We start from the raw sequence: 54,179 nt of genomic DNA, 5'->3' as shown, positions 1-54,179 counted from the left end.
TCGTCACGTCCGGCCCACCCCTTCGGCACTGCCGCAGTAAATGCGTACATCTGGCCTGCGCCGGCCGGAGGGTCCGCCGCAGGTCGCGAAGATCACCGTAGGGGCTCTGCCGCAGTAAATCCGGCATTTACCGCGACAACAGCGATCCCTAGGAGGTATTTCTAGAAACTCTTTCTTGACACAACTCCTAGAAGGAGTACCTTGAAGTCATGACGAAGAGCGAAACGCGGCTGATGCCGACGGGTACTTGTTGGTGCGGATGTGGGACCGAGGTCGGCCTCGGCTCCTTCTTCTCCCAGGGACACGACAAGATCGCAGAGGCCGCCCTCCTGGCGGCCCGATACGACAACTCCGTCGCCCGACTCATCGCACACCACGGGTTCGGGCCCGACAACGGCGTCCGCGAGGCGGCTGTCGAGACCGGCAACTGGGAGCGGTGTCCCGGGGCGGACTGCAACTACCTTGGCGCCCCCGCCAGCATCCGCGTCCACCGCAAGAAGGCCCAGCACTAGAACCAATCTCACCGAGCCCGAGCGGGGGCAGGTCAACGACCTGCCCCCGCTCGGCTGCGATACAACACCTACCGCCGAGGACTGTCAGATACGCCTGGCACGATGCCTGGCATGAGCCCGACACTAGAGCTGACACTGAAGACCCTGACTGCACGTGGCTTCCACGGCTTCGTGCCGTTCCGTGAACTGCCAGGCAGCAACGTCCCCACCGGGCACGGAATCTACGTGGTGATCCGCACAGACACCTCGCCCCCGTCGTTCCTCCCCACCAGCCCCGCCGGACACCTCAAGGGCCGCGACCCGTCCGTGCCCGCCGACAAGCTCGGCGATGCCTGGGTGGACGGGGCAACGGTCGTGTACATCGGCAAGGCCGCGGGTCAGGACGGACTGAATCAGCGGCTTGCCGACTACCGCCGCCACGGCACCGGTCTGCTGGCCGGCCACTGGGGCGGACGCTACATCTGGCAGCTGGCCGACTCGGACGCACTGCTCGTCGCCTGGCGGCCGACGGCCGAGGACGACGCGGGTGAGGCCGAGCAGGACCTGATCGACGAGTTCAAAGAGCTCTACGGAGGAGCTCTGCCTTTCGCCAACCTCAGGAACAACGCCCGAAAAACTCCGGAGACAGACGTCAGCCTCAACTAATCCCGGTCACCAAGATCATCCCGTGGCGGCTTTTGGGGTGACCTTGGCTGGACCCCTTATAAACCGCGTGCCGGGCGGAGCAGCCCTGTGCGGAACAGGTCGGAGGCGGCGGCTTCAATTTCGGCGCGGGCCGCGGACGGGAAGACCGACCGCCGATGGGTGTTCGCGACCACTGCCTGGTCCAGGTTGCCGTGGGCCGAGACCGAGTGGAAGATCTCCAAGTCCTCCCGGCCGAACAACAGGGACCCTTCCTCGGTCCGCGTGTCCTCGATGGCCAGCCAGTGGGCCTGCCACCCCCACTGCACGTACGAGGGGATGGCCAGGCGGTCCGGCAGCTCTGCGAGGTGGTCGACCGCGTCAGCCGGGTGGTCTCTGTGCCAGTAGATCAGGGCCCAAGGCCCCTGGTGCAGGCGCTTGTCCAATGCCTGGGCCCAGTGGCAGTCCGGGCAGTGGACGACGGGCTGCCCGTCGAACTTGCGGTCGTAGTCCGCGGCCGGGCGGTGCAGCGCGGCAGTTCGGTACGCGTTCATTGGGCCTCTGCGACGGTCGGGGCGGGATGCACCGGGGTGCGGGGACGGGGCAACCCGGCGTTCAGCGCGAGGTTGAGCCGCTTGTCCATGTCGAGTCGGAAAGTACCGTACGGGTTGATGTTCGACCAGAACAGCGCGGTCAGGCCGCGCCGGTCCTCGACGCTCAGCCTGTTCGCCCACTTCGGCTCGGCCAGGACCTGCTGGAGCAGCAGGGTGTTGACGTGCACGAGGCTGGACTGGAGCAGGTGCAGGGCGAGCATCGATGTCTCGGCGTGCTCCTTGTCCGGGCCGGTCAGGGCGCCGTCCTTGCCGTAGTGCAGCACGGTGTTCGCGCTGTTCCAGTTCTCCACGACCTGGAGCCCGCCGTGGATCTCGCGGCGCAGGCCGGGGCTGGCCAGGTAGTCGCAGGCGAAGACCGTACGAACGGCGCGGCCGAGTTCTTCGAGGGCGGCGTAGGTGGGGTGCTTGGGTCCGCCGCGGGTGAAGCGCCGCAGCACCTGCTCCGCCTCCGCCGTCCCCAGGCGGAGCGCGGTCGCGTACTTGACCATCTGGTCGTACTGCTGCTCGATCAGCTCCCAGCGGATCGGCCGGGTCAGCGAGGCGCCGAGCGCCGGCCAGCCGGGCGGGGTGTCGTCCGGGCGGTACAGACGGATGCTGCCGATGTTCTTCAGCCTAGGCAGCAGCCGGAAGTTCAGCAGCTCGGTGAACGCGAACCCGACTACCGAGGCGCCGTGGGTGTCGACGTAGTTGGCCTCGATCTCGGCGTCCGTGCAGTGCCGCAGCAGCCCCTCGCAGCGAAGCCTGTGGCGCGGCCAAGGTTTTGGCGAAGACTGCCGCGGCTGCGAAGAGAGTGAGTGCCTTCATGGTCACGGAACTCCAAGAGATGGGCTGTGAGTCACGGCCGCTGGCAGAAGATCACCGGCCGTGGGTGAGCTGTGCCGGAGTTGAGCCATACGATGGCCGCGTGACAGCCCGCCGCATTCTCGGCTCTGGCCTGCAGGACGCGCGCAGCGTTCGCGCCTCGCAGGCCGACCTGCTCGATGCTCTGCCCGGTGTCCGTCTCCCCGACCTTGCCCAGTTGCGGGCGCGGGGAGTGCTCGGCGCTAACCTGGACGCGGCACCTCGCTCCCGCCGCACCCTGGGAGCTGGCGGCCGCAGAGGTGAGGACGTGCCCGGCAGTAACTGACCTTCAGTACCCTGCACCTGCATGCCCCGGTCAAGGCCGTGAAGCCGCTGGGCGCTGATGCAGGACGTGTGGCACTCGCACGCCGACCGTCACGACGCCCCGCCGGCACCCCGGGAGGCTCCGCATAGGCTCAGCGTGTGAGTGCAGAGCAAATCCTGGAGCCGGTTGTCTCCCGCCCTTGGTGGACTGGCGACGGGCCGCAGCCAAAGGTGACGACCTGGCCGCCGGCAGATCGGCCTGCCCTCGCCGTGTGGTCACACGGGAAGTGGCGGTACGCGCCCGTCGTGGCCCGTCAGGACTGGGCTGACGGAACGGTCCACTATCAAGTCGAGGTCGATCTGCGCGGCGACGCGAGCATGTCCGTCCGCGTGTACCAGTGGCCTCAGCCACCGCCTGCGCGCCGCGCACTCGCCGACTCCTCGCCGGTGGGAGCCGAACTACGCGGGCACCAGCTGCTCGGCCAGGCGATGCTGGCCGAGGCCTCGTCCCTGCCGGTCAGAAGCGCTTGACGAAGTCGAGGACGTACCACTTGTTCGTGGTGGCGTTGTAGATCGCGGTGAGGAAGTCCCGCTGGCCGGACATCGTGGTGAGGGTGGCGGAACTCGCCGCCGCGCGGTCGTCACGGGGCAAGGTGGACGGCATCAGCCTGCATCGCACTGTAGGGGGCACTCCCGCTGCGGCTCCCGGTCCGGGCAGTGCGGCCGGGCGGGTGTCATCGGGTGAGCCAAACGGTCGCGTCGGCGGGCAAGCGTCCATTCTGCAGGGGAACGCTGCTCAGGAGCACACCGTCGTGGTCCGGCAGCCGAAGGGCGTCAGGGCGGAAGTTGACGATGCACTGGAAACCGGGGGTGCGGGTGAAGGACAGCACGTCGGATCCAGCGGTGGGATCCCAGACCAACGACCCGTCGCCCAGGGCCGGGTGCGCCCTGCGGATCTGCAACGCCCGCCGGTACAGCTCCAGCATCGACTGCTCATCACCTTGCTGCACCTGAACGGTGAGACGCGCCCAGTCCTGCGGCTGGGGCAGCCACGGGGCTGATTCGGCGTGGTCGGGGCTGAAGCCGAAGGGTGGGGTGTCGCCGGACCAGGGCATCGGCACGCGGTAGCCGTCGCGGCCGCGGTGGGTGTGTCCCGACCGGTGCCCGATGGGGTCCCGCAGTGCCTCATCGGGCAGGTCCTCCACCTCCCGCAGGCCAAGTTCCTCGCCCTGGTAGAGGTAGGCGCACCCCGGAAGAGCCAGCGTGAGCAGAGCGGCCGCCCGAGCCCGACGCGTGCCCAGATCCAGGTCGAACGGGCCCTCAAGAAGATGATCGGCGAGATCGTGCACCGGGCGCTCGGACTGCGGCCGCCCATAGCGGGTGAGGTGCCGCACGACGTCATGGTTGGACAGCACCCAGGTCGCCGGCGCGCCGACGCTGCCCATCGTCGTCAGGGATTTGTCGATCGCCGTGCGCATCTGCGCCGCGCGCCACGGGCTTGTCAGGTAGTCGAAGTTGAAGGCGGTGTGCAGCTCCCCGGGCCGGACGTAGCGGGAGAGGCGTTCTGAATTGCGTGCGCACGCCTCGGCGACGAACATGCGGGGCTCGGAATAGGAGTCGGCCACCGCGCGCCAGCCGCGGAAGATCTCGTGGATCCCCTCGCGGTCCCAGTGGGGATGGTCTGGATGGGCGGCCGAACCGATGAGTTCGATGTCTGCCGGATCCAGGTTCGGCAGCCCCGGGGCCTTGCTCATGGCGTGCGCCACGTCGATGCGCCGGGTCTACATTCCCAAAGTCAACGGAAAGATGCGTCCACTCGGGATCCCGACCATTCGGGACCGAGTGCAACAGGCCCGAGTGAAGAACGCACTCGAACCTGAGTGGGAGGCTCGCTTCGAGGCCGGAAGCTACGGTTTCCGGCCCGGACGCAGCTGCCAGGATGCCATCGAGCAGATCTTTCGAACCACGTCCTCACGCCAAGTCAGGCGAACGTGGGTGCTCGACGCGGACCTGGCCAGCGCCTTCGACCGCATCAACCATGACAGGCTCATGGAAGCCCTCGGAGACTTCCCAGCCAGGGATGCCATCCGGCGATGGCTCAAGGCAGGCGTCATGGATAGGGGACGCTTCGCGCCCACCGAGGCGGGAACGCCACAAGGTGGAGTGATCAGCCCCCTGCTGTTGAATGTGGCATTGCACGGAATGGAAGAGGCTGCCGGATGTCGACCAGACGCCGGCCGCAATGAACGCCTAAGATCACCTCGCACGATCAGGTACGCCGACGACTTCGTTGTGTTCTGCACGACGGAAGAGGAAGCGTGGAACGTCAAGAGGAGGCTCGCCGAATGGCTAGAACCGAAGGGACTCTCCTTCAATGAGGACAAGACCACCGTGGTCAACCTCGACGAGGGCTTCGATTTCCTCGGGTTCAACGTCAGGAAGTACTCCGGCAAGACGCTGATCAAGCCGAGCAAGGATGCGATCAGGCGGATCATCGGGAAACTGAAGGACACAACCCGGACCATGGGTCAGAGTCCAACAGAAGAGGTAGTAAGGCGCCTTAACCCGCTGATCAAGGGATGGTCCACCTACTACAGGGGAGCGGTCTCCTCGGAGATCTTCGCCTCTCTGGACACCTACATGTTTCAACGCATGTGGAGGTGGGCCGTAAGACGCCACCCACGAAAATCCAGACAATGGGTCATGGAAAAGTACTGGGGGCAGTTCCTCTACCCTGCGAGGAAAGACCGCTGGATCTTCGGCGACAAGGACGCCAGAGCGTACCTGTGCAAGTTCGCTTGGACCAACATCGTCAGGCATACCCCTGTAAAGGGGAAGGCGTCGAAGGACGATCCGAGCCTTGACGGATACTGGGCCACCCGGACCCGGAAGCGCGTGTATCCGCAAGTGGATGGAGCAAACGTCTACCTTGCCGCACGACAGAAGGGTCGGTGCCCGCTCTGCGGGAAGGACTTGATTGACGGAGTTGGCTACGAACCAGACTCAGTACGTGAGTGGGCTGACTGGTTCCAGGCCAACTACCGCACGCTGCACAAGCACCACCTGGTCTACCGAAGCCGCGGCGGATCCGATAGCCGGGACAACCTCGTACTCATCCACGCGGAATGCCACCAGCAACACCATGCTGCTGAAACCGTCAAAATTCAGGGAAGGTAACCAATGTAGCCCTAGCGGCCTGCTTGAGCCGGATGCGGTGAAAGTCGCACGTCCGGTTCTGAGGGGGCCCCGGCGTCCGAGAGGACACGGGGCTACCCGACACAACGTCACCGTGGCGTCGGCCTCCGGCCTGGACATCGACCACATGGTGCCCCTCGCCGAAGCCTGGGACAGCGGCGCATCGGCCTGTTGCCTCATATGCCAAACGCCTTCGCGGACCCAAGATAACGAGCTCGCTCGCCGGCTCGCTGCCCGGCTGCGCGCCGACCTGGGCGCCGAGGGGGAGAAGGCGGCCCGCCGGGTGGACGAAGCGCTGGCCTGGGCGCTGAAGGACAGCGGACTGAAGCAGGCCCTTTTGCGAATGCCTGCCGCCTCGGCCGCCCGCGCACGCCTGGTCACCGTGTTGGGCGAGCACGCTGCGGGCGAGGTGAGCGACGCGCCCCTGGTCCAGGTCGTTCACGAGGTGCTGGAGATGGCCGCCGATGAAGAGGAGCTGGTGAGCACGGAGTTGCTGCGCGCGGCTGTGGACGTCCTGGACAGGCTCGTCGGTCACGCCAACCACATCTGCAACCCCGCGATCTACGGGGTGCGGGCCGGAGGATGGCTGGCCGAGCCGAGGATGTGGGAACGGCTCTACACCACGACCGATCCGGTTGCGGTGGTCGCGGCGGCGGCCCTGCGCACGATGCGGGAGGCCGCGCGGATCCCATGACGAGGACGAGGCGACCGACGCAGCCTGCATGTTCACTCTGGAGGAGGCGGTCCGCTTTGCGCGTACCGCCGCCGACCTCGCCGTCCGCCCGGCCGTCTGACCCGCCGCCGGCCTGCTCAGCTTGTTCTCCCACGACCGCGCGGAACCTGATTGGTCTGGAACTCTGGAGACATGACGTATCGCACCGAGTCCGATGAGGCCCTGGCTGAGCTGCTCCACTGGGGCGGAACGACGTCCGATCCCGCGCGCAACGATGCTGGCCGCAGGCGCTGGACTCAGGCGACGGTCCAGTCGCGCAGCTGGCGGGCGATCCGGGCGACGCCGAGCGATCCAGAGGCCGCGTCCCGCACGAGCGCGACCGCCGCCTTGGGCGCGTAGTCGAGTTCGCGCGCGTTGAGGATCAGGTAGGCCTCAGTCGCGTGCCAGGCGAAGGCTTCGTTGGAGTGCTCCAGGCACGGCAACTTCGCCAGGGTCTGCAGCAGTGCGCCAGCCTTGAGATAGACGGATCCGTAGATGTCGCGCTCCATCGCGCGGGCGTTGACCCGGGCGACCGCGGCATACAGGGGTCCGAGGTCGTCGACCTGAGGATCACCGTCGAGCAGCTCGGCGGCATGCAGCAGGAACGTGACGTCGAGCGGGTGGAGCGGTTCCGGCTGGGTCACGCGGCGTGGCCTCGCTCTTGGCGCTGTCCGAGTTCCTGCTGCGCTTCCTGCTCGGCCGCCCGCTGTTCGGCACTGGGATCCAGACTGCTGGGCTCGGCAGCGAATGCCGCGCCGCTGCGGGCCATGGATGCCTGGAAGCCGTCCAGGAACTTGCGTTCCACGGCGGTCGCGCGGTCGTAAGCGGCGGAGAGGATGTACTCCTGCATGCTGACTCCCGCCTGCTTGGCCGCGGCCGCGATAGCGGCCCGCTGTGCAGGGTCGGGGAAGCGCAAGCTCATCGCTTTGGGGTCCGACATGGTATCCATGATACCAGCGGTACCGCACGCGTGTCTCAGGAGCGAGGACGGTGCTTTGTCAGGGCCCCAGCCAGTGCCGCTCGACGACCGGGGTCTGCCCTGGAGCAGTAACAGGGCTCGGGCCGAGCGGCCCGGCGGCGCGGCTTGCGGGCGTTCGCATACGCCCGCGAGGCCAGGGCACGCCGTCCGGTCGCAGCTGGTACTCGAAATGTACGGGTGATGTACGGGCTCAGGTGCTGGTGGCTGTCCCCTGCGCCACGGTCATCTCCGCCCGGATGCGCGCCATCCCGGGGCCGTCAGGCAGGCATCCCGCCGTGTGTCGCCGGGACCGGATGCTGATCCGTGGGCGTGCGGCTGAGCTGTTCCATGATGGCGCGCAGCTCTTCGTGACCGATTGCGGGGTGGGTGGGTGCGGGGCCGGGCGGCTGCTGAGAGGGTGCTGCAGACAGCCGCGGCGGCCGGACCTCCAGGGGGGTGCCGGCGAGCTCCAGCCGGGAGGGCCAGGGCATGGACGGTAGTCGGTGGACGGCGTCCTGGCACCAGGCTGCGGCTCCGGTGTTGGCCTTGGCGGCGATTTTGCGGGTCAGGCCTTGATGGGGGCGGTAGTGAGCGCGGGGCGTGGAGATCAGCAGACACGTCGGCGACAGCGGAGCGAAGACCTCGATCGTCTCGGGCAGCAGTGGGGGAGTGAGGCCGAAGGTGCCGTCCTTGCGGCGCAGCGCCACCCCGCTGTCGGCCAGGACCAGCAGCGGTTCCGCCGAGCGCAGCAGCACCAGGCGCCGACCTGGGGCAGCGAGGAGGTCGCGGATGCGCTCGAAGGCGCGGATCATGGCGCGCAGCGCCGAGCGCGGGTCAGCGTTCAGGGAAGGGACAGGTGCCATCCGCACCGCCGTCCAGAACACCTCCAGACGCTCCGCTTCCGGCAGCGGCCGGCCCAACCGTTCCTCGCAGTACCCAACCGCCTCCTGCGCCCACAGGACCGGGAACAGGTGCCGGCCCACCTGCTCATCGAAGGATCTGAACGCCTGGGTGCGCACCACCTGCCAGGCCAGCGCGTCCAGCGCGACCGCGTACTGCGCCCCATCCAGCGGCCACTGCCCTTCCCGCAAGGCGCGCAGAACCGGCGCACACGGTCCGTCGACATGGCGGTCCAGGTACGTCTCCAGCGCCACGCGCCGCTCGCCCTGGGCGAGTGGGTCGGTGTTGAAGTGCCGAGCCACCGCTGCGCGCCGCACGGGGGTGCGATGCTCCGTGCCGCCGCGCCACCGTCCGAGCACGTGTCCGTCCTCGGCGAAGGCCCGTAGCCAGTACTGCGGCACCAGGTGGTGCGCCTTGGCCGTGTTCGCCCCCATCCCGCCCCCTACAGCGCCGTACCGGCGGGCCCGGACGGCCCCTTCGCGGCCTCGCGCCAGGGGTAGCTGTCCCATCCGGCATCCAGCACAGCATTGCGGGCGTGGGTATGCCCCAACAGCGCCTCACGCAGGGCGTAGGTGGAGCGCTGGGCGTCGGCAGCCCGCTCCAGCAGCAACCGGCCGACGGGGGCATCGGTGATGGTGACCATGTTCTCCAGCTCGCTGATGCTGCACACCGTGACCGGCACCGTGGTAGCCGGCAACTGCGGCCGCTGCACCGGGGCGTTGACGATATGGAACGGCTCCATCGTCACGATCAGCCCGTGCACCGGCCGGTCGGCGGGCACCTTGGCGAACTCCTCGCGCCCGCTCGCGATCAGAGCGGCGGTGTGGTCGATCTGCTCATAGGCGCGGCCGAGCATGCGCTTCAGCTCATCAACCCGACGCTCGTTGGCCAGACGCAGATGCACGGTGGGCCGCACGGACTTCACCTCCGCAGCAGCACCAGTTCCTCGGTGACGACGATCCAGTCGACGCTGAGCGCCTGGTTGTGGCCGTAGACGATCTCCGGATGGACGGCCGCGCCGGGCAGCAGCCTCAGCTGGCGGCCGACGTAGGCCTCGAACAGGTCGCCCAGGTCCTGCGCGAAGGCGTTACCGAACCGGGCGACGCCGGTGTAGTAGATGCCCAGCGGGCTGGCCTTCGCCGGGATCAGCTGGCTGACCGGCGCGAGGAATCCAGGGCCGTAGCCCCTGACCAAGGGCGTGCCGCGCAGCGGGTTGTACTCGTAGCGACACAGAAGCGGATCGGTCGTCATCCGGGCCTGCTCGTTGACCTGCCGGAAGGCGGCCGCATCGGTCACGAAGTGCTTCTCGGCCACCGACAGGATGGTCGTAGCCGGGATCTCCGCGCAGATCCGCTCCGCACTGGGCGCCTTGAGCGAGTCCGGATCGAACCGGCCCTCGCAGCTGATTGCCGACGCCCACAGCAACTGGGCGATGCCGACGTAATGCGACAGACTCGTCCCCAGCAACTCCTCCTCCCAGCCCGGCCGCAGGCACCGCGCCTGCCGGGTCCCCGTCGTCTGCGTAAGCATGGCTGCGGTACGGGCCAGCTCCTGGAACACAGGCTCCTGGTAAGTCATCTGCTCCCCGGAAGCGCGCAGCAGCCACCGGCCCAGAGCGTCCTCATCACTGTCGTGCTCGTAGAGGTAGGGCTCCTCCAGTTGCGAGTACATGTCCAAGATCCGCAGCAGGTCCGCATCGTTGGCGTCCTTGCGGTACTCGTTCCCGCACGCCAGCGACACCCGGGCAGCGTCAGCCAGCGCCCACGGCGTGTACTTGCGGTACGGGCTCTCCCGCCACGAGGACTCCAGCGAAAAGGCTGCCGACGCTCGGGCGATCAGCGGCAGCAGAGCACTGGGCCGGTGCCTGCGAACCCGCGCCACATAGTCCCGTTCCCGTACCGCTCGACTGCCTGGTGTCCACGTCATACGCGCAAGGATCTCGCGCCTGCCTCCACGCTGTCCTGCCCATTACAGCCCGGCGTGCGGTCATGCCGGCACACGACAACCATGCTGTGCCCACAGCCGCGACCACACGCTCCCCTCGTGTCATCGGCTGGTTTGGCTTTCCGTCTCGTCCACGTCCCGCTCAGCACCGTCATCGCCGTCACCGCCGCTCTTCATCACGCCGATGGCGAGTATGGGCACCGAGCCCTGCTGAACGCCCATGACGTCACCGCACGCACGGCCAGCTCGTTCGTAAGCGTCGGCACTTGCACCGCACGCGGCTGTCTCGATGTCCAGCCGCTGCCACCAGCTCTCCGGCCCGGCAGAGCCTTGACCGTCCCGCTCTTGCAAAACCCGCGTCCAGCGCATGATGTGCGAGTCGTCTTCCCCTTCCACCAACAGCACGACAGTGCAATCGAAAGCGCTCACCCCCATCCGTACGGGCACCCGCAGCCTGCGCGAAGAGCGCTCGACGGCGCCCCGGTACATGCCGTCGCCGGGGTAGTCCGCGGGTGTGCGCACGCACTCAGCGAGCTTGAGAGCCTCGTCCATGCGCCGGAGGAGGAGGTCCCACCCAGACTGGGTGTGGGTCATCTCCGCTCCACCGACATGCCGCGGGGCCTTGCGGCGGATCTGAGCGGCACCCTTCCGCGCGTCGTCGATGATCAAAAGCGCCTGCTCCCGAGCCTTGGTCAGCGTCTCCTGGGCGTGACGCCGAGCCGTCGCATCAACCTCCGCGGCCTCCGATTGCACGCTCTCAGACAGCTGCCGCGCCTTGGCCAGCAGCTCTGCAGCTTCCCTGCGATTCTGCTTGGCCTTCAGCATGCTCTCCGCGCAGGCAGCCTGTAGACCTTCCGCCATCTGCCGAGCCTCGGCCAGCAACGCCGCCGTTTCCGCACGCTCCTGCTCAGTGTCCAGCACGATGTGCGCGCAAGCGGCCGCTGTACGTTCGGCCTGCTGCCGAGCCTCAGCAAGGATAGCGTCGGCCTCACGCCGGGCCTGCGCGGTGATCCGGCCGGCCTGCTGCCGGGCGGCCGCCATGGCCGGGTCGTCCACCGACGAGGCCCATGCCAGACCACCGAGACGGAGCTGGCCGTCCTTCGCCCGCGGGCGAGGGTGCGACGGGATCGTCTCGCAGGGCACGACGCCTGCCGGGGCGTGATCGCCACCGACGGCCGGCCCACCCGTGAACTCGTCGAGCGCCTGCCGCAGAGCGATCTCTTCAAGGGCCCGGGCTGCCCCGGGGATGTGGTGGCCGGCGGCCACCCGAAGCCACCGTCGTGCCGCCTCGAAGTCGCCGCGCTCGAGGTACTCCTGGCCCAGGGCGTACGCCTCGTGCCCGAGCGCCACCACCTCGGCCTGCTCCTGCAGCCGGGCGCGGTCGTTCGGGCTGTGGCTCTTCAAGCGCTTCATGACCGCGGCGAAGCCGTCCGCCTTCTCGTCGGCACTCAGTGTGGGCTCGTGCCGCATACCGTCCTCGTGCTCCCGGGGGCTCACCCGCGCACCTCCTTCGCCGTCACAGCGCTGTTGTAGGCGTCCATGCCCGGCGCCTGCCGCAGGGCTTCCCGCGCCTTGCCCAAGATCTTCTTCATGTTGTCGACGCCGGTGCCGAGCGTCTCGGCACACTCGGCGACCGACAGGTTGGCCTCGTACTTCATCTGAAGGGCCTGCCGCTGCTGCTCGGTCAGTGTCGCCAGCGCCTTGCGCAGGTCATGGAGGCGGTCGACGGCCGCGAAGTCATCACCGTCCGTCCCTCCTACGAGGTCATGAAGGTCGCTCGGTTCGACCGTCAGCTCCCGTCCCCGTCGACGCAGGTAGTCGTACAGACGGCACCTCGCGAGCCGGAACAGCATCCCAACCGGCTCAGCTTGGTCTGGGTGCTGCTGCCACCAGACGAAGAACTGCTCGAAGACAAGATCGGTCAACTCCTTGCCGACGTCCCGGTCCGTCTTGCGCGACAGGAAGGCGAACAGCTTGTCGATATATGCGTGGTAGAACGCGCCGAACTCGGCTTCGCCGAGCGCCACGGGAACGGCCCTCACCGTCCCGGGGCTCCCGGCCACTCCGAGGCCGGGAGCCGCCACGCCTGACTGGTCCTGCAGCGTCACCGGCGCCGCCTCGCCGCGACCGTACGTCCGCGCACCGGCGCCGCATCCCCCAAGGGCATCGCACGGCCCGTCAGACGACCTCCAGCAGTGCCCGTCAGCGACCAGACGCCGGCCGCACCGCCGTGGTGCACCCGCACCTCACGGCCACCCTCGGCGACCCCGCTCACCATCTCGGCCAACAGCTCCTGCTCCCGCTCCCGGCGCCGCTCCCGGGCCAGCTGCACCCGCCTCCACTCGCTCGCGACGATGGCGACCACCATGAGTACAAGGGCACTCACCCCCTCAGGCCCCCACATCCCCTGGACCATCTCCACCGCCCCGTTCCTCGTCGAACTCGCCTGTCACCCTCTACATCGCGCGAACCGACCAGGACGGGTACCGACCTTTTCAAGATCTTTTAACCGGCCCGTTCACCAAGGCCGACGCCAGCGCCACCGTCCCGCCCCGAGACCGGCAGATCGCGTAAGGCCCCCATCCAGGCCTCACTGAAGCCGACGACCCCCGTCTCATCGCCCGGAAAGCGAAAGATGGCCTGGTCCTTCGCGAGCTGCTCCATGAGCGTCTCGTAGAGGTTGTCGTAGAACGGCTCGAGGCAGACCACCAGAAGTTCGGCGAACTGCCTGGGGGAGGGGTTGATGGTGATGACGTGGTCCAGGAGCGGGAAGACGCCGAGGTCGTCGATCCGCTGCCGCAGGGCGGCCTGCGCCGGCGTGTCCGGCAGGAGCAGCCCGTGCAGCACGTACAGCCCGTAGAACCCGCGCAGGCCGATCATCACCGTCCGAGCCCGGACCAACTCCTCCTCGCCCGCCCGCTGAACCTGCCCCACGATGTCCGCGTGCCGCTGGAGCTGCCCCCAGTCCACCGGTGGCCCCTCACCGCGCTCCGCCGCACCCAGCATCTGCGCCCAGTCCTCGACCGTCAGCCCGAACATGCCGAACGCGGCGAACGCCTCGGCCAGCGCATTCGACCCGACCTCCTGGACCCCCAGGCCGACCGCAGCCACCAGGTGCACCATGCTCCTGAAGTCCCCCTCCGCGTCGACCGGCACGTCCTCGCCCGCTTCGAGCGCCGCGCGTACCAGCGCCGGGTGCGCCGCCCCGCGGTACGCCCCCAAGACCCGGCCGGCCGCCGCATACAGCGCGTCCTGCCCCTCCTCACCCGCCCCCGCCGCGCTGCGCGCCAACGCCACCAGCCGTTGCGACACCGACCGCTCCAACACCCACACCAGCGCCCGGCGCACAGCGCCGATCGCAGGCTCCGGAACCGGCGCTGCCCCCGGCCTGCTCAGCTTGTTCTCCCACGACCGCGCCGAACCTGGTTGGTCTGGAACTCTGGAGACATGACGTATCGCATCGAGTCCGATGAGGCCCTGGCTGAGCTGCTCCACCGTGCTGTTGAGTCACTGCGCCAGGGGAACCGCCGCGCCGATATCGAACTGCGCGGTCCGCTCGCGGAGTGGCTGGAGGATGCGGCAGCGGGGGACGATGAAGGCGTGATCAACCCCTACGCAGTAGAGGTGGCCCGAGCTGTGCTGGGCGAACGATCCGGCTGAACAGCACGCCGCGGTTTGGTGCCGGCCTTGCGGTGGGCAGGTCGCTGGTATGCCTGGTTGCCGGTGAGGACTCGCCCCACCTCGTGGCGAGTCTGCATGTTCACCTTCCAGGAAGCCGCCGCTTCGCGTGCACCGCCGCCGACCTCGCCGCCCGTCCGGCCGCCTGACCCACGGGCAGACCCGCTGTCCCGTACCCGCCCGGTACGGGACAGCCCCGGATCCTCACCGGGGGTAGCGGCGATGACGCATGAGGGGATGGCCTTCGCAGATGCGGTGAGGGCCGCCCGGCCGGCGCTCGGGCGGCCCCCACCGAAGAGTCTCAGGAGCTGTTGATGAGGTCGAGGGTGGATTCGATGGAGTTGAGCTGGGCGACGATGTGTTTGACCCATTTGTCATTCGGGTGGGCGGCGGCATGCGGGCCGACGGTGCCGGTGATGAACCGGCGGAACTCGGTCAGCTTCTCCCTGACCACCGCCCGTTCGTATGCCTCCAGCGCGGCCCGGTCGGCGCCGAGCTGATAGCCGACCGCCCTGGTCCAGATCAGCGGCGGCCAGCCCTTTTCCGCGGCCAGGTCCCGAAGGGCGGCCAGCCCCGATCTGACTTGGTGGGGGGAGAGATCGGTGGCCCGAACGAGCTGGTGGAAGTCCAGGCCGACGGGACGCGCTTCGAACAGCACGAAGCGGACGGTGTCGGCATGCCGCTTGGCCGCATCCCCCCGTCGCCTTGAGGCGCGGGGCATGGCTATTCGCCCTTCAAAAGGCGGGCGATCGCGTCGTCCATGTCGACCTTGCCGGTCTCGACGGCCTGTTCGATCCAGTCGAGAGTGGCCCGGCACTTGGCGATGTTCTGCTGCACGATCGTGCGTTCGTCCTCGCTCAGGGTGCGGTCGCGCAGCCCGGGGACGGTGCGGCCGGCCGCGGCGACGAACGAGTGGCAGGCGGTGACCAGGTCCAGGAACTCCACCGACCGGTCGATGTGCCGGACCGTCGGCGCGATGGGGCTGGTGTCCTCGAAGTGCTCGCGGGCTTGCCGGCCTCGTTCGGTCTGGGCATGGTTGAGCTGGAAGCGGGCGGTGTCGTCGCTCATCGCCTTGAAGGCGACGTCGGGCCTCCTGAGCAGGCTGGTCGCGGCGGTCGCGGCGACCGCCTCGTCGCGGGTGAACTCCTCCACCACCCGGACCTTGTTGTCCGTGGACACTTTGGCCGCGACCTGCGGACGCTTCAGGAAGTCGGTGGTCACCGTCGCCGCGACCTCTTCGTCCTGGGCCCGGTGATGGATCGCGGTGATCTTCTCCTGCGGTGTCTCCGGGCTGTCGACCGTCCACCCCACCCGGCGCTTGGCATCGTCCGCCGTCCACCGTGTCCTGCCCTCCGGTGGTGTCAGGATCGCCGCCCACCTCTCCGTATCGTCCTCGATCCGCGCCAGGATGCGGTGGATCGTGAACGAGACCGCGGGCTGGCGGTGTTCCTTCGGCCAGCGGGAGGTCACCCAGCGGGCTTGCTTCACCGTGTTGAACGTCAGGCCGATGTCCTCGGCCAGCCGCAGCAGGGACTCCCTGACCGACCACTCCGCATCCGGGATGCCCCCGCGGGGCCTGACCGGCTCGATCTCCAGGGCCCGGTCGCCGATCGTGAACGATCCCCGGCTCTGCTGTTCGACGACTTCCCGCAGCTCGGCAACGATCTGCTCGTAGCGGGACTGGCTGACGCTTCCGATCTTCTCGGCCACCTCGGACATGGCTTTCACCATCCAAGTGCGGGCCCAGGCACAGCACTTCGGGCCGTGGCGGGACAGGACCCGCTGCAGTCACCGAGAGTCAGACCGTAAATCAGAAGATCACTACGATTGACCGCAAATGACCGGTTGGGGCCGGAGTTGGGCTCAGAATGCGTTCGCTCAGCAGTCACTGTGACCGGTCTGCGAACGCTTCCTTCCGGCGCCTCCAGGCCCTCACGACACACCGCCGTGAGCAGTAGACGGCGTCCGAACGGCGGTCGACGCCCACCACCCACCGGGCCTCGCACTCCGGACACTCCGCGGTGCCGGCCTCACCCTGAACAGCCGCCAGACGCTTGCGCAACCACCGCTCCCTCCGCCACTGCCTGGACCGACACAGCGACGAACAGAACACGGCCCCGGGCCTGGCGTCCAGCCTGAGCCCTTCGCCACAAGCTCGGCAGTTCCTCTCCCCGGCCTGTCCAGCGTCCTCGGACACCAGGCCAGCCTAGGCGCCACGGCCACTCGGAACCGGGGATCCGAAACAGCTACTCAGCTTGTCGTTTAACCAGTTCGGCGCGGTTTGGTGCCCACCTTGTGGTGGGCGGGTCGGCTGAACGACTCGCCGGTGGCGAGGACTCTGCCCACGTCGTGACGCGTGGCAGGGCGGCGGTTCTTCGAACCTGGTGGCCGGCCAGGGCCGGGGTGGGATGGTTTCGGTGCTCCGGCTGGTGAGCCGGCCCTCGTGCACACGTTCCTGAACCCTCTGCGGACGCGGGCGGGTGTCAGTTTGTTCGGCTCGGTCGGTTTCTCCCAGGGCCTGCGGAGGTCGGCGGCCAGCGGTCGGGCGAGTCGGAGCTGGGCGTAGGCGGCGATCACCAGCCAAGTCCACCGGTCGGCCGCTTCCGAGCTGCGGAGCCGGGGCTTGGTCCACCCGAGGGTCTGCTTGAACAGCCGAAATGTGTGTTCGATGTCGAAGCGCCGGAGGAAGGACTGCCAGCAGCGGTCGACGTCTGCCTCGGTGGCGCCGGTGCCCGACCACCACAGCCATACCGGCTTGTTGACCCCGCCGCTGGGCAGCTTCTCCACGACCAGGCGGATGACGGTGCCCTCGATGAGGGGCAGTGGTCCGTCGTGGTCGAGCCATGCGGCCCGGTGGGTCAGCCGCGGGTGCAGCCGGTCCCATGCCTGGGCGGTCGCCTTCCCATAGAGCCGGGTGGCCGTGGCGGTCACGGCCTGCTCGGTGCCCCAGGTTGCGGCGTCACCGAAGACGAACTCGCCGCCGTGCTTGGGTGGCCGGCCGCCCTTGGGGTTGGCCAGGTGGAACTCTTCGCGCGAGGGTGCCGAACGCCGCATCACCCGATCCGAACGGAGCCGGCCGAGGACCTCGACGGGCAGGTCGCCCAGGAGATGGGCGATGCGCGGGGCGTCGTATCCGGCATCCAGCACGACCAGGATCTTCGGTTCACCCGGCCGCCATTGGTCAGCGGCGACGAGCCGCTCAACAACCTCACGAATCTGCACCGTGGTCACCGCGGCGACGTCGGCGCCGGGCTCCAGACGGACCGTGTCCAGCACCGCCGTCCAGGACGTGCGACCGGTCTCCAGCGCGGCCACCACCGAGTACGGCCAGCCGGGCACCATCTGGTGCTTGCCCTCGCCCCGACCGAACGTGTGGCAAAAGGAACGGTCAGCACACGTGTTGGCGTCCGGCCGCAGCCACGGCGAGACGTCAACGGCCAGGACGAGCCGGCCGTCCGCCGCCCTCGGCAGCGGCACCCCGGCTAGGGCCCGACGCAGTCGGGCGACGTCGATCCGGCCCTGGTTGAGCCCGCCGTACAGAGCCCCGTGTCCTCGGCGGTGTTCAGGCGCGAGCGCGAGATCAACCAGCGTCCGAACCGCCCCTTCGGTGCACAGCAGCGCGTCGCACAACTCGAACAACGCGTCGCCCCGCGCGGTCAGGCACGCGTACAGCTCCGACCGGAAGTGTGACACTTCCGCGAACGCATCCCGCAGGACGCCCTGATGCACCAAACTCACGACCACGGCCTTCGCGCTGATCCACTCTGTGACGGAGCACAGGATCATGCGGAGGCCGCCTACACGTCTGCCGAACTGCGAAAATGCTGATCAAGTTCGAGACGATCGTTCGATGTCGCAGCCTGGCTCTTTCCAGGCCACCGGCTATCACTCGCTCATGGGATTTGCCGGCGTATCCAGGTGCTTGTCGAGGAAGCTGTTGATGAACTCCACTCCGAAGGCGTGAGTGTCCGGAGAGACGTCGGAGGGCGACTCACCGAACCACAGGACGGTCTCCGGGCTGCGCTTGGCTTCATCGAGCCACATGCGAAGCCGGCCGAGACGTCCTCCGCTCAACCGGATCACAGCCTGATGCACGCGTTCACACTCCGCTCCTGCGTAGAGATCTAGGAGCGCCACGGCGCTCGCAGCGTCGCTGTCCGGAAACGTGGTGTCGCAAAGCTGACGTGTTGCAGGTGACACGGCCATGTCCGCCATCCTGCCCATCGCGGAGACCGTCGACAACGGCCAGGTGCAGTCGGAGGTTAAACGACAAGCTCAGTCCACCGTTCCGAAGCCCGGCCGCCGGGCCCCGGCTGCCGACCAGCTCTTCTATACCGCCGACTTCGCCGAGCCCGATCGCTGGTGGATCGCCGGCACTGACGGCAAGCCTCCCCGCGAGTCGAGCCGGTACGAGCGGGCCCGGGTTGCCAGCCTCGCCGTGCAGAACGCGATCCGCGCCGCCCGTACCCCGCCCGCCCCCGCACGGGACGACGCCCCGGCCGCCGCACACACGGAAAACCACCACGATCAGGCGTCAGACCCGCCGCACGCCGTCGACCATCCAGGCCGGGATGCCGTACTCACCCCGGCGCAGCGGGCCACCGCCGTTCAGACCCATCAGCAGGCCGCGATGCCCGAGGAGTACCTCGAGGGCCGTACGACCGACCCGGCGACGTGGCTGCGCACACCGCAGAACCTGGAACGGCTCGCCGCCTTCACCCGCACGGCCAACGCCCGCCGCCGCGCCTTCGAGGACCGGCCGAAGCCCGAGCAGCCGGCCGATGTGGTCAAGCCCGCCGACCAGCAGCAGCACCACACGAACCGGCCTGACCACGGCAGGGGAGCGGGCCGTGACCGGTGAGGGATGGCAACCGGCCAGGGCGTGGCCGATCTGCGACTTCACCCGCGAGCCCATCGGAGCCGGACTGAGAATCAGGGGCGTTGGCACCCGGCACGGGAGGAACCTTGACCGACCTGCACGAACCGCTGGAACCGCTGGACAGCTACCCCGACGAACTGCCCCCGCCCCGCCAGCGCGGCGACGTGAACCTGGTGGGCCTGCTCAGCATCGCCGACGATCTCGCCCGCAGCCTGGCCGCGCTGAAGATCCGGGTGCAGCCCCACGACCCGAAGACCTCGCTCGTCAGCCCCGAGAAGGCCCGCGAGAACACGGCCAAGGAAGTCGACCGGCTCCTGGGCACCGCCGTCTACCTCCAGCGGCACGCCCACGCCGCACTGCTCGGGCGGTGCGTGCTCGGTGCGGACTCCAAGGAGGACTGCTCCACCGAGGGCGCCAGCCTCCAGCTGAACGTCTGGGACGACACCACGCGCCGGGACATCGTCGAAGACGGCACCACCGGCTGCGTCGCCCACACCGTCGAAGCCGCCCGCCGGGTTATGGCCGACCCCGCCAGCCGCAAGATCCTGCTCGCCTTCGTCCGCGACGACGAAGGCACCGCCGTTGCCCGCGCTCTCGGGCTCGGACCGGACGACACCGCGCAGTTCCTCAACCGCGGCCTGGTCCTGCGTCCCGAACACCGCGTCTCCTGACTCCGCCGCCCACCGCGCACGGCCCGCATTGGAGTGCCACATTGACCTTCGAGTCAGCCGACCTGAACCTGACCGACCCGACGAAGGGCTACCTGAACTTCGTCCTCTACACCGAGGCACGTCTCGGCATCGCCTCGACGTCGCTGAACGCTGAGCTGGACATCCAAGCGTCCCAGGCCGAGACCCCTCTCTTTCAGGAGTGGATGAGCCGGCTGGAGCGCTGCGAGCCGAACGCGATGCACTGCACGCTCGTGGAGCCTGCGAAGATCCCGGCCCTGTTCCACCCGTGCGTCACGGAGGACAAGGACAGCCCGTCGGCCGTACGCGGATCGGGCTGCGTGTGCCGCCGGACCTTCTACGACCCCGAGTTCGGGCTGCCCGTCGTCGGCGAGCACTTCAAGCACGTGGGCGAGGGAGGCACGGACCAGTGGAGCTACAAGACCTACGCCCCGCTCGACCTGCGCCCTGACGACACCTTCGCCCGCTTCATCGTCAGCCGCGGCCTGTTCTGGGCGCGGACGGAGAAGGGGGTGCTGTCGATCCTGCCGCAGAAGAGGTCTCACCCCTACAACATCGGCTACGGCGGCGGCGGCCCCCACGCCCTGGCCGCCTACCTCACCCAGGTCGCCGCCACCGACGGCCAGAACACGGCCGCCGGCACCGACCACACGGAAGCGCACCCCGACTTCGTCGCCTGGACCCAGAGCAGCGCAGCGGACCGCGGCACGAACACGCTGACCCTGTCCGACCTCAATGAGAGGCTGCGGCGCTGACCTTCCGGCACCAGACGCGGACGCCCCACGGACCATCCGTTCGTGGGGCGTCCGCGCTCCCGCCTCGAGGGACGGAGGGAGAAGTCACCGGAGCATCTGCCGGAACGAGAGCGAGGCGCAGCTCCTGGAGGCGACAGAGCGAGGCCAGGCTGCAGGGGGAGTAGTCCCGCCGAAGCACGGAGGCCCCGATGGTCCACCCGACCCCGCCGCACCTCTCGCCGGAGCAGCGCGAGCGCCTGGAGCAGCTCGCCGACGCATCCCGGCTGCGCGCAGCGCTGTACCCGTCACCGAAGCCGCCACCGGTCCGGAGCCGCTCACGGCAGTACCCCGGCGGCCGGCCGAACCCGTGGCAGCCCGCGCGCCACCGCAAGCGCCGCCAGGGATGAGTACGGACCGGCGCGCACCGAACCCGACGATGCGGCGCACCGCGCGCACCGAGGCGCACCACGATGCGCCGCATCCTGCGCACCAGTGCGCGCACCGACGATTCGGTGAATCCCCTGCCGCCGCACCGGTGCGCGTCATCGCGCGTATCGCCGTGCACGCGGCGATACGCACCGCACCGCGATACGCACACGCAGGGTGACGGTGCGCCGGGGCGGTGCGGGGAAGGCGCACCCTTGTCGAAGCGCGCGGTGTCGGATGCGCACCCCTTGTCGAGTTGAGAATCAATCCTTGTCGAAGGCCGAATCCGCCCGCGCCTTCCCTAGATCACGCTCGCTACCGTCCGCTCTGTCCCCTTTCGCGTGCGCGATACGACGTATCGAGGGGAGAACTCTCCCTCCCGTATCCCGACTGCACACTGTCACCCTGTGCAACCGGTGCGCGGTGTGTATCGGGCGCGTCAGGCGGTGCGTACCGGTGGGGTGGGAGAGTGCGGTGCATCGTGCACGACGTATCGCACCAGTGCGCGTCCGAGCCGCGCACTGGTGCGGCGGCGGGGGAGCTGAGTACATCGCCAGGTTGGGGCCGCACCGCACCGCCGGGCAGTGCGCCGCATCGGGTGCGCACCGCCCCGCGCGCGGTGCGTTCGACGATGCGGTCCGGTGCGCGACGGTATGCGCTGGTCAAGGCCGTGAATTCAGCCGGACAGAAGCGTTATGCCGCCAACGATCAGTGATCGGGCCACCACCTGGAGTGGGTCGGGCTACACAGGTCGGCGGACGTTCGTGCCTGAGGGGGAGGGCTGGCCGGGTGGTTCTGACGATCAACGTGGCGGTTCTGCTGGCCGTCATCATCATCTTGAGGCTGCGTCGACGTACGGAGGCCCGAAGCCGGAACGACGAGAAGCTGACCGTCGTCATCGTGCTGGTCTTCGGTGTACTGATCGCTCCTACGGCGTTCGGCCAGGGAATCCTCGACATCGTCGTCCAGCTGGTACAGGGCGTTTCCCAGTCAGGTCGCTGAACCCTTGAGGCCGGGCTGCCGCATGTGGTCCTGGTCACGGACGAACCGTTTGGACAAGGGGTGGTCAAGGGTCAAAACGGACGCCGTTGGGGCGGGATGAACAGACCGCGGACAAGGGGTGCTTTCTCACGGTGGCTTCGGCCCGTACGCCTAGCGCGTGCGGGCCGGACCTGTCACCGATCCGGCCTCGTGAGGCCGGGAATCCCGAGGACGCGATGACCACCGCACCCACCCCGCACACGCCGCCGGCCCCGGCGGACACCGCTGCGACGACGAGCCCCGCTCCGAGCCCTGCGGCAAGCCCCGCTCCCAGCCCCGCAGCCCCGAGCCGCCGTCTGACCGTTGTCACTGATCAGACCCCCGATTCGCCCGCCCCGGACGGTTGCAACTCCTCTTCTCCCAGTACTGATGTACCTGGAGAAGCGTCCCGGGACCGGAAGGCTGCGGCGACGAAGGCCGGAGCGGAGATCCGCGGCGAGGTCCTGCTCACCCTCGCTCAACTGCGCCTGGCCACACCGCGCCAGCTCAAGACTCTGCTGCTGCCCCACCAGCAGGACACCGACCATGTCCGGCGGGCGCTGCGCAACCTGCGCGACGAATCCCCGGCTCTGGTCGGCCGGACCAACCGCGCCCAGCAGAGCTACTGGTACTGCACCCCAGCGGGTCTCGCCGAAGCCGCCGCCTCCGGAGAGCTCGCGCCGACGGCCGGCCGGACCACCGGGAAGCGCATCGCCGCCAGCAAGACGGGCCTTCGGGAGCACGGCCTCGCCCTGGTCGACACCGTCGTCGCCTTCCACGAGGCGGAGGTGGCCGAACACGCCGACTGGCAGGTGGAGGTCGCCCACCCCACTCCGGCCGGGAACCTGGTGCCCGACGGCGTGGTGCTCCTGGCCGACGGCTCCAGCGCGTTCGTGGAGATCGACCGCACCATGTCCTACGCCCGCCTGGTCGCCAAGCTGGAGCGCTACGACGCCTACCGCAACGCGCCGCCGTCCGGGCGTGGGAACGCCGCCCGCGCTCCGCGCAGCCACTGGCAGGAGACCTACGCCGGGCCGTCCATGGAGCGGCCCTTCCCGCCGGTGTTGTTCGTCTTCGCCCCGGCCCCGCGCCGCGCGGCCCCGGCAACGCGGGAGGCCGCCTTCCACGAGAGGGCCTGCCGCGTCGGGAGCGTGAATTACCGGCTCACCGTGGCGACCACGACGCTGCCCCTGCTGACCCGCGATGGGGCCGATGGGCCGGTGTGGCGGGTCGTCGGCAACGGTCGCGGCGAGGACCGCTGTCCTCTGGCCGCGCTGCCGAAGGCGCGGTGAGCACGGTGGGCCCGGCCTGGGTGGAGGCCGGGCCCACCGCCGTCCTCACGCTCACGCTCACGCTCTCGTTGTCGGTGGCGGCTGGAAAGCTGGTCGGATGAACGGCGATGAGCAGCTGCTGAGGGGCCGGGTGTACGGCCACGATCATGACGACCCCAACCCGGGCCCGCTCCCGCACCGGACCTACGCCGAACTGGTCGGCGGGCCGCTGGACGGCCTGCTGCTGGACATCCACGGGTGGCGGACCGAGGAAGTCGACGACGGCGTGGCCCTGTCCACCGAGCTGTCGCGGTGGCCCGGCGGCCGCGCCCTGTACGACCCGCGCCCCGGCGAACCCCGCACACCCGGCCCCGGCGTCAGCTGCCGCTTTTACTACTCCGGCGACACACCCTGACCACCGGTCTGCCGCACCGCTGCCTACGGCCTGCCCTCGGTCAGCTGGCTGGCGGTGTTCTCGATCCACAGCAGCGTCCATTCGACGCCAGCCCGCCACCGGGTTCCGCGCCGTCGTACCGGCCTTCGGCGTCGGCGCGGATGGTGGCCGCGAGGGTGCGCAGATCCTTCTGCAGTCCCTGCCGCCGTGCCGTGTCCACGGCCTGGCGCATCTCGTCAGTGATATCACCGGGTCGGAGCTCGCTCATCGCCCCACCTTGGACGACCGGCCCCAGCGATGGCCATACCGGAAGGTCACCAACCTGGTCACCCCGTGGCCGAAGCTCTGGCCAGCCAGTGATCACCCGTGGCAGGCTCTTGATCTCCAGACGAGGGGAGTTTCTTCATGAAGGGCTGGGCGGAGACAGAAGGCGAAGTGTGTGCCGACTGCAAGGCAGGACCGAGCCCAGAGAATGCCCGCGTCGGGGGCGGGACGCCCTACGAGATGTGGCACACGCCCGATTGCCCGACGTACGTCATCATGCGGATCAACTGGGATGCGGGCGCCCGGCGGGTCGAGGAACAGGAAGCGTGGGCTAAGGAAGTCTTCCCGGCCGCGTTCGAACGCCTGAAGCAGGCCGCCGCCGCGATCCCGCCGGGCACGGCGGCTCAGCCGTTCGTCGACGCTCTGACCGAGCTGGTCCAGGCGCAGGCCGACACCACTGGCTTCGTCGTCCTGCGCCGGTGGGCGGAGATCCTGGAGCGGCACTTCCCGCCAGAGCTCCCCGACCCCGACTACACCACCGAGTAGACCGACCACGGCACCGACCACGTTGCCGCACGCCCCGACCATGACTCCGACCACGGCTGGTCAGCGGGTGATGCGTCGCTACGCGCCTTCCGGAGCGGGGAGCTGGATCCCCCTGGCGCGCGAGATCCAGTGGGTGCGTTGCCGTGACGGCAGCAGGCTGTAGTCAAGGGTGCGTAGCCCTGATCCCTCGGTCAGGTGCCATGGCGCGATCCTCCACAGCCCGTCCCGGTCGGGGAACGGCTCGACCGGGCAGCCGGTCAGCACTAGGTCCCAGCGATCCGTGCTCCCGTTGTCGCGGTCGTCCTCCGCCGTCACCGTGCCGAGCACTTTGTGCGGCAGCTCCTGCCCGGCCTGCTTCGCTATGAAGTTCTCCGAGAGTTCTTTGATGGTGAATTCGCGCTGCAGGTAGACGTCCGGGCTTGTCTCGCGGGGTTCCAGGACGATGACGCCGGCGGCATTGGGCCGCCTGTCCTCATCGGCCACGACCAGGTCGCCGTCGAACCGTACCTGCACGCGCCGGTCGCTGAGGTTCTCCAGGACCAGGACCTGCTGCAGCACGAGACGGTTGGCGCCATCTTGCTGTTCGGGGAAGTGCCAGGTGTGCCCCCGCGGCCAGGGGTTGCACGGCATCCCCATGTTGGTCGCTGCCAGCGGCTCCCACGGCGGGGGACTTAGCTTGAGGGTGACGTCCGGGGCCTGGGAGTCGAGTCGGCTGCGGATGGCGTCGGCGGCCATGAGCTGGCTGACTCTCAGTGCTTTACGCGTGAGGTACCCCTGCCACACGACGCCACCCAGGGCCAGGGTGGTGCCGACCGAACTGAGGGCGTCCCAGATTTCTGACATGGCGCAGATTGTGGCCCCACCCGTACGGGCACGCGCCAGCGGCTCCCCTTGGAGCTACCCGACCCCGACCACGCTGCCGCCAACCCCGACCATGGCCCCGACCACGGCTGGTCAGCGTGCTGGCGTACCGCGTCGACCGCCCTCGCGCCCGGTGGTCCTTGAGGAAGTCCTCGGGGAAGGTGCCTTCTTCGAGGGCCTCGCCGGCGCTTCCGCCGTATCGGTGCCGAGCGTCTCCCCGCGCGCCCTCTGGGACTTGCTGACGGACTCCTGCAGCGTGGCCATCAGGTCCACCAGATGTCCCGGTTGGGACGTCGGCGCCGGGGCCTGCGGCGGGGGACGGTCTTCCTGCTTGGCCTCGATCACCGCGTGCAAGGCCTCGGTGTACCCGTCAGTGAACTCGGGGCCGGTGAGGTCGTCGCGGGCCATGGCGTCGATCAGCGCCACGGCTTCGTCGATCTCGTCTTCGTCCAGCTGGACCGGAGGCGGGGCCACGGCGCCGGGATCACGGATTTCGTCGGGCCACAGAAGGCCGTGCAGAGCGATCACGTCTCCCCGGACCCGCAACAGACCGAGCCGTTCACGGCCGTGCCACGCATACCGTGCGACAGCGACCCGTGAAGCCCGCTCCAGGGCGTGCCGCAGCACCAAGTACGGCTTGGAGGCCATGGCGCCCTGCGGCTGGAGGTAGTAGCCGGGGCCGATGCGGAGCGGGTCGACGGCGGCGGCCGGGATGAACGCGATCAGCTCGATGGCGCGCGCGGTGGGCAGCGGCAGAGCCCGAAGCTCTTCGTCCGTGACGGGAATGACCCGGCCGTCCGGCAGTTCGTAGCCTTTGCCGATCTCGCCGAAGGTGACCTCGCGGTCCTCCACCTCGCACCAGTAGCGGTTGCGCACCAGACCGTGGTCGGCGGTGTGGATCCGCCGGAAGCGCACGCTGTGATCTTCGGTCGCGCTCAGGACTGTGATCGGGACGCTGACCAGCCCGAACGAAATGACGCCGTTGAAGATACTCGCGGGCATGGCACACCTCCGCAGCCCCGAGCACCTCCAGCGTAGGAGCCCGGGACCGGGCCCGGAACGAGGAAGGCCAGCACCGTGTCGCAGGCCTACGCGTTGGCGTCCTGGCGCAGGTTCAGGAAGAACCGCAGCCGAACGCCGGGCTCGCCGGGTTCGCGGGTCGTACGGTCCGCCGGCGCGGTGTCGCACCGTCCGGCGAGCAGCTCCTGGACCGCGAAGGCGGTCTCGTCATCGGCGGCCGCCACCTCCACCACGGCCAGGCCCGGCACCGCGACATGCGCCTCGTTGATCTGCCTCATGCCAGAGACGACGTGCCGACGTCCACGGAAGTTCTCGCGCCCGGGCGGCTTCACCCGACCGAGTACACGGGCGAACTGCGGCTAGACGCGTGTGCTGACGTAGCGCACGCCCGGGCCCCATCGCTCCATCACCGGCGCCATGCACCACTGGCACAGAGGGCACCCACCACTGCCGTACTTGTGCGTCTTGCGCTGGCACCCGGCGCACAATCCGACCCGGTCACCGGGGCAAGTCAGCGCCGACGGGTCGGGCTCCGAAATCGGCGGGGGAGTGGTCATCGTGATTCCTGTTCCGGGTGACGTTCCCCGTCACCTCACCCGCAGAATATCGATCCGGCTGGCACGGCTGTTCGATCCGGGCTTCGGCGCACTCAAAGTTGCGCCAGGTGTTGCGCTGGATGTTGCGTCATCGTGTTGCGGTAGATGTTGCGCAGGCCGTCACTGCACCGTGGAGTTCTCCCAGGTCACCGCAGGCGTGCGGGCGTGGTCGGGGTGCTGACATCCCCGTTGCGGCCCCCTTCGCCCTGCCCTGGCTGGAGTTGAGGATGAGGGAGGGACGGGATGGGCGGCGCGGACGCGGCCGGGGATCGGGGCGCGTTCGCCCTTGTCGCGCGTCGGCGCCGCCGCCGCGCCAGGCCGCCGACGATCAGGTGCCTGGCAGGGGGTCTCTTGGGAGACTGGTTCCATGCTTGGCCACGGCTGGGAATTCCAGTGGGAGCGTGTAAACCGCCGCTTGAAGGACGTGCAGGCCGTCTACACGGGCGCGCCGGGCGGCACCGATATTGCACTCGACAAGGCCCTGTCGCTCTTTGAGGTCGTGCATCACCTCAGGGACTGGCTCAGGAACGATCCGAACATCGATGTACCTGAGGCTGCAGTGGAAGAACTGATCAAGGGCAGCCTGGCCCTCCGGCTCTGTGGAGATCTCGCCAACGGCTCGAAGCATCTCGCGCTGGAGCGGCGTCCGTGGACCGGTGACAAGTCCACCGCGATCACACGGAACGACGTCCGCGTCTTGGTCGGCACGGAGACATCGGCGCACCGCTTCTACATTGCGTCCAGTGGCAAGGAGCACGATGTCTTGGAGATCGCGGAACAAGCTGTAGAGGAGTGGAGCAGATTCCTCTCCGAACGACATCTCATCGGAGCCGCACATCAGCAGAGTGGCCACGATCAGTAGGACGGCCAGTGCTCAGCTGTCAGTGATGTGGTCGAAGCCTCGCAGGAGAGGTGTCAGCTCCTGGGCGGCTCCGCACAGCGTGCACAGTCGGGTGCCCGGGTGCTCTGCAGCGTCCAGGGCGCGGTCCACATCGAGCAGCGGCGCGCCCGCCGGTGCTTCTTCGCAGTCCGGTGCGTGCAGGACGGACTGGGCCGGGCCGCGGCTGTCGCGCAGCTTCGCAAGGACCCACCCCGAAGGCCGGCGCTCCCCGAGCACTTCGCGGACCGCCGACTTGGGTGACGGCTCCAGCCGCTCGGTGACGACCTGGTCGTAGTCGACGCCGTCGACGGGCCGCACATGGTCGGGAGCGCTCACCCACACCCGGTACTCCGCGGCCTCCACACGGCCGTCCTCGAGGTCTTGGTACGACGGCAGCCCCACGAGGTAGGTCCAACCTGTCTCTGTTTGCCGCCGCTTCCACAGTCGCGCCACGACTTCCTGCTGTTGAGTCCCGAGCAGGGGATCGGCGGGCAGCACGACCCGGACCGGCACGGGCGCGGGTTCGGCAGTGTCGTCGGAGGGCGTAGGCACGGCCCCACGGTAGACACGCAGCCGGGCCCGGACCCTCCAACGGAGGACCGGGCCCGGAGTGTGACCGGCGGGCGGTCAGAGGTTGTTGGTGATGAATTGGTCCCACTTGTGCAGCCATTCCCCGTGCTCGGGGCTGCCCGGGGCGGGCACGGTCTGCAGGTCCTCGGGCATGGCGATCTCTTCCGGGGCCCACGTGCCGTCGTTGAAGTAGCAGGCCCATACGGCCTCGCGAGCGGAGTTGACGACGACGGCGCCCACGGCCCCGTCGTCGGCAAGCGCCCCTTCGTCCACGGCGGTGCGTCCGGTCTCGATCGCCTTGCCGCTGCTGCGGAACACCTGGGTGGCCATGCCGTGCGGACGGCTCTTGCCGGTGAGGGTGTACAGGGTCCACTGGGTGCCGACAGCGTCCGGCCACCGCTTGCGGGCGGCCTGACGGGTGATCCCGGCGGCCTCGCCCAGGTCCGCGTAGGTGGCGGCAGCCCGGCCTGCGCGAGTGGCGGCGTCGGCGGCCAGCTCCCGCGCAGCGTTCCCCACTTCCGTGGCGACCTCCAGGTACATCAGGTGCACCGCCTTGGCGGCGGCGGAGGTGGGGGCGAGCGCGCTCGGGGTGGCGGGGCCCTCCTGCTCACTGAAGCCCAAGGAGCGCATGCGCCTCTTCGTCTCGCGCCACACCTGGTCACGCACCTCCGCCCGGAAGGCGACCCGCTCCTCGATGGCCTCGCTGTCGAGCTCCCACATATCAACCATGTGACAACAGTAGGTCACGAAAATGAGTTGTGACAACTAAAGTTTCGAACGGGTTTGAGGGTCCGGATTGCTGGACTTTATCCACAGGTAAACCGTTTTACGGTTCGTGTCCGCTTCCGGGTGTGGGGTGCCGGGACGCAGATCGAAAGGGCACGGCCGATGGCACAGACAAAGTTCGACAAGCAGGTGGAGGAGTCCGCCGACTCCCTCGTGCGCGGCATCGGCCGCATCCTGGCGGGCCGGGACCTGGACGGCGTGAAGCGGACCGACGCCACGTTCTGGCGTGCGGGCACCCGCGTCCTGCCGAAGGTGGAGGGCAAGGTCCGGCGCCGCTCGTACAAGCCCGGGTGGCGGCGCCTGTCCTTCCGTGTCGCGCTGGGGGCCGGCGTCTGGGAGATCGGCTACCTGGCCACCCAGGACCTGGACGCCACCGTGCACAACACCCAGGAGCTGTGGGACAGCCGGGAGCAGGTCCTGGCGACGCTGGAGAGCGGCGGGATCGGCGCGGCCTCCGTGCTGACCGTGGGCACCGCGGCGTACATGGCGCTGACCCGCGAGCGCCGGGAGCTGATGCGCGAGTGGGTCGTCCCGCTGCACGAAGCCCTCCACCGGCCGCTCGGGATGGCCGAGCAGACCGACCCGCGCCGCTACCTCCACATCCCGAAGAACTTCTCCGACGACGACGCGGAGATACGGATCGACCTGCCGGGGCACCTGGACTTCTCCCGCGACGTCATCGCGGACCGCATCACGCAGAAGCTCGCCCTGGAGGGCGTGACGTTCGACTGGCACCCTGAGGGCAGCAAGCCGTACGTGCGGGTGAAGAAGACCCGCAAGCCCCCGGCGAAGGCCCTCTTCAAGGACCCCAAGGTCCGCGAGCTGGTGGCCAAGGCCCCGGAGTCCGCGCCCATCATCGGGCTCGGCTCCGGCGGGCGGATCGTGTCCGTCGACCTGGACGCCGACTCCCCGCACATCCTGGTCAACGCCTCCACCGGCGGTGGCAAGTCGGCCACTCTGCGCTGCATCGCCTGCCAGATGCTCCACCACGGCTCGCTCGTGTTCGTCCTGGACACCAAGCGGATCTCCCACCCGTGGGCGCACGGCATCGACGGCGTCACCTACTGCCGCGACATCGCCGACATCCACGACCAGCTCATCGAGCTCGGGCAGCTAGGCCGGCTGCGCACCCGGATCGCCGACGAACTCGGCATCGACGCCGACCCGAAAGCCATCGGCCCCAGGGTGCTGATCCTCCTCGAAGAGATCAACGCCACCATGAAGCAGCTGGCACGCTACTGGGAGAAGATCCGCGAGTCCGGTGACCCGAAGGTCTCCCCGGCCGTCGACGCGCTCAACGAGATCCTCTACATGGGCCGCCAGCTGCGCATGCACGTGCTCCTGGTCGCCCAGTCCGCCACCGCCCGCGCCCTGGGAGGCCCGGAGGTCCGCGAGCAGTTCGCCACCCGCATCCTGGCCCGCTACAGCGTCAACGCCTGGCGCATGCTCGCCCCCGAGGTCCACCCGGCGCCGAAGTCCACCAAGCACCACGGCCGCGCCCAGGTCGTCATCGGCGGCTCCGCCCGCGAGACCCAGGTGCTGTTCTTCACCGAGACCGAAGCCCGCGAGTGGGCCACCACCGGCAAGAAGGCCGCCGACAGCCCGAAGCCCGCAGTCCTCCCCACGCAGCCCGGCCCGGTACAGCTGCACAAGCCGCCCACCTCCGACGCGCAGCCCGCCGCCGCGCCCGCGGACTCCTTCGCCGACGCCTGGAGCACCACGGCGACCGAGACCGCGGCCGCACCCGACCCGGTCCCTGATCCGGCCGCCGACCGCGACTTCGTCGCCGACGCCTGGGGCCTCAAGCCGTCGGCCGCCGACCCGGGCGACGCCACCCCAGCGGCGACGTCGCCGGCGAATCCCGCCCCGGCCGACGACGACCAGGCGGTGGGACTCCGCGACGCCGCCGAACATCACCTGCCGTACACCCTCTCCGCGCTGCGCTACGCCCGCGCCAACGACCGCACCTTCCCCAAGCCGGTCGACAAGCGCGGCGTCGAACTCCTCTACCGCGTCGGCGACCTCAAGAAGTGGGCCCGTAACCGGCCCCGCGCCGCGTCCGGCACCACCGAACTCGACTGACCGCCCGGGGCTCGCCCGGCGGCCGCGAACCGGGACCTGTCCGGTCCAGCCGACACGATCCCCCCCAGTTCTGGAGAACACCCGGTTCACCAGGCACAGCACAGAAAAGGAACACCACCAGATGACGAACACGACCGCGCTCCCGAAGCTGCTGCGCCTCACCGACCCCGGCCTGCGCGAACAGCTGGAGGCGCTGCCCGACTCCGCCGCACTCATCGGCATCAGCACCGACGGCCGGGCCATCGCCGTCGACATCGACGCCGCCCCGCACATCCTGGTCTGCAGCGGCACCGGCGGCGGCAGCACGACCATCCTGCGCACTCTCACCGCCCAGTTCCTCCACCAGGGCGCCCACGCCCTGGTCCTCGACCACACCCGCATCGCCCACCTGTGGGCCAAGGACCTGCCGACGGTCACGCACCGCGGCAACGTCGCCGGCATCCACGACGCCCTGGTCGGCCTCGGCGCCGAGCTGGAGCGCCGCACCGGCCTCGACGGCGACCTCGACGACGTGCCGCGCCTGATGGTCGTCATCGACAGGGCCGACGACACCTTGCGGCACCTCGCCCGCTACTGGGAGACCTTCCGGCAGGAGGACGACCCGAAGCGCTCCCCGGCCATCGCTGCCCTCGAGGCCGTCCTGTACGAGGGGCGCGCGGCCCGCATCCACGTCATCTACGACGGCCCCACCAACGTCGGCGGTCGCCTCATCCCCGGCGCCCGCGAGCAGTTCGCCACCGTCATCCTCGCCCGGGTCAGCGCCGGCACCTGGCAGCGGCTCGCCCCGATAGTCGACCCCGCCCCGAAGAGCAGCCCGCTCCCGGGCCGCGTCCACGTCGTCCAGGACGGCACCGCCCACCCGGCCCAGGCGGTGCTGATGACCGACGCCGAAGCCGCCGACTGGCTCACCACCACGGCGGCCGGGCAGATCTGATCCCAACACGCCACGGGCCCCGGGGGATTAGCCATGACGTCTCCGGGGCCCGGCTCGGGGGGCGCACCGTCCAACGACGCTGCGACCCCCTCCGTCACGCGGTAGCCGGCTGCGGCACCTCCAGCACCTCGGCGATCTTCCGAGCCAGCTTCGCGACGTGAGGCGGCAGGTAGCTGTCCAGCGCGTCGACGTCGTCGCAGAGCCGGGCCCTCAGCCGTGCAGGCACGCCTCGGTGAACAGCCGCTGCTCATCGGGCTCGGACATCAGCCCGTCTTCCGCGTAACCCTGGCCCACCGAGAACCACATCTTCGCGTCCTGGTCGTCATCGGCGGGACGCGGCGTGCCGAGCATCCCGGCGACTTCGTGACGGTCCGCATCCCTCGGGCCGGCCGCCCGGCTGCGCTGCTGCCGGGTCTGGAGATACGACGCGAGGGTGTCCAGGGCCATGCCGGTGCGCTGGCAGTACGCGGCGATCAGCATGGACGCCATGTCCATCGTGTCGGAGGCGTCCGTGGCACGGATCATGGTCATCCGCTTCCAGTCGCGTGCGATGTCCGGCTCGGTGTAGCGCAGCACCTCCTGGCAGTTCATGACCACTTCGGAGACGAGCTGATGAACCGCCTGCCGCAAGGGCTCAGGCATCTGGGTCTCTTCCATGGCCGCACCGTAGAGGCGCTGCCCACCCGGACACCGGAGTCGTGACACTCGCCCACCCGTACGGCCTACAACCCGTTGGCCCCCCATGGTCTGCGAAGGCGGAGCGTTGCCTTGTGTTGCGGCCCTGTTGTCAGTGCCCAGGAGCACAATGATGAGAAGTCACTCACCTGGAGCAACAGGAGCAGGATGGACAGGCGCCTCATCCGTACCGCGGTCTTCGGCAGCCCGGACTCTGACGAGCCAGCTCTGTGTCCTGAAACTCCTGAGGAACTGGACGCTTTCCGGCGTGACTACCAGGACGTCACCATCTGGTGCGGCACCATGTTCGAGGGCGGATGTGGACGTCAGCTCATGACCAGGCGGTGCACCGACAAGATCTGCCACTTCGCCCACTACGGAAGCGGCGGGGACGGCCATCAGTGCGGGCGCAAGGAACGCGGCAAGGACAGCGCCGACCATCTCTTCGCCAAGGCCCACTTGGCGTCCTGGCTGCGAGAGCTCGGAATCGCTGCCGAGTTCACCTACCCCGAGCCTCGCGGGTCCGCTGTGACGATCCGCTTGGAGGACGGGCGGTCACTCCTGGTCCACCTCGACCGCAACCGGCCCGTCGCCTGGGACAACGACGCATGGGAGACCATCCTGGGGCCCGGCGTACGCATGACCCCGGGCGTGCTTGCCCAGCGCGGCTACGTCCACCGGATCCGCTTCGACGACCGCCCCGGGGGCGGCCGCACCATGCAATTCGGCACCGAGCTCCCCGGCGAAGGCACCACCTGGGGCAACCTGGACGACGTCGTCCTGACCCCCGAGAACCTGCTCCACACAACCAAGCCCGTCGCCATCCGCGCGCCGGCCCCGGCGGCGCAGCAGGAGACCGCTCCGGTGGAGCGGGCGATCGTGACCGTCACCCCCTCCGCCGCGCGCACCGCGCCCGTCGCGCGGCAGGCCGATCCCATCCGGCGGGCGCTGCTTCGTCTCGACATCGCCCTGCGTGACCATCCAAGGGGAGTCCTGCCCGCAGTGGAGGCCGTCCGGCGGCTCCTGGAGGTCGACCAGGCACCGCACGAAGTGGCAAGGCTGCGCATCGCCCTGGGCCGCGGTGAGCGCTGGCTGGAGGAGCGCGCACGACTTCGGCGGGCTGTCGTGGAACGGCTGCAGGAACGGCCGACTCCCGAGCTGTACAGGCAGGCCGCTGAACTGGTGAAGGACCCTGACGCCTCGGCACAGGAAAGGGAGATCGTCGCTGCTGTCGAGGCCCGGGCCCGGCGTGTTCAGGAGCAGGAGCGAGCGGCCCGGGAGCGGGAGAGGGCCGCCAGGCGTGAAGCCGAGGAACGTGAGAGGGCGGAGAGGCGCGCAACTGCGGAGCGCGAATGGGCCGAGAGGGTCGCCAGGCGTGAAGCCGAGGAGCGCGAGAGGGCAGAGGCCCAAGAACGCTCCGCCTTCCAGGTCCGGGTGGAGAAGGCGCAGAAACTTGCTCCGGCCGTCCGCGGTGCGTTGAAGAAGGCAGCCCGCGAGCAGCGCACCACCACCTGGTCAGAAATCCAGCAGAAGACCGGCCTGCGCCAGCTGGGCGGCCTCGACTACGAGGACAAGGTGGAGCTGCTGGCGCTCGTGGAGAGCGACACCGCCCCCGACACCCCTCTGTGGTCGACTCTCCTCGCCGCTGACGGGGACAGCGCCGCGGTACGCCTCCACCGCGACGTCTCGCACCGTCTCAGCCGCCCCCTGCCCGCCAACGACGCCGATCTCATCAACCAGCTCGCCGCCGAACGCGCCCAGCTCCACCGCCCGTGGTAGCCGGCATGTGAGGTCTGCCGCCAGCTCTGGCGTCACGGCCCCACCCGCCGACCCGGCCTGATCCCACGCACCCAGGACGACGACGGCCCGCTTCAGGTGAAAGCGGGCCGCAAGCTGGTGGTGCCAGTCAGGCCGTGTGCTTCCGGTCGAGCAGCATCACGGCATACAGCGGGGAGTCGGGGAATGGCTGGCGCTCGCCGATCTTCCTGTATCCCCAGCTCTCGTACATCGCCTGGAGCCGGGGCCGCTTGATGTCCACCGTGAGCACGGCCAGGGCTTCTGGCCGGTCGGCGAGCAGCGCGGTGTGCAGCCGCTCCCCGAGACCCTGCTTGCGCCATGTCGGCCTGAGCATCAGTTCCGAGACGGAGAACGTCGACGGGTCGGCCGGCTCTTCGGCCAGGTACTCACGCCACCATTCGCGGCCCGGCTCGCCTGGCGCCCCGTAGGTGAATCCGATGGGTTCACCGCCCGCGTAGGCGACCACGCACGCGAATCCTTCACGCCCGCCCCAGTGGTCCACGAACCAGGGGAAGCGCTGTACGAACTCTTCGTGCCGCCGCTCGAAGTAGGCATCGGCATGGACGTCAAGCAGGGTCTGCCGGATGTCGGGCAGGTCGTTGTGTCCATAGCGGCGCAGGTCGATGGCGGGTGCCGTGGTCACGCGGAGCTCCATTCGGATCGGTAACGGTCGGCCCACTCGCGCGCCACGGTGGTGGAGGGCGCGAGCGTGAGGAGATCACGGTAGAAGTCGCCCAGCAGGACGCGCAGTCGGCCGGGCAACGGGCTTCCTGACATCAGAGTGAAAGCGTCCCCGGTCGTCGCGCAGGCTTGTTCGGCGTCGCCCTGGTGGAGCTGGGCGATGGCGAGGTCCACGGTGGTCATGGCGCGGTTGCGCCGGTAGGCAGCCGGGAGCGCGGACAGGGCGCGGTGCGAGGCTGCTTCCGCCTCCGCGGGCTGGCCGAGACGGCTGCGGACGATCCCGGTCAGGGCGTGCAGTTCCGCGGGCCCGTAGAAGGCGATCCAGGACGGACGGGGGCGTGCCTCGGCTCGCACCAGGGCCTCTTCGGCGTATCCGATCGAACGGATGGCGGCCTGCCGGTCGCCCCGGTAGGCGTGCCCGATTGCGGCCCGGGCGTGAGCGAGGGATCCGAACAGCGGATCGCGGCGCGTGATCGCGCAGGACTGAGCTGCCTGTGCCGCTGCGACACCTTCGCCGTACTGACCGAGTTGGTACGCAAGGATCGAGGTGGAGTTCCACACCCGCATCAAGGACACGGGGTCCTGCGACAGCCCGGCCAGCCTCAGCGCCTCGTTCACGTGGCTGCGGGCGCGATCGAGCTGGCGGGCGTCGATGCACGACCAGGCGGCGGCCGTGGTGTAGTCGGCGGCGACACCGAACAGCCGTTGCCGGATCGTCTGCGAGGCGGAGTGGTCCTGGAGGCCGACAGCCTCGGCTGCGCCGGCGAGCGCGGCGCGTTCGAGGGCGGCGTGTCCGCCGCGCTTCTGATCGAGCACGGTGAGCCGGTCCAGGCCGTCCCGCAGGCGGAGCACATCGGAGGTGCCCACCGTGGTGGGACGCCTTCCGGCGGCTGGCAGGGCGGTCACTGCGACGGCGGACGTGGCAGCGGTGCAAAAGCGGCGGCGGAGCATGGCTGAGGGGTCCTCGTAGGGCGGTGCGGGCATGCCGGGGGGATAGAAGCCAAGGCAGAGGGGTGTGCATCCGAATACTGCCGTCAGGGCGTCTCGCTGGCGCTGGTGCGGCCAGTGGGTTTTTCCGGTTACCCAGTTGCGGACCGTGCGGTCACCGACGGTCCCTTTGTGACCGGCCGCCTTCAGCTCATCGTTCACCCTGTCGGCCAACGCGCCCTGCTTGAAAGCGTGTTCGGTCATGTGGGCCTGCAACCGGAAATTTCCTTCCACACACTCACCGTAGCCGCATGATCATGCAGCGTGGAGGGGTTGGGGGGATCCCACCCCTCAGAAATTTCCGGTCACCGCGAGTAGCAACGGGCTCACTTTTCCTACCTGTTGACCTCGCTTGGGCGTTGGACTGGACATGCGCCCCGGCGAAACGCCGCAGGCGCCGGCGGCCGTCTCTCGTTCCCCCGTGGGAGATGGCCGCCACAAGCAGCTTCCTGACCGCGAGCGCGAGGCACCCCAACATGACGACGCGCAGCACGCCGCCCAAGCCAGTCGCAGGCGCCTACGTGGACGCCCCGGCCATTCACCGCGAGCGGCTGAGCAAGCAGCAGATCTCAGGCCGCTCGTGCTGCTGGTGCAGCGGAACTCCCGACCCCAGGTTCCCGGTCCCGATACTGCGCGACGCCGCCCTGTACGCCTGCGCCCCCTGCGCGTCCATGTACGCAGTCCCGGCCGTGGAGGCGAACCAGTGACCCGCGCCGGCACCGACGACTTCCCGGCCGGACTGGACGACTGGACCGCACGCGACTGGGCGGACTACAGGGCCCGGATCGAAGACGGCGAGGGCAGCGCGCATGCGATCGACGCCATCCAGCGGCGCCGCCGTCGCCAAGCACCAAGCGAGACGCCACAGAAGAGTGCACCGTGACCGGCGCGCGGCGGCGTTTCCCCAGCAGCCGCCGGGGCGCTATCTGACGGGCCTCGAAGACCGCCATCTCCCAACAGCCCGACGAAGGGAATCGCCATGACGTACGGCAGCGACACCTACGGCGACCGCACCGCCGACGAGTACGACGCTCTCTACAGCGACTTCGTGCCGCCAGCCGCGCAGATCCGATTACTGGCCAAGCTGGCGGGCGCCACGCCAGTCGTGGAGATCGGCTCCGGCACCGGGCGGGTCACCCTGCCGCTGGCCGAGCACGTTCCGGTCCTCGCGGTCGACGCCTCCGAGGAGATGACCCGCCAGCTGGCGAAGAAGACCGGCACCCTGCCCATCACCCCGATCACGGCGGACGCCGCCCACTACGTGGCAGGCCAGCGCGTGGATCTCGTGTGCGCCCTGTTCAACACGTTCTTCCTGCTGGCCTCCGAGAGCACCCAGCGGGCGTTCCTGCGCAACGCGGCGCGCATGCTCACCGACACCGGCACGCTCCTGATCGAGACGTTCGTCCCGCGGCCCGGCCAGCGCCTGCCCGACGGACCGCATCCGGGGGTGTTCCCCGAGGGGCGCAGCGTGGTTGCGCTCAAGCGGCGGACCGTGGACACCGTGGTGGTCTTCGCCGCTGAAAACCACGACGATGAGCAGGAGTTCCACTACTCCGAGATCGTCCTGCGCGACGGAGAGCCGGTGCGGGTGCTGCCCGGCCAGATGCGCTACTGGCGCCCCGAGCAGATCGACGCGCTCGCCGGTGAGGCGGGGCTGCTGCTGCGGGAGCGGTGGGAGGACTGGGACCGCACCCCCTACGACGCGGCCACCAGCGGCCGGCACATCTCCCTGTACCGGCCCGCCGGACAGAGCCAGTAGCACACACGAAGGCCGCCGCACCCCGCTGCGCCCGGGGTGCGGCGGCCTTCGTGTGCCGTCAGTGTCAGTGCCATGTCAGAACTTTTCGACGCGGGCCAGGGCAGCGCTTACGTCTTCGAAAGCAGCGTTACACCCGGATAGATGATCGTGCCGTAGCTCCCGTGACAGCCGTTAATGTGCCCGTTCTGTGAAAGTTTCAACACTGGGCAACGGCGCTGATTCTGGTGCACAACGATGGCAATCGGGTAGACAGCATGGGCGTGGACACACACCCAAAGGACTCCGCCTCCTGGCATCCGGGCTGGTTAGACCTTCGATACGAGAAGGCGACAGAGAAGGGACTGAGCCATGGCAGGGGGGACCGTCGCCTGGATCGTATTAGGCGTCATTGTCGGGGTGCTGCTGATATGGGAATTTTGGGCGTGGGTGTGTCGCCTGCGTGACCCGGATGAGTCCACGGAGAGACCCCGCAGGCAAACCGTGCCAGCGCCACATCCGGCATATACGCTCTCCTGCGCCTACTGCGGCTATGCGTGGCCATCTCCGGATCCTGCATCCGAAACACTGAAATGCCCTAACCCTGCGTGCGGTCGAACGCATCAGGGAATCCAGTACCCCGACCCTTGGGGCCGGCCATACCGGTAAGAGTCACCGTCCGCGCCAGACGGCGTACGGCACCATCGCGTCCTCCCAACTCACCCGGCCCAGCCACTGCCCGGCCGCCGCCGGGTCGCGGTGGTGGCGGGTGAGTGGCGTCCCGGATCTCCCACGCGTGCTCGTACGCCGTCGGCTTGCGCTCGGTGCACCGCTTCGCGCACGAGGCGTCCTCAGGCAAACAGGCCGTTTCGGTGTGCTGCCTGCGCCGCGAGATCGCGGCAGAAGCCCCCGAAGTCCAGGCCGGCCTCCGCGAGCGCCATGGGGTAGGTGCTGGTCTCGGTCATCCCGGGGGCGACGTTCGTCTCCAGGACGAAGACCTCCCCGGTCTCGGTGACGATCGCGTCGGTGCGCGACAGGTCCAGCAGCCCCAGCGCCTGGTGCGCGGCGACGGCCACGCGGGCGGCCTCCTGCCCCACTTCGGCGGGCAGGCGGGCAGGACAGTGGAACTCGACCGCGCCGGGGGTGTAGCGGGCGGTGTAGTCGTACATGCCGTCCGCGACGATCTCCACCACGGGCAGTGCACGCGGACCGTCGCCGAGATCGGCCACTGCCACGGCGATCTCCGTGCCCGTCACACGACGCTCGATCAGCGCCTCATCGTGGTACGCGAAGCAGGCCATCAGGGCCTGAGGCAGGTCCTCCGCCGACTCCACCCGGCTCACGCCGAACGCGCTGCCGCACGCCCGCGGCTTGACGAACAGCTCATGACCCAGCCGTTCCACGACCCGGGCCGTCAGCGCGGCCGCGCCCATGTCGTGGAACGCCTGCTTCGGCAGCGTCACCGACTCAGGTGTCTTCAGCCCGGCCTGTTCCAAGATCGCCTTGGCGGTGGTCTTGTCGAACGCCGTACGGCACGCATGCGGGCGGGCGCCGACATAGGGCACCCCGGCCAGCTCCAGGACCTCCTTTATGGTCCCGTCCTCCCCGGCGATGCCGTGCAGCACGGGGAAGACCACGCCAGATGGGTCCTGTGCCAGCGCGGGCAGCAGGTCCTTGCCGACGTCGCGGAGTTCCACCTCGACCCCGGCCCGGCGCAGCGCGTCGGCCACCCTTGCCCCGGAGCGCAGTGACACCTCGCGCTCCGGTGACAGGCCCCCGGCGATGACGATGACGTTCAGGTCGCTCATGCTCATCCGTTCCTCTGGCTGTCGGGGCGTCAGGAGTGGTCCGGGCCCGGGGTCTGCGGGCCAGGGCTGTGCGGGTGCGCGGTGGTGCCGAAGGTCTCCCACAGCTCCAGTTCGGTGCCGATCACCTCAGCCAGGGTCCGCACGCCCTCCCGGATGCGCTCCGGTGGCGGATAGCAGTACGACAGGCGCATGGCCCGGCGGCCGGCGCCGTCGGCGTAGAAGCCGGTGCCGGGCACGTAGGCAACCCTCGCCTGGACCGCCCGGGGCAGCATGGCCTTGGAGTCCAGCCCCTCGGGCAGCGTCACCCACACGAAGAAGCCGCCGCCCGGCCGCGTCCACGACACCCCCGCTGGCATGTGCTGTTCAAGAGAGTCGAGCATCGCATCGCGCCGTTCCCGGTACATCTCCCGGAAGGCCTTCAGCTGCTCCTGCCACGGCTGGGTGCGCAGGTACCGGTCCACGGCGAGCTGGGCGAAAGCGGAGTGGGACAGCATTGCGCTCTCGGCAGCCAGCACCAGTTTGTCCCGCACCCCGGAAGGCGCCAGAGCCCAGCCCACCCGCAGCCCCGGGGCCAAGGTTTTGGAGAACGAGCCCAGGTAGACGACGTCCCCCGGGGCGTCGGCGCGCAGGGCCCGCATCGGCTCGCCCTCCAGGTGCAGCAGGCCGTAGGGGTTGTCCTCCAGCACCAGCACCCCGGCCCGGCGACACACCTCCAGGACGCGTAACCGCCGCTCGGCAGCCAGCGTGACACCGGCCGGGTTCTGGAAGGTGGGCACCGTGTAGAACAGCTTCGCCGGCCGCCCGGCGCGCTCCAGCCGGGCGAACGTCTCCGCCAGCGCCTCGGGCAGCACACCCCGCTCATCCATGTCCACGTGGACGGCGCGGGCTTGATACGCGGCGAATGTCCCCAGTGCGGTGACGTAGGTCGGGCCCTCGGTGACCACCGTGTCGCCCGGGTTGAGGAACACGCGCGCGACCAGGTCCAGTGCCTGCTGCGATCCGACGGTGACCACCACGTCATCCGGGTGGGCGTCGATGCCTTCTTCGGCCATCACCGTGCAGATCGTCTCCCGCAGGCTCGGATCTCCCTGAGCGGATCCGTACTGCAGCGCGATCGATCCTCGCTCCGTCACCAGGTCGGCCATCAGCGCGGCGACGGCATCCATGGGCAAGGCGCTCACGTTGGGCATTCCGCCTGCCAGTGACACGATCTCAGGGCGCGACGCCACCGCGAACAGCGCCCGCACCTCGGACGCGACCATCCCCGCAGCCCGCTGCGCATAGTGGCCAAGCCATGGATCGGCGCCCCGCCGGGATGGTTCATCAGGCTGCATTCGCACGCTCCCTGTCCGTCACCACTGGAGGTCACAGACACTACTGGCCTGCGCTCGACCACCGCGCCCCGTACGAGTCCGCGCCAGGCCGGAGATCAGCCCGCCCATCCGATGTCACGGACCTCGATCGCTCCGGCGTGCGGGCGTGCCTGCTGTCCAGACCGGGGTCGAGGTGTTGGTGTCCCCGCGTACGCTCGGAGCGCCCGCCATGCCCTCAACTCAGGAGACCCCGGTGACCGCACAGGAGCCCCGCATCAGTCACGGAGGAGAGGACTCCCCGGCGCCAGTGATTCCCGGATGTACGCGCGTCGAACGACAGGTCACAGCACGTGGCGCGTCTGCGGATGAACTTGAAGCCCTCGGCTTGCCCAGGTACGCCATGCTTCCAGTCGTGGTCTACGAGGCCATTCAGTACGGCCAAGACGGCAACGTCCTGGCGGCCACGACCACCGTCGTCCGTTCCCAGCATCCGACTCCCGAGGGCTGGGGGCTTTCGCCCCGGGGCGGCGACTGATCACAGCTGGAACAGGATGCCGTGCCCGTACGGCAGTTCGCCGCGTTACGCCGGGCATGACGCGCTTCACCTATCTCGACCCAACCTCCCTGACCGCCGCCCAGTTGCGGGAGATCACTCATGTACTCGCCTCCCCCTGACCCGGACACCGAACAGCGCATGCGCACCCACCACGCCCGCGCCGCGAAGGCCCTGGACGTCCAGGCCGAGCCGGGCGGGGAGTTCTGGGGGTGGGCCGGGCGCACTCTGGGTGCCCCGGTCCGCACCGCCGCCGGCGCCCCAGCGTGGCTGCGGCTGGTGTCCGCCCCGGAGGCCAAGGCGTCAGGGAAGCTGTGGGACGGCGCCCTGGACGCACAGCATGCCTTCGGCGACCTCGACGGGCACCGCCCCGAGCTCCTGGCCGTGCACGACGCCGTCGACGAAGGCACCGCCTACCGGGCGGAACTGTCGGCCCGCGTCGACCAGCCCGTCCTGTCCGACGACCCGATCCTCCGGCACGACCTCGAGCTGCCGGACTCCTGGTGGCAGGAGCTCGCCGGGACGCTGGAGAAGGTGTCGGTGGTCGCCACCGAGCGCGTCGCCGTGCGCCAGCAGTACATGGACCGGGCCATCCCCGAGTTCCTCGGCATCCCGGCCCCGGCCGTGACCTGCTGGACCTCCGCCCACGCCGACCTGCACTGGGCGAACGTCACGGCACCGCTGAAGGTGTTGGACTGGGAGGGCTGGGGGCGAGCTCCAGAGGGGTTCGACGGCGCCACGCTCTACGCCTACTCGCTGTTCCAGCCGGACACCGCCGCCCGTGTCCGCGCCGTCTTCCCTGTGCTGGGCAGCCCGGCCGGCCTCGCCGCCGAAGCGACCGTGTGCGCTCAGCTGCTCCAGACCGTGGCCCGCGGCGACAACCTGGTCCTCGAAGACCAGCTCCGGCACTGGGCTGAGGAACTCCGCCACCGCTGACCGAGCCCCCTGCCCGCACGCGGCCGTGGCTTCCCCTCCCGGATGCGAGGGGAGCCACGGCCGCCGACGCTGGAACCATGAGGGCCACCGCTACCTGGTCGGGCACCATCGCCTTCGGGATGGTCTCGATTCCGGTCCAGCTCTACGCGGCTACCGAAGAACACACCGTGCGGCTCCACGAGATCCACACCGCCGACGGCAGCCGTGTCCAGCACCGCCGCTTCTGCGCGGCGGAGGGCAGGGAGATCAGCTACTCGGAGGTCGGACGGGGCGTCGCCCTCCCGGACGGCCGCATGCTGCCGCTCACCGAGGACGACCTGGCCCGCCTGCCGCTGCCGACCAAGCGCACGATCACGGTGGTGGGATTCATCGAGCCGAAGGGCATCATCCCGATCAGCTACGACCGGCCGTACTACGTCGCTCCCGCCGAAGGGAACACGGACCGGCCATACGCCCTCCTGGTGGAGGTCCTCTCCCGGACCGGGCTCGTGGCCATGGCCAAGGTCGCGATCCGCAGCCGCGAACGCAAGGCGGTGCTCCGGCCGTACGCCGGAATGCTGCTCCTGCAGACCTTGCGCTGGCGCGACGAGATCCGCGACCCCGCAGACCTCGCCCACCTGGTCCCCGCCGTGCCGCTCAGCGACCGTGAGCGACGGCTGGCGGAAGTGCTGGTGCAGGAAATGACCGGCGTCGACGACAGCGTGGACCACGACGGGTACGCCCACGCCCTGGAGCAGCTGGTCGACGCCGTCGTGGCGGGAGACACTCCGGCCGAACCGCCCCGGCCGGAACCCGTTGTCGACCTCATGACCGCGCTGCAGCAGAGCGTCGATGAGGCACGGTCCGCCCGGCATCCCACGAAGGGCGACCGGCACGGGAAGTGATCAGCCCGCCCACCCGATGTCACGGACCTCGATCGCCCCGGCGTGCGGCATGTACTGGATCCAGCACCGCCGCCCGAACGCCTTCCGGATCTCCTCCACCGAGCCCGGGTCACGGACATCGGGCCAGGCCCGGGGATCCATCCGCGCGACCTCCACGAGCGCCATCACCTCCCGCCGGGCCCGGTCGTCCGGCAGCTGCGCCATGACCTCGACCGCGAGCTCCTCCACCACCACGCCGTACCGCATCCCGCACACCCCCGTGTGATCGACTCGGGCAGCAGCGTACGAAGGAACCGCCGGTCGCGTTCCGGCCTGTGGAGAACCCAGATCGGGGAGGTCCAGGCGACGGACGGCGTCTGTACCGGTATGGCGCGTGAGCGGGTGCAGTGGCCGTCCGTGGTGGACCGGGCGCGGGAGATCGTGAACGGGTACGCGCCGATGAAGGTCACGCTGCGCCAGGTCATGTACCGCCTGGCCTCCGACGGGACGCTGCCGCACACGGCGCCGATGTACCGCCGACTGTCCGCACAGCTGGCCAAGGCCCGCCGGGAGGGCCGGTTCCCCGACCTGATCGACACCGTCCGCGAGGTCCACGTCCCGCCGGCCTGGCCGGGCGCGGCCGCGTTCCTCGCGGAGATGCCCGACTGGTTCCGCCTCGACCGCACCGAGGGCCAGGAGCACACCCTGTACGTCGCGGCGGAGAAGGACACCCTGCGCCAGCAGCTGACCGGCTGGCTCGCCGACGCGGGTATCCCGGTCCTGGTGGTCCGCGGCTTCGGCTCGCAGTCGTACGCCGACGTCGTCCACGACCGGGTCACCGCCGATCCGCGCGACGGGGTTCTACTCGTGGTCGGCGATTTCGACTGCTCGGGCGAGGACATCGAGCGGGACTGGGTCGCGCGCACGGGCTGTTGGAGCCACACCGAGCGGGTGCTGCTGACCTACGAGCAGGTACGCGCCTACGAGCTGCCCGCGACCGAGGGCAAGCACGGCGATCCGAGGTGGCCGGCCTTCGCCCGCCGCTACGGCTTCGACCCCCGCCGTCCCGTGCAGTGGGAGGTGGAGGCCCTGGAGCCGGCCGAACTCCGGCGCCTGGTCCTCGCCGCCGTCGACCCGTACATCGACCGCGACGTCCTCGCCCGGCAGATCGCCCGCGAGGAAGAGCAACGCCGCGCCCTGGCCGCCTTCCTGGACGGCTGGGACGCGGCGGGCGGGGGAGCACCGACGTAACGCTGTACGGGCGCCCGCAATCTCAGACGGGTGTGGGCGCGGGTGCCGGGCGCAGGGAAGCGAGCGGGGAGCGCCGGCCTTTCTCCACCGCGCGCAGCTGCTCCCAGTCGACTTCGGGGTGCTCGGGAACGATCGCGTCGACGGACGCCGTGGTGTAGAGCGCGACGTCGACGGCACCAGCCCGGCTGGTGCCGAAGCGGACCTCGATCGACTGCGGGGAGCGGACCCAGCCGAGCCGCACCATGTGGTCGAAGTCGGCACGGCGTACCCGGAGCCGGGCGGCGGCCTGCTCGGGTCCGAGCGGGGTGTCGGCGGCGACCAGGTCCGCCAGGTCCTCGCGGCGGCAGACCTCCGCGACCTGGTCGGGGTGGTGCAGCGTCCCCTCGGGGTTCGCGCTCAGGTCGACCAGCAGGCCGCGGTCGACGAACCGGCGCACCACGAAGGCCGTCACGTTCGCCTTCTCGCCGATCACGTTCGGGGTGCCGAGCGCGTCGGCGATCCGGTCCGCCGCCGCGCCACCGCCGATCGGCGGGGAGGACATGGCGGCCCGGATGGCGTCGGCGTCCAGCGCCTCCACAGCCGCACGTGACCACTGGTAGGACGACGCGTCCGGGTCGGGGATGAGGCCGGTGTGCCGGGCCCACCGGAAGGCCGCGGCGGGCACCTTCAGGCGCTTGGCGGCCTGGCTCGCGTCGTACTCGGTTCGTCGCATGAGATCACCTCTCGCTCGTTCGCCGGAAGCGGCGGACAGAACATGACAGAACATGCGAAAAGCTGTCAATACCCTCTGGAAATAGGCAAGTTGGGCACACACCGCTAGGACTGCGCCCGCGTACGCGAAGGAAAATCACCCGCCCGGGTGCCGCTCCAGACCGGGCCGGACCGCCGTGGTGGGGGCCGACCACAGGCCCGACCACAGGCCCGACCACGGGCCCGACCATGCCCGGCGAGCCCCCGACCGCGGGCGCCAGGGAGGGCGTGTCCGAAGTGACACGCAATTCGAACAAGCGATCTAATTCCGGTATGGACGTGACCAACTTCCCCGACGACCTGGTGCAGACGCAAGCCGCCTGGAACGCCACCTACCAAGCGCTCGCCGCACCCCGCCCCCGCGACACCACCGCCCTGCGCCGCCGCCTGCTGCCAGCACCGTCCGCAACGACCTCACCGAGCTGGACGACGACGTACGCGGCCACATCCAGGACACCGATCAGTCCCTCAAGCGGCTGACCGGCCGCGTCCAGGCCCTCGAAGCCCACTTACTCGCCGCGGGCGGCGCCCCACTCGCCGACCTCGACACCATCGACCCGGAGTGGAAGAAGCTGGCCAGGACCGCCAACCACGGCTGGCACGTACGCTCCGGCCTGCTCCCCAGACACCAGCGCGAGGCACACCGCCTCAAGGTCCGCGAGTACGAAGGCGCGATCACCGAACGCGACGAGCACCGCGACAAGGTGGTGGAGGCCGCCGGCATCCTGGCCAGTCAGCCGCGCACATCCCGCGAGTTCAAGCAGGCCGTCATGGACTTCGGCATGTCCCACACCCTCGCCGCAAGCCACGATCAGCGGGCCCGGCAACTGGCCGGCCCCGCCCGAGCCGCCCAGGCCGCCCTGGCTCAGGACGACTCTCTGAGGCAGGCGAAGGCGTCGCTGATCGCTCAGGGCGACAAGGCGGAGAGGAAGCTGAACTGGCTGTTGCGCGGCCGTCTGGCCGACGCGATCCGTGACCGCGCCCTGCTGCCCATGTGGTTCGTGACCGTGCTCGGTCCCGTGCCGCCGGCGCACAAGACGCGGGAGTGGATGGACCTCGCCACCCAGGTCCTGGCCTACCGGGTCACTTACGGGATCACGGACCAGGCCGTCGCGCTCGGACCGGCACCCGACGAGTACGTGCCGCGCCGCACCCAAGTGGTACGGCGAACTCACCAGGGACCTGCGCCGCTGGTAGCCCGCGTGGGCCTGTGTTGCACCACCGCGTTGCAGCCCACACGTACGAGACCCCGGGCATCTGCGGCCCGGAGTCTCTCTGTGCTGGGATGTCCGACCGGTTCAACGACCCGTCGGCGGAAGCGTCACGCCCACTCCACGCCCCCTAGCGCCGGGGGTGCTCAGCATCGGCTCCGGCAGTGCCCACCTCGCACCGGGGCGCTCGGGCGACTGCGCCCGGTGGATGCGCTTGCGGTTGTGAGGTGGGATCTTATTGAGCCTCGGCCTTCACGGTGAGCAGGCTGGGGTGATATGACTACGGTGCGTGATCTTTCGTGTAGGTTTGGGGCCGGGGGTGCAGAGTGACGGGGGCGCTTGAGCCAGGTGCGGACGGTGCACGGCCAGTTTTTGAGGGCTTCCCCGAGGTGAAATCGCCAGCGGTTGTGGTGCTGGCTCCGTCGACCCAGACCGCCCCTCTGCCCACGCCCCAGCAGTACCTGCAGTACATCTACGACGAGGACGAGTGGGAAGTCTTCACGGTCGAGTGGGTCCAGGCGCTCGGCTTGTGGAACGGCCGGCCTTACCTGCGGGTGCAGCGCATGGGCGGAGCCGGCGACCGCGGAGCAGACGTGGCCGCCTGTCTCACCCTCCAAGGCACAGCCGGTGAGTGGCACTGCTATCAGTGCAAGCACTACGTGAAGCCGCTCGGCCAGGCAGACGCGTTCCCGGAGATGGTCAAGATTTTCACGGCGAAGATCCTGGGTACCTACGAGCTGCCGACGCGATACGTCTTCGTGGCGCCCAGGATCGGCACGACCCTCGATCGCCTGCTGCTCAACCCTCCGCAGTTGAAGGAGGAGTTCTTCAGCGCGTGGGATGACGCAGACTCCAAGCTCGGCAAGAAGCTCACCCCTGCGGTGCGGGATGCGGTGGGGAAGCTGGCACGACAGACGGACTTCTCCATGTTCTCCGCACAGGACCTGGACGAGATCGTCAGGCTGCACGCCACGACCCCCCATCACGTCCGGCGGTTCCCGCAGCCACTCAGGCCGCGTCCGGACGCAGATCCGGCACCGGCGGAGCAGAAGGACAACGAGGCTGTCTACGTCCGCAAGCTCCTGGACGCCTACAACGAGAAACACGGCCTCAGCCTGGAAACGGGCCAGCAGGCCCGGGAGACCAACAAGGTCAAACGCCACTTCACCCGACAGCGCGAGGCCTTCTTCCACGCCGAAGCCTTGCGGCTCTTCGCCCGCGACAGTGTCCCGGACGCCACCTATGAGGCCATCGAAACCGACCTCTACGACGTCGTGATCGAAGTCGAGGACCGGGACTACGACCTCGGGCACGACCGACTGGACGCTGTCATTGACGCAGCAATGGCACACACGCCGAACCCCCACAACATCCTCGCCCCGGTCGTTAAGAAGAAGGACCTGATGGGGCTGTGCCACCACTTGGCAAATGATGACCGTCTGACCTGGTGCAAAGAGGAACTCTCGTGAACCCCCTCAACAGCCCCCTCGAAGTCGGCATCCGCGCCCTGGTGCTCCTGACGGAGACCTTCCCTCGCCGTCTGGACGTCGCCCAGCTGGTCTACCTCGACCACGCCATGCTCCACAGCGGCGACCTCGAGGACGGGCCAGCCAGCCTCCACCCCGATCTCCCCGCAGGCCCGGGAGAACTCGGCATGCGCCGCCGCCTCATCGAGCAAGGTCTCACCGTCCTGCTGCGCGCCGGCCTCGCCGACATGACTGCCACAGCCGACGGATTCCTGTACGGGGTCACGGAGGAGGCCACGAGCTTCCTCAACGCCCTGCAGTCTCCCTATGTCGGCCAGCTCAAGGAACGCGCTGACTGGCTGACCAGCACGTATATGCACGAAGGAACGGACGTCCGCGACGGCATGAAAGAGATCACGCAGCGCTGGTCCCGCAGCCTCAGGGCCGGGACTCCGCCCCAGGGAGAAGGTGACGTCCTGTGAACCGGCTGACCTTGGTGCATCTGACCTTCCTCAGCGTGGGAAAGCCTCCTGCCGCGGTGGAGTTCAGCCCCGGACTGACCGTGATCTACGGCGCCTCGGATACGGGCAAGTCGTATATCGAAGAGTCCGTGGACTACATGCTGGGCGCCAGCGAACTCAAGTCCATCCCGGAAGACGAGGGTTACAGCAGCATCCTCCTGGGCCTGCGCGTGGACGACGGAAGGACCCTCACCCTCTGCCGCGCCCTGGGCAGCGACACCATCGAGGTGTTCTCCGGCGACCTCCGGGACGTTCCGACCCAGCCGGCTGAGGCGACACTCAAGTACAGGCACCACCCCAAATCCAAGAGCAACATCTCCCGGTACCTGCTCAACGTGATGGGCATTGACGGGCGCCGCATCCTCCAGAATTCGCGCGGCGACGTGGTGCCGCTCAACTTCCGCGACCTCGCTCGTCTGGCCATCGTCAATGACACACGCATGGCCGACAAACGCTCACCTGTTCTTGGCTCCTGGATGCCGCAGAACGAGACCAAAGAGAAGTCGGTCTTCAAACTGCTGCTGAGCGGTCAGGAAGAGCCGGTTCGCCCCACTGCGCCCAGCAACTTGCAGAAGCAGGTGGGCAAAGGCAAGATCGACCTCATCGACCAGCTCCTTGACGAGACCCGCGAGAGGCTCTCGGTAGAGGCCAACCAGACGCAGCTACGTGACCAGCTGGGCCGACTGCAAGCAACCCTGGCCAACGCGACGGCCGCCGCCGGTCAGGTAGCTGCAGAGCGCTCCGCCGTCGTACGCCGTCGACGGGAACTGGAAGCAGCCGACGCCGACACCCAACAGCGCGCCAGCGAAGTGCAACAACTTCTGTCACGCTTCGATCTACTCAGGCAGCAGTACGAGTCCGACCTGGCTCGACTGCAGATGGTTGGCGAAGCCGGAACCATCCTGGGCTACTTCCAGACGGGCACCTGTGTCTTCTGCGGCGCTGAGCCGCAACACCAACACCCTGGCCACCGCCTTGGAGAGAGCACACAACTGGCCGCTGCCGTCGCTGCCGAGACCCGAAAAACCACCGAGCTGCACCACGATCTCATCAGCATGATCGAGGACCTCGAAAGTCAAGCCGCCAGCCTGCACGAGGACCACGCACGGCACACCGAACAGCTTGAAGGTAATGACCAAGAGCTGCAGACCCTCGACCAGCGCCTGGAACCACTGAACACCGACACCGCCGAGCTGCTGGAGACGCGTTCACGCTTGGAGCGCGAGCTGGCCCTGCACGCCCAGATCGACCAGCTCGAGGACCTGAAAGCATCCTTGTCCGCCGCCCCGCCAGCTCCACCCGTAGCCAAGGCCGACGGTATCCCGGCTGCAGACATCGCTGACTTCGAGCAAGTGATGAGCCAGACGCTGGAAGCCTGGCAGGTACCGGGTGACAACCGCGTCACATACGACCCGACGACTGCGGAACTCGCGGTAGACGGGCGACCTCGAAAGAGCCGAGGCCGCGGTATGCGCTCAGTCATCCACGCCGCCTTCGCAGTGTCGCTAGCACGCCGCAACCAAGCCCGCGGATTCATCCACCCCGGCTTCGTCGTACTTGACTCCCCCGTCCTGACCTACCGCCGCCCCGAAGACAACAAGGAAGAGGACGAACTGCTGGCCTACGACGTCGTCAAGAACTTCTACAGCGACCTCCTCGACAACTCCGCGGGACAGGTCATTGTCATTGAGAACGGCACTCCACCCAAGAGTGTGAGAGACCGGGCTGCGGTCTACGCCTTCAGCGTCGACGGGTCAACCCGACAAGGATTCTTCCCGCCTCTCGACAGCTCATGGTAACGACCGGCCATTGAATCGGCCGGTCAGCAGCTCAAGACGGACCTACGCCCACTCCACGCCCAGCTGCCGCAGTGCGGCCAGCTGCTCCTGTGCAAGCCGATCTCGCCTCGATTTTGTGTTCGATACCCACACGCCCAGCTTGACGGTCACCGGCTCGGCTTCGCCGTCGACCTCGATCTCGACGATGGCGCCGCGCGGGACGGGCCGGTGGGCGCCTTCCCGTTCCACCCACTGTGCGAGGGCCGCCAGGCCGCGCTGGAACGCCTGCTGCGCCTTGCTCGGGCCCTTCGTCGCACGCGTGGCCGCCGGGGCGCCAGACGGAGCCTCAGCGGGCTTGATGCCCAGCCCGGATAGCCGCTCCTGCTGCTCGGTCGACAACTGCGCCCAAGTGCCCGGCTGGGTCTGCCTCTGGAGCCACCGCCCGATGTCATCGCCGTCCATCAGCACCCCAGGCTGGATCTCGGGAAGGCTGCCGTCGGCGTCGACCAAGTCGGCGAGGACGCGGTAGTGCCGCTGCCAGTTCAGCGGCCAGGGGCAGTTCCAGTCCGGGTCGATCGCCGCCAGCTGCTTGGCGCGGTGCGCCGCCCGCTCCGGGTCCTTCCCAAGGCCGCCCTTGCGGCGCAGGTTGGCCATGTGCTGCCCGACCGGGACCAGCTCACATTCAGCTTCTCCCCACACAGCGTCCTGCCTCGGGGCCAGGTGCCCGTGGGCGCGCCGATAGGAGCGCAGCGCCGCCAGCTTCGTCTCCCAGGCTTCTTCGCCGGGTTCCCATACCATCCCGGCTTCGTCGAGCAGCTCTTTGCGGTGTGGGTCGAGTTCGCCGGCCCGGTAGGCGCGCCGCTGTTGGTGGGTCCAGCGCCCCAGGGGGAAAGCGCTGACGCCGAGCTCGACCTGTGTGTCATAGGAAACGGCGTGCAGACCGGTGATGCCGTTCTCCTCCCGCCAGCGCAGCAGGGCCTGGTAGCCCTCCAGCCACACCAGCGACTCGGGCCGGTATACCCGGGTGCGCAGGAACGCGGCGATGGTGCCGGCGTCGCGCGGACTGGAGAAGCGGAGCAGGGCGGACTCGGCCGCGGCCTGCGTGTCGTCGTGCTCCTGGTCCTCGCCGTCGCCCTCGCCGCCAGCCCCGATGATCCGGCCTTCGTCGTCGCGCTGGACGTGCACCCGCCGCAGCTTGCGGCCCCGGGACAGGGCACGGGAGGCGAGCTGTTCGACCAGGTGTTCGTCATGACTGCGCAGGCCCTGGAGTACCGCTACAAGGGGTGCGAAACTGGCGCTGGCCACCATGTCCTCGGGGTCTTCGTCGGGCTGGAGGAAGACCGGGACGATGATCCTGGCCGTCTTCTGGGTGCCGTCCGGGTTCGGCCTGAGCGCGCGGCCGATGTTCTGCACGATCTCCACCTGCGAGCCGCGGGTGTCGGCGAAGCAGATTGCCTCGACTCCCCTCGTGCCGACGATGTCAACGCCTTCACCGAGAACGCGAACGCTGGCCAGGAACGCCCGGTGGACCCGCTTGCCGTCGGCGTCGACGCCGTTGGCGAACTGCGCCAGGACTTCGCGCCGCTCGGACACCCGGTGGTCGCCGCACAACCAGGCCGACCACACCCGGTCCGGCGGCACGTGGCGGCCGGGCTCCAGTTCGTAGAACTCCGCGTCGATCGACGACGTCGGCAGCTCTTCCGCGGCGGCCAGGTCCTCATCCGTGGCGTCGTTGACGTACAGCTCGGCGGCGGTCTGAGGCAGCCTCTCCGCGAACGCGGCGGCCTCCTCGACCCGCTGGTGGAAGGTCATGACCGTACGTAGGTTCCGCGCGGCGGCGTGCTCCAGGAGCGCGGTCTGCAGCAGGGCCAGGCGCCGGCCCCGCTGCGCCTCCTCCGATTCACCGAGGACGGGGGAGGGGTCGCGGATCTCCAGCACGTCGATCTCGAATCCCGCCAAGATTCCGCGCTCGATGCTCTCCGAGAGGCCGAGCTCGAAAATCCATTCGCCGTAGGGTCCTTCGGGGTCGCTTCGCATCGAAGCGATCTCCAGTTCCTCACCGTCCTTGCCGCGCTGCGGCCGGGGCGAGGCGAGGATGCGCGGGGTCGCGGTCAGGTAGAGCCGGTAGTCGACCGGGACGCGGCTGTTGTCATGGATCGCGGACCACGGCCGACCAAGATCCCCCGTGGTTGAGTGGGCTTCGTCGACGACGGCGAGGTCGAACGGGGCCATGGACTGGCCATACAGTCGCTCGCCGCCCGCCAGAGCGGCCTCCAGCGGCCCGCGCACCTTCCGCTGACCCGACCAGTCCTCCGGGTCCTCGCGGTCTACGAGAGAGGCATACGTGGCGAACACGACCACCGGCCCCGAACCTGCCCACAGCGCGAGCTGGATCGGATTGGTGGTGGTACGCACCCCGAGCTGCTCCAGGACGTCGTCCTTCTCCAGCGAGCACACCGCGACCATCGGCCCCGTATGACCCACCCTGCGCCACGCCTGAGCGGTCTGCACGAGAAGATCGAGGGTGGGGACCATGACGAGGATCCGCCCGCCCCGAAAGCACTCCAAGGCCGCCCACGCGGCCGTGATCGTCTTCCCGGACCCGGTCGCTGACACGACCGTGGCGCGCGCCCCCTGAGGCGGCACAGTTGATCTTGCAGGGAATCCCACCCACTTGCGGATACGCGCAGTCGCGTCCACCTGGTGTTCCCGAAGCTGAATACCGTGCATCATCAAGCTTCTCCCCTAAGCATTTCCACCACGGCTTTTTCGGAAATCACCGGGACGGCATGAACGGCGGAACGGACACCGTACCGTCCTCCTCCACCACGACCCGCTCGGCAAGCTGCGCCAAAACCTCGCCCGGCCGAAGCCCCACCCGCTCCGCAACAGCCCGCACCCGCCGGCTCGGCCCGGCGCCCAGCCACAACTCCACCCGCACCTCGACCACCGACTCCCGCCGCCGCACCTCGAACCCAGCACGCGCCTCAACAGCCGCACGACGCAGCTCCTCACGCTCCAGCACCCACCGCGACCCCTCAACATCCCGCTCGGGCTCGTAGACCTCCCAACCAGAGGCCACCATCAGGTCCCTGACGCGCTGCCACTCCACACGCTTGGCCGCCCACACCGCCACCAGCCGCTCCGGATCAGGCGCACCGAGCCCGGACGCTGCCGGCCGAACTGTCCGGGCCTCCTCGGCCCGGATGGCGACCTCAGCGAGCCGCGCCTCTACCGCGCGTAAGTCCAGCGCTTTCGCCTGACGCCTCACAGAATCACGTGCAACATCCTCAGCGCTCCACATGAAAATCTCCCATCAGCTTCGCCACCACGCACCGCAAGACACCGAGCGGGAGTCCTGCCGTTTCGCCAACACTACATACTGCATCACGTTGAGAAAGCCACTGCGCTAAAACTGGCCCCGATCGAGCCACCCCCTCCCTCCTAGCCAGCCAGGCCCGCGCCAGCGGGCCCAACAGGTCCTGGAGGCGCAGCCGGAAGGACCACTGACAGGGGAGCGCAGCGACCCCGTCCCTCAGGCCAGAGCGAAGCGAAAGGCCTGACAGCGGGACACAGTCCCGCCGGTCCGAGAGCGCAGCGAACGGACCGTCACCCCGCCTGCGCAGCAGGCGGCTTCGCCCGTTCGATGTCCGGCCGGGTCTCA

At 69.1% G+C, this 54,179-nt stretch carries 61 protein-coding genes and 1 pseudogene; 29 read left to right on the top strand and 33 right to left on the bottom strand.

Annotation, left to right across the window (positions count from 1 at the left end):
* Positions 1–209 precede the first annotated feature (209 nt).
* Together ABTZ58_RS33710 and ABTZ58_RS33705 are read left to right on the top strand one after the other, a co-directional pair.
* The gene (locus tag ABTZ58_RS33710; RefSeq protein ID WP_351365225.1) at positions 210–512 is read left to right on the top strand and encodes a hypothetical protein; all 303 of its coding nucleotides are present in this window, start codon (positions 210–212) and stop codon (positions 510–512) included.
* A 111-nt stretch (positions 513–623) separates the two neighbouring features.
* Positions 624–1,157 carry a hypothetical protein gene (locus ABTZ58_RS33705; RefSeq protein ID WP_351365222.1) on the top strand — a complete coding sequence of 178 codons (534 nt, stop codon included), beginning with the start codon at positions 624–626 and terminating at the stop codon, positions 1,155–1,157.
* A 56-nt stretch (positions 1,158–1,213) separates the two neighbouring features.
* On the opposite strand, the gene ABTZ58_RS33700 is transcribed toward ABTZ58_RS33705, so the two are convergent.
* On the bottom strand, positions 1,214–1,687 hold the full coding sequence (locus ABTZ58_RS33700) for a hypothetical protein (protein ID WP_351365219.1): 474 nt from the start codon (positions 1,685–1,687) through the stop codon (positions 1,214–1,216).
* Positions 1,684–2,469 (bottom strand): Tn3 family transposase, encoded by a 786-nt coding sequence (locus tag ABTZ58_RS33695; RefSeq protein WP_351365236.1) that lies wholly within the window; start codon positions 2,467–2,469, stop codon positions 1,684–1,686. Before ABTZ58_RS33695 ends, ABTZ58_RS33700 begins: the two co-directional genes overlap by 4 nt.
* A 688-nt stretch (positions 2,470–3,157) precedes the next feature.
* Between ABTZ58_RS33695 and ABTZ58_RS33690 the strand changes: the two genes are divergently transcribed.
* Positions 3,158–3,382 carry a hypothetical protein gene (locus ABTZ58_RS33690; RefSeq protein WP_351365216.1) on the top strand — a complete coding sequence of 75 codons (225 nt, stop codon included), beginning with the start codon at positions 3,158–3,160 and terminating at the stop codon, positions 3,380–3,382.
* On the opposite strand, the gene ABTZ58_RS33685 is transcribed toward ABTZ58_RS33690, so the two are convergent.
* Both ABTZ58_RS33685 and ABTZ58_RS33680 read right to left on the bottom strand, forming a co-directional pair.
* Positions 3,369–3,515 carry a hypothetical protein gene (locus ABTZ58_RS33685; protein WP_351365213.1) on the bottom strand — a complete coding sequence of 49 codons (147 nt, stop codon included), beginning with the start codon at positions 3,513–3,515 and terminating at the stop codon, positions 3,369–3,371. The genes ABTZ58_RS33690 and ABTZ58_RS33685 overlap by 14 nt on opposite strands.
* A 70-nt stretch (positions 3,516–3,585) precedes the next feature.
* Positions 3,586–4,617: an alpha-amylase family glycosyl hydrolase gene (locus ABTZ58_RS33680; RefSeq protein ID WP_351365210.1), complete on the bottom strand. Its 1,032-nt coding sequence runs from the start codon at positions 4,615–4,617 to the stop codon at positions 3,586–3,588.
* Between ABTZ58_RS33680 and ltrA the strand changes: the two genes are divergently transcribed.
* Positions 4,553–6,028: a group II intron reverse transcriptase/maturase gene (gene ltrA, locus ABTZ58_RS33675; RefSeq protein WP_502996173.1), complete on the top strand. Its 1,476-nt coding sequence runs from the start codon at positions 4,553–4,555 to the stop codon at positions 6,026–6,028. The genes ABTZ58_RS33680 and ltrA overlap by 65 nt on opposite strands.
* A gap of 106 nt (positions 6,029–6,134) precedes the next feature.
* Positions 6,135–6,215, top strand: a pseudogene (locus tag ABTZ58_RS33670) (HNH endonuclease); the annotation flags it as partial.
* An 800-nt stretch (positions 6,216–7,015) separates the two neighbouring features.
* Here the strand turns inward: ABTZ58_RS33670 and ABTZ58_RS33665 are convergent.
* From ABTZ58_RS33665 to ABTZ58_RS33625, 9 genes are all read right to left on the bottom strand, one after another.
* Positions 7,016–7,402, bottom strand: coding sequence for a fic family toxin-antitoxin system, toxin component (locus ABTZ58_RS33665; protein ID WP_351365204.1), 387 nt, complete (start codon positions 7,400–7,402; stop codon positions 7,016–7,018).
* A complete protein-coding gene (locus ABTZ58_RS33660; protein ID WP_351365201.1) occupies positions 7,399–7,707 on the bottom strand; it encodes a type II toxin -antitoxin system TacA 1-like antitoxin in 309 nt (102 codons plus the stop codon). The genes ABTZ58_RS33665 and ABTZ58_RS33660 overlap by 4 nt, the downstream gene beginning before the upstream one ends.
* 287 nt (positions 7,708–7,994) lie before the next feature.
* The gene (locus ABTZ58_RS33655) at positions 7,995–9,050 is read right to left on the bottom strand and encodes a DUF4238 domain-containing protein (protein ID WP_351365198.1); all 1,056 of its coding nucleotides are present in this window, start codon (positions 9,048–9,050) and stop codon (positions 7,995–7,997) included.
* A gap of 8 nt (positions 9,051–9,058) precedes the next feature.
* The gene (locus ABTZ58_RS33650) at positions 9,059–9,532 is read right to left on the bottom strand and encodes a hypothetical protein (RefSeq protein WP_351365195.1); all 474 of its coding nucleotides are present in this window, start codon (positions 9,530–9,532) and stop codon (positions 9,059–9,061) included.
* A 5-nt stretch (positions 9,533–9,537) separates the two neighbouring features.
* Positions 9,538–10,542, bottom strand: a complete 1,005-nt coding sequence (locus ABTZ58_RS33645) for a hypothetical protein (protein ID WP_351365192.1) — start codon at positions 10,540–10,542, stop codon at positions 9,538–9,540.
* A 120-nt stretch (positions 10,543–10,662) separates the two neighbouring features.
* Positions 10,663–12,057, bottom strand: a complete 1,395-nt coding sequence (locus ABTZ58_RS33640; protein ID WP_351365190.1) for a hypothetical protein — start codon at positions 12,055–12,057, stop codon at positions 10,663–10,665.
* Entirely contained in the window at positions 12,054–12,587 is a 534-nt protein-coding gene (locus tag ABTZ58_RS33635; protein WP_351365187.1) for an RNA polymerase sigma factor, read from the bottom strand. The genes ABTZ58_RS33640 and ABTZ58_RS33635 overlap by 4 nt, the downstream gene beginning before the upstream one ends.
* Positions 12,588–12,664: 77 nt before the next feature.
* Complete coding sequence (locus ABTZ58_RS33630; RefSeq protein ID WP_351365184.1) at positions 12,665–12,928, bottom strand: hypothetical protein; 264 nt, start codon at positions 12,926–12,928, stop codon at positions 12,665–12,667.
* A gap of 137 nt (positions 12,929–13,065) precedes the next feature.
* Positions 13,066–13,908 carry a hypothetical protein gene (locus ABTZ58_RS33625; protein ID WP_351365181.1) on the bottom strand — a complete coding sequence of 281 codons (843 nt, stop codon included), beginning with the start codon at positions 13,906–13,908 and terminating at the stop codon, positions 13,066–13,068.
* Between the two features lie 99 nt (positions 13,909–14,007).
* Between ABTZ58_RS33625 and ABTZ58_RS33620 the strand changes: the two genes are divergently transcribed.
* Positions 14,008–14,220: a hypothetical protein gene (locus ABTZ58_RS33620; RefSeq protein ID WP_351365178.1), complete on the top strand. Its 213-nt coding sequence runs from the start codon at positions 14,008–14,010 to the stop codon at positions 14,218–14,220.
* A gap of 319 nt (positions 14,221–14,539) precedes the next feature.
* Here ABTZ58_RS33620 and ABTZ58_RS33615 read toward each other — a convergent pair whose 3' ends face one another.
* The 4 genes from ABTZ58_RS33615 to ABTZ58_RS33600 all read right to left on the bottom strand — a co-directional run bounded on the left by ABTZ58_RS33615 (position 14,540) and on the right by ABTZ58_RS33600 (position 18,444).
* A complete protein-coding gene (locus ABTZ58_RS33615) occupies positions 14,540–14,959 on the bottom strand; it encodes a RacP protein (RefSeq protein ID WP_351365175.1) in 420 nt (139 codons plus the stop codon).
* A 2-nt stretch (positions 14,960–14,961) separates the two neighbouring features.
* The gene (locus tag ABTZ58_RS33610; RefSeq protein WP_351365172.1) at positions 14,962–15,957 is read right to left on the bottom strand and encodes a DUF6192 family protein; all 996 of its coding nucleotides are present in this window, start codon (positions 15,955–15,957) and stop codon (positions 14,962–14,964) included.
* Positions 15,958–16,500: 543 nt separating this feature from the next.
* Entirely contained in the window at positions 16,501–17,976 is a 1,476-nt protein-coding gene (locus ABTZ58_RS33605; RefSeq protein WP_351365169.1) for an NF041680 family putative transposase, read from the bottom strand.
* A 147-nt stretch (positions 17,977–18,123) separates the two neighbouring features.
* Entirely contained in the window at positions 18,124–18,444 is a 321-nt protein-coding gene (locus ABTZ58_RS33600) for a hypothetical protein (RefSeq protein ID WP_351365166.1), read from the bottom strand.
* On the opposite strand from ABTZ58_RS33600, the gene ABTZ58_RS33595 reads away from it, so the two are divergent.
* The 7 genes from ABTZ58_RS33595 to ABTZ58_RS33565 all read left to right on the top strand — a co-directional run bounded on the left by ABTZ58_RS33595 (position 18,443) and on the right by ABTZ58_RS33565 (position 23,672).
* A complete protein-coding gene (locus ABTZ58_RS33595; RefSeq protein WP_351365163.1) occupies positions 18,443–19,099 on the top strand; it encodes a hypothetical protein in 657 nt (218 codons plus the stop codon). The genes ABTZ58_RS33600 and ABTZ58_RS33595 overlap by 2 nt on opposite strands.
* Before the next feature lie 104 nt (positions 19,100–19,203).
* Complete coding sequence (locus ABTZ58_RS33590) at positions 19,204–19,788, top strand: hypothetical protein (protein ID WP_351365160.1); 585 nt, start codon at positions 19,204–19,206, stop codon at positions 19,786–19,788.
* 41 nt (positions 19,789–19,829) lie between these two features.
* Positions 19,830–20,561, top strand: a complete 732-nt coding sequence (locus tag ABTZ58_RS33585) for a hypothetical protein (RefSeq protein ID WP_351365157.1) — start codon at positions 19,830–19,832, stop codon at positions 20,559–20,561.
* Between the two features lie 188 nt (positions 20,562–20,749).
* Entirely contained in the window at positions 20,750–20,947 is a 198-nt protein-coding gene (locus tag ABTZ58_RS33580) for a hypothetical protein (protein ID WP_351365154.1), read from the top strand.
* Between the two features lie 808 nt (positions 20,948–21,755).
* On the top strand, positions 21,756–21,968 hold the full coding sequence (locus tag ABTZ58_RS33575) for a hypothetical protein (RefSeq protein ID WP_351365152.1): 213 nt from the start codon (positions 21,756–21,758) through the stop codon (positions 21,966–21,968).
* A 215-nt stretch (positions 21,969–22,183) separates the two neighbouring features.
* Positions 22,184–23,278 (top strand): replication-relaxation family protein, encoded by a 1,095-nt coding sequence (locus ABTZ58_RS33570; RefSeq protein WP_351365149.1) that lies wholly within the window; start codon positions 22,184–22,186, stop codon positions 23,276–23,278.
* A gap of 97 nt (positions 23,279–23,375) precedes the next feature.
* Entirely contained in the window at positions 23,376–23,672 is a 297-nt protein-coding gene (locus ABTZ58_RS33565) for a hypothetical protein (protein WP_351365147.1), read from the top strand.
* A 40-nt stretch (positions 23,673–23,712) separates the two neighbouring features.
* Here the strand turns inward: ABTZ58_RS33565 and ABTZ58_RS33560 are convergent, their stop codons facing one another.
* Positions 23,713–23,919 carry a hypothetical protein gene (locus tag ABTZ58_RS33560; protein ID WP_351365144.1) on the bottom strand — a complete coding sequence of 69 codons (207 nt, stop codon included), beginning with the start codon at positions 23,917–23,919 and terminating at the stop codon, positions 23,713–23,715.
* 236 nt (positions 23,920–24,155) lie between these two features.
* On the opposite strand from ABTZ58_RS33560, the gene ABTZ58_RS33555 reads away from it, so the two are divergent.
* Positions 24,156–24,461 (top strand): hypothetical protein, encoded by a 306-nt coding sequence (locus ABTZ58_RS33555; RefSeq protein WP_351365142.1) that lies wholly within the window; start codon positions 24,156–24,158, stop codon positions 24,459–24,461.
* A 78-nt stretch (positions 24,462–24,539) separates the two neighbouring features.
* Here the strand turns inward: ABTZ58_RS33555 and ABTZ58_RS33550 are convergent, their stop codons facing one another.
* The 3 genes from ABTZ58_RS33550 to ABTZ58_RS33540 all read right to left on the bottom strand — a co-directional run bounded on the left by ABTZ58_RS33550 (position 24,540) and on the right by ABTZ58_RS33540 (position 26,620).
* Positions 24,540–25,304: a hypothetical protein gene (locus tag ABTZ58_RS33550; RefSeq protein ID WP_351365140.1), complete on the bottom strand. Its 765-nt coding sequence runs from the start codon at positions 25,302–25,304 to the stop codon at positions 24,540–24,542.
* 111 nt (positions 25,305–25,415) lie between these two features.
* The gene (gene ku / locus ABTZ58_RS33545; RefSeq protein WP_351365137.1) at positions 25,416–26,324 is read right to left on the bottom strand and encodes a non-homologous end joining protein Ku; all 909 of its coding nucleotides are present in this window, start codon (positions 26,322–26,324) and stop codon (positions 25,416–25,418) included.
* Between the two features lie 86 nt (positions 26,325–26,410).
* The gene (locus ABTZ58_RS33540) at positions 26,411–26,620 is read right to left on the bottom strand and encodes a DUF6207 family protein (protein WP_351365134.1); all 210 of its coding nucleotides are present in this window, start codon (positions 26,618–26,620) and stop codon (positions 26,411–26,413) included.
* A gap of 685 nt (positions 26,621–27,305) precedes the next feature.
* On the opposite strand from ABTZ58_RS33540, the gene ABTZ58_RS33535 reads away from it, so the two are divergent.
* Positions 27,306–27,800, top strand: a complete 495-nt coding sequence (locus tag ABTZ58_RS33535; protein ID WP_351365132.1) for a hypothetical protein — start codon at positions 27,306–27,308, stop codon at positions 27,798–27,800.
* 12 nt (positions 27,801–27,812) lie between these two features.
* Here the strand turns inward: ABTZ58_RS33535 and ABTZ58_RS33530 are convergent, their stop codons facing one another.
* Together ABTZ58_RS33530 and ABTZ58_RS33525 are read right to left on the bottom strand one after the other, a co-directional pair.
* On the bottom strand, positions 27,813–28,370 hold the full coding sequence (locus tag ABTZ58_RS33530) for a DUF6233 domain-containing protein (protein ID WP_502996172.1): 558 nt from the start codon (positions 28,368–28,370) through the stop codon (positions 27,813–27,815).
* Positions 28,371–28,445: 75 nt separating this feature from the next.
* Positions 28,446–29,117, bottom strand: coding sequence for a hypothetical protein (locus ABTZ58_RS33525; RefSeq protein WP_351365129.1), 672 nt, complete (start codon positions 29,115–29,117; stop codon positions 28,446–28,448).
* Positions 29,118–29,276: 159 nt separating this feature from the next.
* Between ABTZ58_RS33525 and ABTZ58_RS33520 the strand changes: the two genes are divergently transcribed.
* A complete protein-coding gene (locus tag ABTZ58_RS33520) occupies positions 29,277–31,256 on the top strand; it encodes an ATP-binding protein (protein WP_351365126.1) in 1,980 nt (659 codons plus the stop codon).
* A gap of 121 nt (positions 31,257–31,377) precedes the next feature.
* Positions 31,378–32,190 carry a hypothetical protein gene (locus tag ABTZ58_RS33515; protein ID WP_351365123.1) on the top strand — a complete coding sequence of 271 codons (813 nt, stop codon included), beginning with the start codon at positions 31,378–31,380 and terminating at the stop codon, positions 32,188–32,190.
* 94 nt (positions 32,191–32,284) lie between these two features.
* On the opposite strand, the gene ABTZ58_RS33510 is transcribed toward ABTZ58_RS33515, so the two are convergent.
* A complete protein-coding gene (locus ABTZ58_RS33510; protein WP_351365121.1) occupies positions 32,285–32,416 on the bottom strand; it encodes a hypothetical protein in 132 nt (43 codons plus the stop codon).
* The gene (locus ABTZ58_RS33505; protein ID WP_351365118.1) at positions 32,401–32,847 is read right to left on the bottom strand and encodes a hypothetical protein; all 447 of its coding nucleotides are present in this window, start codon (positions 32,845–32,847) and stop codon (positions 32,401–32,403) included. Before ABTZ58_RS33505 ends, ABTZ58_RS33510 begins: the two co-directional genes overlap by 16 nt.
* A gap of 186 nt (positions 32,848–33,033) precedes the next feature.
* Between ABTZ58_RS33505 and ABTZ58_RS33500 the strand changes: the two genes are divergently transcribed.
* Positions 33,034–34,644 carry a competence protein CoiA family protein gene (locus tag ABTZ58_RS33500; RefSeq protein ID WP_351365115.1) on the top strand — a complete coding sequence of 537 codons (1,611 nt, stop codon included), beginning with the start codon at positions 33,034–33,036 and terminating at the stop codon, positions 34,642–34,644.
* Between the two features lie 127 nt (positions 34,645–34,771).
* On the opposite strand, the gene ABTZ58_RS33495 is transcribed toward ABTZ58_RS33500, so the two are convergent.
* Positions 34,772–35,317, bottom strand: coding sequence for a GNAT family N-acetyltransferase (locus ABTZ58_RS33495; protein WP_351365112.1), 546 nt, complete (start codon positions 35,315–35,317; stop codon positions 34,772–34,774).
* The gene (locus tag ABTZ58_RS33490) at positions 35,302–36,564 is read right to left on the bottom strand and encodes an NsdA family TPR-like regulatory protein (protein ID WP_351365109.1); all 1,263 of its coding nucleotides are present in this window, start codon (positions 36,562–36,564) and stop codon (positions 35,302–35,304) included. The genes ABTZ58_RS33495 and ABTZ58_RS33490 overlap by 16 nt, the downstream gene beginning before the upstream one ends.
* Before the next feature lie 242 nt (positions 36,565–36,806).
* On the opposite strand from ABTZ58_RS33490, the gene ABTZ58_RS33485 reads away from it, so the two are divergent.
* The 3 genes from ABTZ58_RS33485 to ABTZ58_RS33475 all read left to right on the top strand — a co-directional run bounded on the left by ABTZ58_RS33485 (position 36,807) and on the right by ABTZ58_RS33475 (position 38,089).
* A complete protein-coding gene (locus ABTZ58_RS33485; RefSeq protein WP_351365106.1) occupies positions 36,807–37,037 on the top strand; it encodes a hypothetical protein in 231 nt (76 codons plus the stop codon).
* Positions 37,034–37,213 carry a hypothetical protein gene (locus ABTZ58_RS33480; protein ID WP_351365103.1) on the top strand — a complete coding sequence of 60 codons (180 nt, stop codon included), beginning with the start codon at positions 37,034–37,036 and terminating at the stop codon, positions 37,211–37,213. Before ABTZ58_RS33485 ends, ABTZ58_RS33480 begins: the two co-directional genes overlap by 4 nt.
* 96 nt (positions 37,214–37,309) lie before the next feature.
* Entirely contained in the window at positions 37,310–38,089 is a 780-nt protein-coding gene (locus ABTZ58_RS33475; RefSeq protein ID WP_351365100.1) for a class I SAM-dependent methyltransferase, read from the top strand.
* Positions 38,090–38,916: 827 nt separating this feature from the next.
* Here the strand turns inward: ABTZ58_RS33475 and ABTZ58_RS33470 are convergent.
* Both ABTZ58_RS33470 and ABTZ58_RS33465 read right to left on the bottom strand, forming a co-directional pair.
* Positions 38,917–39,873 carry a D-alanine--D-alanine ligase family protein gene (locus tag ABTZ58_RS33470; RefSeq protein WP_351365097.1) on the bottom strand — a complete coding sequence of 319 codons (957 nt, stop codon included), beginning with the start codon at positions 39,871–39,873 and terminating at the stop codon, positions 38,917–38,919.
* A 29-nt stretch (positions 39,874–39,902) separates the two neighbouring features.
* Positions 39,903–41,063, bottom strand: a complete 1,161-nt coding sequence (locus ABTZ58_RS33465; protein ID WP_502996174.1) for an aminotransferase-like domain-containing protein — start codon at positions 41,061–41,063, stop codon at positions 39,903–39,905.
* Positions 41,064–41,586: 523 nt separating this feature from the next.
* Here ABTZ58_RS33465 and ABTZ58_RS33460 point away from each other — a divergent pair.
* The 3 genes from ABTZ58_RS33460 to ku (ABTZ58_RS33450) all read left to right on the top strand — a co-directional run bounded on the left by ABTZ58_RS33460 (position 41,587) and on the right by ku (ABTZ58_RS33450) (position 43,559).
* A complete protein-coding gene (locus ABTZ58_RS33460) occupies positions 41,587–41,721 on the top strand; it encodes a hypothetical protein (RefSeq protein ID WP_351365091.1) in 135 nt (44 codons plus the stop codon).
* Between the two features lie 120 nt (positions 41,722–41,841).
* Positions 41,842–42,675, top strand: a complete 834-nt coding sequence (locus ABTZ58_RS33455) for a hypothetical protein (RefSeq protein ID WP_351365088.1) — start codon at positions 41,842–41,844, stop codon at positions 42,673–42,675.
* A 77-nt stretch (positions 42,676–42,752) separates the two neighbouring features.
* Entirely contained in the window at positions 42,753–43,559 is an 807-nt protein-coding gene (ku, locus tag ABTZ58_RS33450; protein WP_351365085.1) for a non-homologous end joining protein Ku, read from the top strand.
* Here ku (ABTZ58_RS33450) and ABTZ58_RS33445 read toward each other — a convergent pair whose 3' ends face one another.
* Entirely contained in the window at positions 43,560–43,805 is a 246-nt protein-coding gene (locus ABTZ58_RS33445; RefSeq protein ID WP_351365082.1) for a hypothetical protein, read from the bottom strand.
* Positions 43,806–43,925: 120 nt separating this feature from the next.
* Between ABTZ58_RS33445 and ABTZ58_RS33440 the strand changes: the two genes are divergently transcribed.
* Positions 43,926–44,789: a hypothetical protein gene (locus tag ABTZ58_RS33440; protein WP_351365079.1), complete on the top strand. Its 864-nt coding sequence runs from the start codon at positions 43,926–43,928 to the stop codon at positions 44,787–44,789.
* Between the two features lie 22 nt (positions 44,790–44,811).
* On the opposite strand, the gene ABTZ58_RS33435 is transcribed toward ABTZ58_RS33440, so the two are convergent.
* Positions 44,812–45,501, bottom strand: a complete 690-nt coding sequence (locus ABTZ58_RS33435) for a hypothetical protein (RefSeq protein ID WP_351365076.1) — start codon at positions 45,499–45,501, stop codon at positions 44,812–44,814.
* A gap of 311 nt (positions 45,502–45,812) precedes the next feature.
* Between ABTZ58_RS33435 and ABTZ58_RS33430 the strand changes: the two genes are divergently transcribed.
* The 4 genes from ABTZ58_RS33430 (at position 45,813) to ABTZ58_RS33415 (ending at position 50,536) form a co-directional block, all read left to right on the top strand.
* Positions 45,813–46,019, top strand: coding sequence for a hypothetical protein (locus ABTZ58_RS33430; protein WP_351365073.1), 207 nt, complete (start codon positions 45,813–45,815; stop codon positions 46,017–46,019).
* Positions 46,020–47,076: 1,057 nt separating this feature from the next.
* Positions 47,077–48,219: an ABC-three component system protein gene (locus ABTZ58_RS33425; protein WP_351365070.1), complete on the top strand. Its 1,143-nt coding sequence runs from the start codon at positions 47,077–47,079 to the stop codon at positions 48,217–48,219.
* Positions 48,216–48,698: an ABC-three component system middle component 2 gene (locus ABTZ58_RS33420; RefSeq protein WP_351365067.1), complete on the top strand. Its 483-nt coding sequence runs from the start codon at positions 48,216–48,218 to the stop codon at positions 48,696–48,698. The genes ABTZ58_RS33425 and ABTZ58_RS33420 overlap by 4 nt, the downstream gene beginning before the upstream one ends.
* Entirely contained in the window at positions 48,695–50,536 is a 1,842-nt protein-coding gene (locus tag ABTZ58_RS33415; RefSeq protein ID WP_351365064.1) for a hypothetical protein, read from the top strand. The genes ABTZ58_RS33420 and ABTZ58_RS33415 overlap by 4 nt, the downstream gene beginning before the upstream one ends.
* 42 nt (positions 50,537–50,578) lie before the next feature.
* On the opposite strand, the gene ABTZ58_RS33410 is transcribed toward ABTZ58_RS33415, so the two are convergent.
* Together ABTZ58_RS33410 and ABTZ58_RS33405 are read right to left on the bottom strand one after the other, a co-directional pair.
* A complete protein-coding gene (locus ABTZ58_RS33410; RefSeq protein WP_351365231.1) occupies positions 50,579–53,245 on the bottom strand; it encodes a DEAD/DEAH box helicase in 2,667 nt (888 codons plus the stop codon).
* A 46-nt stretch (positions 53,246–53,291) separates the two neighbouring features.
* Positions 53,292–53,819, bottom strand: a complete 528-nt coding sequence (locus ABTZ58_RS33405) for a hypothetical protein (RefSeq protein ID WP_351365061.1) — start codon at positions 53,817–53,819, stop codon at positions 53,292–53,294.
* Positions 53,820–54,179 lie beyond the last annotated feature (360 nt).

This window comes from Streptomyces sp. NPDC094143, assembly GCF_040303825.1.
Taxonomy (GTDB): domain Bacteria; phylum Actinomycetota; class Actinomycetes; order Streptomycetales; family Streptomycetaceae; genus Streptomyces.
Note: the sequence above shows the minus strand (reverse complement) of the source record. Positions and strands in the feature narration are given on the sequence as shown.

Coding starts and splice junctions, on each gene's coding strand:
- ABTZ58_RS33710 (WP_351365225.1), top strand. CDS start 210: ATGACGAAGAGCGAAACGCGGCTGATGCCGACGGGTACTTGTTGGTGC.
- ABTZ58_RS33705 (WP_351365222.1), top strand. CDS start 624: ATGAGCCCGACACTAGAGCTGACACTGAAGACCCTGACTGCACGTGGC.
- ABTZ58_RS33700 (WP_351365219.1), bottom strand. CDS start 1,687: ATGAACGCGTACCGAACTGCCGCGCTGCACCGCCCGGCCGCGGACTAC.
- ABTZ58_RS33685 (WP_351365213.1), bottom strand. CDS start 3,515: ATGCCGTCCACCTTGCCCCGTGACGACCGCGCGGCGGCGAGTTCCGCC.
- ltrA (WP_502996173.1), top strand. CDS start 4,553: ATGAGTTCGATGTCTGCCGGATCCAGGTTCGGCAGCCCCGGGGCCTTG.
- ABTZ58_RS33660 (WP_351365201.1), bottom strand. CDS start 7,707: ATGGATACCATGTCGGACCCCAAAGCGATGAGCTTGCGCTTCCCCGAC.
- ABTZ58_RS33655 (WP_351365198.1), bottom strand. CDS start 9,050: ATGGGGGCGAACACGGCCAAGGCGCACCACCTGGTGCCGCAGTACTGG.
- ABTZ58_RS33645 (WP_351365192.1), bottom strand. CDS start 10,542: ATGACGTGGACACCAGGCAGTCGAGCGGTACGGGAACGGGACTATGTG.
- ABTZ58_RS33630 (WP_351365184.1), bottom strand. CDS start 12,928: ATGGTGGTCGCCATCGTCGCGAGCGAGTGGAGGCGGGTGCAGCTGGCC.
- ABTZ58_RS33620 (WP_351365178.1), top strand. CDS start 14,008: ATGACGTATCGCATCGAGTCCGATGAGGCCCTGGCTGAGCTGCTCCAC.
- ABTZ58_RS33615 (WP_351365175.1), bottom strand. CDS start 14,959: ATGCCCCGCGCCTCAAGGCGACGGGGGGATGCGGCCAAGCGGCATGCC.
- ABTZ58_RS33610 (WP_351365172.1), bottom strand. CDS start 15,957: ATGTCCGAGGTGGCCGAGAAGATCGGAAGCGTCAGCCAGTCCCGCTAC.
- ABTZ58_RS33595 (WP_351365163.1), top strand. CDS start 18,443: ATGTCCGCCATCCTGCCCATCGCGGAGACCGTCGACAACGGCCAGGTG.
- ABTZ58_RS33600 (WP_351365166.1), bottom strand. CDS start 18,444: ATGGCCGTGTCACCTGCAACACGTCAGCTTTGCGACACCACGTTTCCG.
- ABTZ58_RS33580 (WP_351365154.1), top strand. CDS start 20,750: ATGGTCCACCCGACCCCGCCGCACCTCTCGCCGGAGCAGCGCGAGCGC.
- ABTZ58_RS33570 (WP_351365149.1), top strand. CDS start 22,184: ATGACCACCGCACCCACCCCGCACACGCCGCCGGCCCCGGCGGACACC.
- ABTZ58_RS33565 (WP_351365147.1), top strand. CDS start 23,376: ATGAACGGCGATGAGCAGCTGCTGAGGGGCCGGGTGTACGGCCACGAT.
- ABTZ58_RS33560 (WP_351365144.1), bottom strand. CDS start 23,919: ATGAGCGAGCTCCGACCCGGTGATATCACTGACGAGATGCGCCAGGCC.
- ABTZ58_RS33555 (WP_351365142.1), top strand. CDS start 24,156: ATGTGGCACACGCCCGATTGCCCGACGTACGTCATCATGCGGATCAAC.
- ABTZ58_RS33550 (WP_351365140.1), bottom strand. CDS start 25,304: ATGTCAGAAATCTGGGACGCCCTCAGTTCGGTCGGCACCACCCTGGCC.
- ku (WP_351365137.1), bottom strand. CDS start 26,324: ATGCCCGCGAGTATCTTCAACGGCGTCATTTCGTTCGGGCTGGTCAGC.
- ABTZ58_RS33540 (WP_351365134.1), bottom strand. CDS start 26,620: ATGAGGCAGATCAACGAGGCGCATGTCGCGGTGCCGGGCCTGGCCGTG.
- ABTZ58_RS33535 (WP_351365132.1), top strand. CDS start 27,306: ATGCTTGGCCACGGCTGGGAATTCCAGTGGGAGCGTGTAAACCGCCGC.
- ABTZ58_RS33525 (WP_351365129.1), bottom strand. CDS start 29,117: ATGGTTGATATGTGGGAGCTCGACAGCGAGGCCATCGAGGAGCGGGTC.
- ABTZ58_RS33520 (WP_351365126.1), top strand. CDS start 29,277: ATGGCACAGACAAAGTTCGACAAGCAGGTGGAGGAGTCCGCCGACTCC.
- ABTZ58_RS33515 (WP_351365123.1), top strand. CDS start 31,378: ATGACGAACACGACCGCGCTCCCGAAGCTGCTGCGCCTCACCGACCCC.
- ABTZ58_RS33505 (WP_351365118.1), bottom strand. CDS start 32,847: ATGGAAGAGACCCAGATGCCTGAGCCCTTGCGGCAGGCGGTTCATCAG.
- ABTZ58_RS33500 (WP_351365115.1), top strand. CDS start 33,034: ATGGACAGGCGCCTCATCCGTACCGCGGTCTTCGGCAGCCCGGACTCT.
- ABTZ58_RS33495 (WP_351365112.1), bottom strand. CDS start 35,317: ATGGAGCTCCGCGTGACCACGGCACCCGCCATCGACCTGCGCCGCTAT.
- ABTZ58_RS33485 (WP_351365106.1), top strand. CDS start 36,807: ATGACGACGCGCAGCACGCCGCCCAAGCCAGTCGCAGGCGCCTACGTG.
- ABTZ58_RS33475 (WP_351365100.1), top strand. CDS start 37,310: ATGACGTACGGCAGCGACACCTACGGCGACCGCACCGCCGACGAGTAC.
- ABTZ58_RS33470 (WP_351365097.1), bottom strand. CDS start 39,873: ATGAGCGACCTGAACGTCATCGTCATCGCCGGGGGCCTGTCACCGGAG.
- ABTZ58_RS33465 (WP_502996174.1), bottom strand. CDS start 41,063: ATGCCCAACGTGAGCGCCTTGCCCATGGATGCCGTCGCCGCGCTGATG.
- ABTZ58_RS33460 (WP_351365091.1), top strand. CDS start 41,587: ATGCTTCCAGTCGTGGTCTACGAGGCCATTCAGTACGGCCAAGACGGC.
- ABTZ58_RS33455 (WP_351365088.1), top strand. CDS start 41,842: ATGTACTCGCCTCCCCCTGACCCGGACACCGAACAGCGCATGCGCACC.
- ku (WP_351365085.1), top strand. CDS start 42,753: ATGAGGGCCACCGCTACCTGGTCGGGCACCATCGCCTTCGGGATGGTC.
- ABTZ58_RS33445 (WP_351365082.1), bottom strand. CDS start 43,805: ATGCGGTACGGCGTGGTGGTGGAGGAGCTCGCGGTCGAGGTCATGGCG.
- ABTZ58_RS33440 (WP_351365079.1), top strand. CDS start 43,926: ATGGCGCGTGAGCGGGTGCAGTGGCCGTCCGTGGTGGACCGGGCGCGG.
- ABTZ58_RS33435 (WP_351365076.1), bottom strand. CDS start 45,501: ATGCGACGAACCGAGTACGACGCGAGCCAGGCCGCCAAGCGCCTGAAG.
- ABTZ58_RS33430 (WP_351365073.1), top strand. CDS start 45,813: ATGGACGTGACCAACTTCCCCGACGACCTGGTGCAGACGCAAGCCGCC.
- ABTZ58_RS33410 (WP_351365231.1), bottom strand. CDS start 53,245: ATGCACGGTATTCAGCTTCGGGAACACCAGGTGGACGCGACTGCGCGT.
- ABTZ58_RS33405 (WP_351365061.1), bottom strand. CDS start 53,819: ATGTGGAGCGCTGAGGATGTTGCACGTGATTCTGTGAGGCGTCAGGCG.